At 63.4% G+C, this 54,334-nt stretch carries 62 protein-coding genes, 1 tRNA gene and 1 riboswitch (1 of these 64 running past the window's edge); of the genes, 33 read left to right on the top strand and 30 right to left on the bottom strand.

The window, feature by feature from the left end; translation table 11 throughout:
* Together argF and XH83_RS33725 are read left to right on the top strand one after the other, a co-directional pair.
* Positions 1 to 53 carry the final stretch of an ornithine carbamoyltransferase gene (gene argF / locus XH83_RS33730; protein ID WP_194404870.1) on the top strand. Its footprint begins 871 nt before the window's first position, so 53 of the gene's 924 nt are visible here — the last part of the coding sequence; its start codon lies beyond the left edge, outside the window; the stop codon is at positions 51 to 53.
* A 162-nt stretch (positions 54 to 215) separates the two neighbouring features.
* A complete protein-coding gene (locus XH83_RS33725; protein ID WP_194404869.1) occupies positions 216 to 1,235 on the top strand; it encodes an Hsp33 family molecular chaperone in 1,020 nt (339 codons plus the stop codon).
* A 147-nt stretch (positions 1,236 to 1,382) separates the two neighbouring features.
* On the opposite strand, the gene apaG is transcribed toward XH83_RS33725, so the two are convergent.
* Complete coding sequence (apaG, locus tag XH83_RS33720) at positions 1,383 to 1,775, bottom strand: Co2+/Mg2+ efflux protein ApaG (protein ID WP_028138966.1); 393 nt, start codon at positions 1,773 to 1,775, stop codon at positions 1,383 to 1,385.
* 236 nt (positions 1,776 to 2,011) lie between these two features.
* Here apaG and XH83_RS33715 point away from each other — a divergent pair, with 236 nt between their 5' ends.
* From XH83_RS33715 to XH83_RS33705, 3 genes are read left to right on the top strand one after another with little or no spacing between them, the layout of a single operon-like run.
* A complete protein-coding gene (locus tag XH83_RS33715; RefSeq protein ID WP_194404868.1) occupies positions 2,012 to 3,277 on the top strand; it encodes an OpgC domain-containing protein in 1,266 nt (421 codons plus the stop codon).
* Positions 3,277 to 4,047: an SGNH/GDSL hydrolase family protein gene (locus XH83_RS33710; RefSeq protein ID WP_194404867.1), complete on the top strand. Its 771-nt coding sequence runs from the start codon at positions 3,277 to 3,279 to the stop codon at positions 4,045 to 4,047. Before XH83_RS33715 ends, XH83_RS33710 begins: the two co-directional genes overlap by 1 nt.
* Positions 4,048 to 4,059: 12 nt before the next feature.
* Complete coding sequence (locus XH83_RS33705; RefSeq protein WP_194404866.1) at positions 4,060 to 5,058, top strand: SGNH/GDSL hydrolase family protein; 999 nt, start codon at positions 4,060 to 4,062, stop codon at positions 5,056 to 5,058.
* A 134-nt stretch (positions 5,059 to 5,192) separates the two neighbouring features.
* On the opposite strand, the gene XH83_RS33700 is transcribed toward XH83_RS33705, so the two are convergent.
* Positions 5,193 to 6,380 carry an O-succinylhomoserine sulfhydrylase gene (locus tag XH83_RS33700; protein ID WP_194408487.1) on the bottom strand — a complete coding sequence of 396 codons (1,188 nt, stop codon included), beginning with the start codon at positions 6,378 to 6,380 and terminating at the stop codon, positions 5,193 to 5,195.
* A 74-nt stretch (positions 6,381 to 6,454) separates the two neighbouring features.
* A riboswitch (SAM riboswitch) is annotated at positions 6,455 to 6,534 on the bottom strand.
* Positions 6,535 to 6,614: 80 nt separating this feature from the next.
* On the opposite strand from XH83_RS33700, the gene XH83_RS33695 reads away from it, so the two are divergent.
* The 4 genes from XH83_RS33695 to XH83_RS33680 all read left to right on the top strand — a co-directional run bounded on the left by XH83_RS33695 (position 6,615) and on the right by XH83_RS33680 (position 11,039).
* Positions 6,615 to 7,751 carry a 2'-deoxycytidine 5'-triphosphate deaminase gene (locus XH83_RS33695; protein ID WP_371746215.1) on the top strand — a complete coding sequence of 379 codons (1,137 nt, stop codon included), beginning with the start codon at positions 6,615 to 6,617 and terminating at the stop codon, positions 7,749 to 7,751.
* 105 nt (positions 7,752 to 7,856) lie between these two features.
* Entirely contained in the window at positions 7,857 to 8,273 is a 417-nt protein-coding gene (locus XH83_RS33690) for a PAS domain S-box protein (RefSeq protein ID WP_194404864.1), read from the top strand.
* Positions 8,274 to 8,377: 104 nt separating this feature from the next.
* Entirely contained in the window at positions 8,378 to 9,430 is a 1,053-nt protein-coding gene (locus XH83_RS33685) for a hypothetical protein (protein ID WP_194404863.1), read from the top strand.
* A 166-nt stretch (positions 9,431 to 9,596) separates the two neighbouring features.
* Positions 9,597 to 11,039, top strand: a complete 1,443-nt coding sequence (locus XH83_RS33680; protein ID WP_194404862.1) for an MATE family efflux transporter — start codon at positions 9,597 to 9,599, stop codon at positions 11,037 to 11,039.
* Here the strand turns inward: XH83_RS33680 and XH83_RS33675 are convergent.
* From XH83_RS33675 to XH83_RS33645, 7 genes are all read right to left on the bottom strand, one after another.
* The gene (locus XH83_RS33675) at positions 11,036 to 11,539 is read right to left on the bottom strand and encodes a hypothetical protein (RefSeq protein ID WP_194404861.1); all 504 of its coding nucleotides are present in this window, start codon (positions 11,537 to 11,539) and stop codon (positions 11,036 to 11,038) included. The genes XH83_RS33680 and XH83_RS33675 overlap by 4 nt on opposite strands.
* A 113-nt stretch (positions 11,540 to 11,652) precedes the next feature.
* Positions 11,653 to 12,054: an SRPBCC family protein gene (locus tag XH83_RS33670; RefSeq protein ID WP_194404860.1), complete on the bottom strand. Its 402-nt coding sequence runs from the start codon at positions 12,052 to 12,054 to the stop codon at positions 11,653 to 11,655.
* 146 nt (positions 12,055 to 12,200) lie between these two features.
* Positions 12,201 to 12,560, bottom strand: coding sequence for a VOC family protein (locus tag XH83_RS33665; protein ID WP_194404859.1), 360 nt, complete (start codon positions 12,558 to 12,560; stop codon positions 12,201 to 12,203).
* Positions 12,561 to 12,678: 118 nt separating this feature from the next.
* The gene (locus XH83_RS33660) at positions 12,679 to 12,957 is read right to left on the bottom strand and encodes a hypothetical protein (RefSeq protein WP_194404858.1); all 279 of its coding nucleotides are present in this window, start codon (positions 12,955 to 12,957) and stop codon (positions 12,679 to 12,681) included.
* Positions 12,958 to 12,969: 12 nt separating this feature from the next.
* Positions 12,970 to 13,329 (bottom strand): hypothetical protein, encoded by a 360-nt coding sequence (locus XH83_RS33655; protein WP_194404857.1) that lies wholly within the window; start codon positions 13,327 to 13,329, stop codon positions 12,970 to 12,972.
* 130 nt (positions 13,330 to 13,459) lie between these two features.
* Positions 13,460 to 14,299 carry a helix-turn-helix transcriptional regulator gene (locus XH83_RS33650; protein WP_194404856.1) on the bottom strand — a complete coding sequence of 280 codons (840 nt, stop codon included), beginning with the start codon at positions 14,297 to 14,299 and terminating at the stop codon, positions 13,460 to 13,462.
* Between the two features lie 96 nt (positions 14,300 to 14,395).
* Positions 14,396 to 14,974 (bottom strand): methylated-DNA--[protein]-cysteine S-methyltransferase, encoded by a 579-nt coding sequence (locus tag XH83_RS33645; protein ID WP_194404855.1) that lies wholly within the window; start codon positions 14,972 to 14,974, stop codon positions 14,396 to 14,398.
* 337 nt (positions 14,975 to 15,311) lie between these two features.
* On the opposite strand from XH83_RS33645, the gene XH83_RS33640 reads away from it, so the two are divergent.
* Both XH83_RS33640 and XH83_RS33635 read left to right on the top strand, forming a co-directional pair.
* Positions 15,312 to 16,754, top strand: a complete 1,443-nt coding sequence (locus tag XH83_RS33640) for an integrase arm-type DNA-binding domain-containing protein (RefSeq protein WP_194404854.1) — start codon at positions 15,312 to 15,314, stop codon at positions 16,752 to 16,754.
* 43 nt (positions 16,755 to 16,797) lie between these two features.
* On the top strand, positions 16,798 to 17,292 hold the full coding sequence (locus XH83_RS33635) for a hypothetical protein (RefSeq protein WP_194404853.1): 495 nt from the start codon (positions 16,798 to 16,800) through the stop codon (positions 17,290 to 17,292).
* Between the two features lie 75 nt (positions 17,293 to 17,367).
* Here the strand turns inward: XH83_RS33635 and XH83_RS33630 are convergent, their stop codons facing one another.
* The 12 genes from XH83_RS33630 to XH83_RS33575 all read right to left on the bottom strand — a co-directional run bounded on the left by XH83_RS33630 (position 17,368) and on the right by XH83_RS33575 (position 26,119).
* Positions 17,368 to 17,676, bottom strand: coding sequence for a hypothetical protein (locus XH83_RS33630; RefSeq protein WP_194404852.1), 309 nt, complete (start codon positions 17,674 to 17,676; stop codon positions 17,368 to 17,370).
* 92 nt (positions 17,677 to 17,768) lie between these two features.
* Entirely contained in the window at positions 17,769 to 19,214 is a 1,446-nt protein-coding gene (locus XH83_RS33625) for a virulence-associated E family protein (protein ID WP_194404851.1), read from the bottom strand.
* On the bottom strand, positions 19,201 to 19,698 hold the full coding sequence (locus tag XH83_RS33620) for a hypothetical protein (protein WP_194404850.1): 498 nt from the start codon (positions 19,696 to 19,698) through the stop codon (positions 19,201 to 19,203). The genes XH83_RS33625 and XH83_RS33620 overlap by 14 nt, the downstream gene beginning before the upstream one ends.
* A 555-nt stretch (positions 19,699 to 20,253) precedes the next feature.
* Positions 20,254 to 20,709: a hypothetical protein gene (locus XH83_RS33615; protein WP_194404849.1), complete on the bottom strand. Its 456-nt coding sequence runs from the start codon at positions 20,707 to 20,709 to the stop codon at positions 20,254 to 20,256.
* Positions 20,710 to 20,712: 3 nt separating this feature from the next.
* On the bottom strand, positions 20,713 to 21,636 hold the full coding sequence (locus XH83_RS33610; RefSeq protein ID WP_194404848.1) for a hypothetical protein: 924 nt from the start codon (positions 21,634 to 21,636) through the stop codon (positions 20,713 to 20,715).
* Entirely contained in the window at positions 21,636 to 22,130 is a 495-nt protein-coding gene (locus tag XH83_RS33605; RefSeq protein WP_194404847.1) for a hypothetical protein, read from the bottom strand. Before XH83_RS33605 ends, XH83_RS33610 begins: the two co-directional genes overlap by 1 nt.
* A gap of 97 nt (positions 22,131 to 22,227) precedes the next feature.
* Positions 22,228 to 22,515, bottom strand: a complete 288-nt coding sequence (locus XH83_RS33600; protein ID WP_194404846.1) for a hypothetical protein — start codon at positions 22,513 to 22,515, stop codon at positions 22,228 to 22,230.
* A gap of 69 nt (positions 22,516 to 22,584) precedes the next feature.
* Positions 22,585 to 23,193, bottom strand: coding sequence for a hypothetical protein (locus tag XH83_RS33595; RefSeq protein ID WP_194404845.1), 609 nt, complete (start codon positions 23,191 to 23,193; stop codon positions 22,585 to 22,587).
* Positions 23,177 to 23,443 carry a helix-turn-helix domain-containing protein gene (locus XH83_RS33590; protein ID WP_194404844.1) on the bottom strand — a complete coding sequence of 89 codons (267 nt, stop codon included), beginning with the start codon at positions 23,441 to 23,443 and terminating at the stop codon, positions 23,177 to 23,179. Before XH83_RS33590 ends, XH83_RS33595 begins: the two co-directional genes overlap by 17 nt.
* 461 nt (positions 23,444 to 23,904) lie before the next feature.
* On the bottom strand, positions 23,905 to 24,615 hold the full coding sequence (locus tag XH83_RS33585) for a hypothetical protein (protein ID WP_246776373.1): 711 nt from the start codon (positions 24,613 to 24,615) through the stop codon (positions 23,905 to 23,907).
* A 277-nt stretch (positions 24,616 to 24,892) separates the two neighbouring features.
* A complete protein-coding gene (locus XH83_RS33580; protein ID WP_194404843.1) occupies positions 24,893 to 25,279 on the bottom strand; it encodes a cupin domain-containing protein in 387 nt (128 codons plus the stop codon).
* Positions 25,280 to 25,771: 492 nt separating this feature from the next.
* Positions 25,772 to 26,119: a hypothetical protein gene (locus XH83_RS33575; protein ID WP_194404842.1), complete on the bottom strand. Its 348-nt coding sequence runs from the start codon at positions 26,117 to 26,119 to the stop codon at positions 25,772 to 25,774.
* A gap of 392 nt (positions 26,120 to 26,511) precedes the next feature.
* On the opposite strand from XH83_RS33575, the gene XH83_RS40270 reads away from it, so the two are divergent.
* From XH83_RS40270 to XH83_RS33555, 4 genes are all read left to right on the top strand, one after another.
* The gene (locus XH83_RS40270; RefSeq protein ID WP_256438874.1) at positions 26,512 to 26,640 is read left to right on the top strand and encodes a hypothetical protein; all 129 of its coding nucleotides are present in this window, start codon (positions 26,512 to 26,514) and stop codon (positions 26,638 to 26,640) included.
* Positions 26,641 to 27,505: 865 nt separating this feature from the next.
* Positions 27,506 to 28,369 (top strand): hypothetical protein, encoded by an 864-nt coding sequence (locus tag XH83_RS33565; RefSeq protein WP_194404840.1) that lies wholly within the window; start codon positions 27,506 to 27,508, stop codon positions 28,367 to 28,369.
* 116 nt (positions 28,370 to 28,485) lie between these two features.
* A complete protein-coding gene (locus tag XH83_RS33560; protein ID WP_194404839.1) occupies positions 28,486 to 28,848 on the top strand; it encodes a hypothetical protein in 363 nt (120 codons plus the stop codon).
* A 264-nt stretch (positions 28,849 to 29,112) separates the two neighbouring features.
* Positions 29,113 to 29,652, top strand: coding sequence for a hypothetical protein (locus XH83_RS33555; RefSeq protein ID WP_194404838.1), 540 nt, complete (start codon positions 29,113 to 29,115; stop codon positions 29,650 to 29,652).
* A 17-nt stretch (positions 29,653 to 29,669) separates the two neighbouring features.
* On the opposite strand, the gene XH83_RS33550 is transcribed toward XH83_RS33555, so the two are convergent.
* The 3 genes from XH83_RS33550 to XH83_RS33540 are packed head-to-tail and all read right to left on the bottom strand — an operon-like array spanning position 29,670 to position 31,470.
* Positions 29,670 to 30,215, bottom strand: coding sequence for a hypothetical protein (locus tag XH83_RS33550; RefSeq protein ID WP_194404837.1), 546 nt, complete (start codon positions 30,213 to 30,215; stop codon positions 29,670 to 29,672).
* Positions 30,216 to 30,261: 46 nt separating this feature from the next.
* Positions 30,262 to 31,266 (bottom strand): hypothetical protein, encoded by a 1,005-nt coding sequence (locus XH83_RS33545; protein WP_194404836.1) that lies wholly within the window; start codon positions 31,264 to 31,266, stop codon positions 30,262 to 30,264.
* Positions 31,267 to 31,278: 12 nt separating this feature from the next.
* A complete protein-coding gene (locus XH83_RS33540; RefSeq protein ID WP_194404835.1) occupies positions 31,279 to 31,470 on the bottom strand; it encodes a hypothetical protein in 192 nt (63 codons plus the stop codon).
* 319 nt (positions 31,471 to 31,789) lie between these two features.
* On the opposite strand from XH83_RS33540, the gene XH83_RS33535 reads away from it, so the two are divergent.
* Positions 31,790 to 31,863, top strand: a tRNA-Gly gene (locus XH83_RS33535).
* Between the two features lie 5 nt (positions 31,864 to 31,868).
* Here XH83_RS33535 and XH83_RS33530 read toward each other — a convergent pair.
* Positions 31,869 to 32,861: an alpha/beta fold hydrolase gene (locus XH83_RS33530; RefSeq protein ID WP_194404834.1), complete on the bottom strand. Its 993-nt coding sequence runs from the start codon at positions 32,859 to 32,861 to the stop codon at positions 31,869 to 31,871.
* A gap of 169 nt (positions 32,862 to 33,030) precedes the next feature.
* Here XH83_RS33530 and XH83_RS33525 point away from each other — a divergent pair, with 169 nt between their 5' ends.
* From XH83_RS33525 to XH83_RS33475, 11 genes are all read left to right on the top strand, one after another.
* Entirely contained in the window at positions 33,031 to 33,612 is a 582-nt protein-coding gene (locus tag XH83_RS33525; RefSeq protein ID WP_194404833.1) for a helix-turn-helix domain-containing protein, read from the top strand.
* Complete coding sequence (locus XH83_RS33520; protein WP_194404832.1) at positions 33,612 to 34,124, top strand: GNAT family N-acetyltransferase; 513 nt, start codon at positions 33,612 to 33,614, stop codon at positions 34,122 to 34,124. The genes XH83_RS33525 and XH83_RS33520 overlap by 1 nt, the downstream gene beginning before the upstream one ends.
* 2 nt (positions 34,125 to 34,126) lie before the next feature.
* Positions 34,127 to 34,591, top strand: a complete 465-nt coding sequence (locus XH83_RS33515; protein ID WP_194404831.1) for a GNAT family N-acetyltransferase — start codon at positions 34,127 to 34,129, stop codon at positions 34,589 to 34,591.
* 98 nt (positions 34,592 to 34,689) lie between these two features.
* Entirely contained in the window at positions 34,690 to 35,730 is a 1,041-nt protein-coding gene (locus tag XH83_RS33510; protein WP_194404830.1) for a LacI family DNA-binding transcriptional regulator, read from the top strand.
* A gap of 82 nt (positions 35,731 to 35,812) precedes the next feature.
* The gene (xylB, locus tag XH83_RS33505) at positions 35,813 to 37,267 is read left to right on the top strand and encodes a xylulokinase (protein WP_194404829.1); all 1,455 of its coding nucleotides are present in this window, start codon (positions 35,813 to 35,815) and stop codon (positions 37,265 to 37,267) included.
* The gene (gene xylA, locus XH83_RS33500) at positions 37,268 to 38,590 is read left to right on the top strand and encodes a xylose isomerase (RefSeq protein WP_194404828.1); all 1,323 of its coding nucleotides are present in this window, start codon (positions 37,268 to 37,270) and stop codon (positions 38,588 to 38,590) included.
* A 10-nt stretch (positions 38,591 to 38,600) separates the two neighbouring features.
* Complete coding sequence (locus XH83_RS33495) at positions 38,601 to 39,359, top strand: ATP-binding cassette domain-containing protein (RefSeq protein WP_194404827.1); 759 nt, start codon at positions 38,601 to 38,603, stop codon at positions 39,357 to 39,359.
* Entirely contained in the window at positions 39,359 to 40,429 is a 1,071-nt protein-coding gene (locus XH83_RS33490; protein ID WP_194404826.1) for an ABC transporter permease, read from the top strand. Before XH83_RS33495 ends, XH83_RS33490 begins: the two co-directional genes overlap by 1 nt.
* 96 nt (positions 40,430 to 40,525) lie before the next feature.
* Positions 40,526 to 41,458 (top strand): sugar-binding protein, encoded by a 933-nt coding sequence (locus XH83_RS33485; RefSeq protein ID WP_194404825.1) that lies wholly within the window; start codon positions 40,526 to 40,528, stop codon positions 41,456 to 41,458.
* A 108-nt stretch (positions 41,459 to 41,566) separates the two neighbouring features.
* On the top strand, positions 41,567 to 42,544 hold the full coding sequence (locus tag XH83_RS33480) for an aldo/keto reductase (RefSeq protein ID WP_194404824.1): 978 nt from the start codon (positions 41,567 to 41,569) through the stop codon (positions 42,542 to 42,544).
* Between the two features lie 3 nt (positions 42,545 to 42,547).
* The gene (locus XH83_RS33475) at positions 42,548 to 43,399 is read left to right on the top strand and encodes an amidohydrolase (protein ID WP_194404823.1); all 852 of its coding nucleotides are present in this window, start codon (positions 42,548 to 42,550) and stop codon (positions 43,397 to 43,399) included.
* Between the two features lie 96 nt (positions 43,400 to 43,495).
* Here XH83_RS33475 and XH83_RS33470 read toward each other — a convergent pair whose 3' ends face one another.
* Positions 43,496 to 44,725 carry an ABC transporter substrate-binding protein gene (locus XH83_RS33470; protein ID WP_194404822.1) on the bottom strand — a complete coding sequence of 410 codons (1,230 nt, stop codon included), beginning with the start codon at positions 44,723 to 44,725 and terminating at the stop codon, positions 43,496 to 43,498.
* Between the two features lie 114 nt (positions 44,726 to 44,839).
* The gene (locus XH83_RS33465) at positions 44,840 to 45,766 is read right to left on the bottom strand and encodes a class I SAM-dependent methyltransferase (RefSeq protein WP_194404821.1); all 927 of its coding nucleotides are present in this window, start codon (positions 45,764 to 45,766) and stop codon (positions 44,840 to 44,842) included.
* A gap of 60 nt (positions 45,767 to 45,826) precedes the next feature.
* Between XH83_RS33465 and XH83_RS33460 the strand changes: the two genes are divergently transcribed.
* The 5 genes from XH83_RS33460 (at position 45,827) to XH83_RS33440 (ending at position 51,231) form a co-directional block, all read left to right on the top strand.
* Positions 45,827 to 46,864, top strand: coding sequence for a ligase-associated DNA damage response exonuclease (locus XH83_RS33460; protein WP_194408485.1), 1,038 nt, complete (start codon positions 45,827 to 45,829; stop codon positions 46,862 to 46,864).
* A complete protein-coding gene (locus tag XH83_RS33455; protein ID WP_194404820.1) occupies positions 46,861 to 48,528 on the top strand; it encodes an ATP-dependent DNA ligase in 1,668 nt (555 codons plus the stop codon). Before XH83_RS33460 ends, XH83_RS33455 begins: the two co-directional genes overlap by 4 nt.
* Before the next feature lie 314 nt (positions 48,529 to 48,842).
* Positions 48,843 to 49,148: a DUF6460 domain-containing protein gene (locus XH83_RS33450; protein WP_194404819.1), complete on the top strand. Its 306-nt coding sequence runs from the start codon at positions 48,843 to 48,845 to the stop codon at positions 49,146 to 49,148.
* Positions 49,149 to 49,169: 21 nt separating this feature from the next.
* Positions 49,170 to 49,904: an MBL fold metallo-hydrolase gene (locus XH83_RS33445; protein ID WP_194404818.1), complete on the top strand. Its 735-nt coding sequence runs from the start codon at positions 49,170 to 49,172 to the stop codon at positions 49,902 to 49,904.
* Between the two features lies 1 nt (position 49,905).
* Positions 49,906 to 51,231, top strand: coding sequence for an MATE family efflux transporter (locus XH83_RS33440; RefSeq protein WP_194404817.1), 1,326 nt, complete (start codon positions 49,906 to 49,908; stop codon positions 51,229 to 51,231).
* A gap of 65 nt (positions 51,232 to 51,296) precedes the next feature.
* On the opposite strand, the gene XH83_RS33435 is transcribed toward XH83_RS33440, so the two are convergent.
* On the bottom strand, positions 51,297 to 52,394 hold the full coding sequence (locus tag XH83_RS33435) for a quinone-dependent dihydroorotate dehydrogenase (protein WP_194404816.1): 1,098 nt from the start codon (positions 52,392 to 52,394) through the stop codon (positions 51,297 to 51,299).
* Positions 52,391 to 52,735, bottom strand: a complete 345-nt coding sequence (locus XH83_RS33430; protein ID WP_194404815.1) for a DUF952 domain-containing protein — start codon at positions 52,733 to 52,735, stop codon at positions 52,391 to 52,393. Before XH83_RS33430 ends, XH83_RS33435 begins: the two co-directional genes overlap by 4 nt.
* Positions 52,736 to 53,011: 276 nt before the next feature.
* Here XH83_RS33430 and XH83_RS33425 point away from each other — a divergent pair, with 276 nt between their 5' ends.
* A complete protein-coding gene (locus tag XH83_RS33425; protein WP_194404814.1) occupies positions 53,012 to 53,665 on the top strand; it encodes a helix-turn-helix transcriptional regulator in 654 nt (217 codons plus the stop codon).
* A gap of 12 nt (positions 53,666 to 53,677) precedes the next feature.
* Here the strand turns inward: XH83_RS33425 and XH83_RS33420 are convergent, their stop codons facing one another.
* Entirely contained in the window at positions 53,678 to 54,313 is a 636-nt protein-coding gene (locus tag XH83_RS33420; RefSeq protein ID WP_305825907.1) for an aquaporin, read from the bottom strand.
* Positions 54,314 to 54,334 lie beyond the last annotated feature (21 nt).

Genomic DNA, 54,334 nt, shown 5'->3' with positions numbered 1-54,334 from the left:
GCCTGCACGCGCAGAAGGGCATTCTGGCCTGGTGCTTCGACGCGGTGAAGTAGCTTCTTGTAGCTCGGATGGAGCGCAGCAAAATCCGGGTTCTCAACGCGCGGAAAGATCTCCCGGATTACGCTGCGCTCCATCCGGGCTACGCGAGCCGTCGTTCCGTGAGGAATGCGGGCATGCCTCTTTCAATTTGCATCGACCGACCCCAGATATGCGCCATGGTTTCCCAATCCCCTGACATGAAAACCGGGCCCGAAGGTCCGGTTCGCGCGCCATCTTCGATTCCGATCGATGACGCCGTGCTGCCCTACGAGGTCGATGCGCTCGACGTACGCGGCCGCCTTGTGCGGCTAGGCCCGGCGCTCGACGACATTCTCACCAAGCACGATTATCCCGCGCCCGTGGGCAAGCTGCTGGGCGAGGCCATCGTGCTGACCACGCTGCTCGGCTCGGCGCTGAAATTCGAGGGCCGCTTCATCCTGCAGGCTCAGACCGACGGTCCGGTGTCGTTCCTGGTGGTGGACTATCAGGCGCCGGATCGCCTGCGCGCCTATGCGCGCTTCGATGCCGCGCGCCTTGGGGAAGCCCAGAAATCTGGCATGGATTCCGGTGCGCTGCTCGGCCGCGGTCATCTCGCCATGACCATCGATCAGGGCCCCGACATGAGCCGCTACCAGGGTCTGGTCGCGCTCGACGGCGGCACCCTGGAAGACGCCGCCCACGAATATTTCCTGCGCTCCGAGCAGATCCCGACGCGCGTGCGCCTCGCGGTCGGCGAGGAGTGGCGCTCCGCCGACGGCGGCAAGCATCGCTGGCGCGCCGGCGGCATGCTGATGCAGTTTCTGCCGAAGGCGCCGGAGCGCGCGCGGCAGGCTGATCTGCATCCCGGCGATGCTCCTGACGGCATCGAGGTGCATGCCGTCGCCGAGGACGATGCCTGGGTCGAGGCACGCTCGCTGATCGAGACCGTCGAGGACGTCGAGCTGATCGATCCCGAGCTCTCCGGCGAGCGACTGCTGTTCCGCCTGTTCCACGAGCGCGGCGTGCGCGTGTTCAATCCGATGGTTCTCAAGGCGCAGTGCTCCTGCTCGCGCGATGCGGTCGCCTCGATGCTCCAGAGCTTCTCGCCGGATGATCGTGCTGCGATGGTCAAGGACGACAAGGTGGTCGTGACCTGCGAGTTCTGCAGCTCGGTGTATCAGTTCACCCCGCACGAAGCGGGCGTGGAAGACGCGTAGCGAGCTCTCCTAGGGTGGGCAAAGGCGCATTTGCGCTGTGCCCACGAGCTCTCTCGGTTGCGAACGATACGTGGGCACGCCTTCGCTCTTCGAGCTACGGCGGACAAGTTGCTTTGCCCACCCTGCGGCACCTGCGAGACCGGCCCCTTAGTTCAACACCCGCTTGCTGTCCGGGCTGTCCAGCGAAAACGCCGGCACGTCGATCTCGAAGCGTTCGCCGCTTTCGCTGACCATCTGGTAGCGGCCGGTCATGAAGCCGGAGGCGGTCGAGAGCGGGACGCCCGAGGTGTATTCGAAGCGCTCGCCCGGGGCCAGGATCGGCTGCTCGCCGACCACGCCCTCGCCCTTCACCTCCTGCTGGCGCCCGGAGGCATCGGTGATGATCCAGTGCCGCGTCTTGAGCTGCACGGTCTCCTCGCCTGAATTGGTGATGACGATGGTGTAGGACCAGAAATAGCGGGAACGGTCGGCCGACGACTGCTCCGGAACAAAGTTCGGCTCGACGGTCACTTCGATGTGGCGGGTCACGGCGCGGTACATGGCTGCCACCATACCGAAATCGGGCGCCGGAACCAAACGCCGCGGCCGGGTTTGGCGACATCGTCCCGCCAGAATTCGAAGGGAATGACACCCCTGAGGGAAACCCCCGCAGGACATCCCCTTGGAGGGAAACACCTTCGGAAGACCCCTATGTGATCCGGCCGCTTTGCGAGAGTACGACCGGACCGGTACACTCCTTCAGACGTCGCGATTTGCGGAAGGGTTTTTGCGCCCCGATGACCATTGCCGACCAAGTAACGGGATCGACGATCGCGGGAACCGCCAAGCCTGCAGACAGTAGGCCTGCGGAGGCGAAGCCGCGCCTGCGGGCGCCGGCCATCACGCTGCCCGCAATCGGCGAGCGCGAGCTCCGGCTCGACCTGTTCCGCGGGCTCGCGCTGTGGCTGATCTTCATCGACCATCTGCCGCCGAGTCTTTTGACCTGGTTCACGATCCGCAATTACGGCTTCAGCGACGCCACCGAGATATTCATCTTCATCTCCGGCTACACCGCCGCCTTCGTCTATGGACGGGCGATGCTGGAGAGCGGTTTCGTTATCGCCACCGCGCGCATCCTGCGCCGGGTCTGGCAGATCTACGTCGCCCACGTCTTCCTGTTCACGATCTTCCTCGCCGAAATCTCCTATGTCGCGACCAGCTTCGAGAACCCGCTCTACACCGAAGAGATGGGCATCATGGATTTCCTCAAGCAGCCCGATGTCACCATCGTGCAGGCGCTGCTGCTCCGCTTCCGCCCAGTCAACATGGACGTGCTGCCGCTCTACATCGTGCTGATGATGGCGCTGCCGCTGATCCTGTGGTCGATGAAGTGGCGGCCCGACGTCACGCTCGGCCTCTCGGTCGTGCTCTACGCGGTGACCTGGGAGTATGACCTCTATTTGTCGGCCTATCCGAACGGCTTCTGGGCCTTCAACCCCTTCGCCTGGCAATTGTTGTTCGTGTTCGGTGCATGGTGCGCGCTCGGAGGTGCGCGACGCATGTCCCGTATCCTGGCTTCGCCGGTGACGATGTGGATCTCGATCGCCTATCTCGTCGCGGCCTTCTACGTGACGCTGACCTGGTACGTGCCGCAGCTCTCCCAGTTCATGCCGAAGCGGATCGAGCAGTGGATGTACCCGATCGACAAGACCGATCTCGACGTGCTGCGCTTCACGCATTTCCTGGCGCTGGCGGCGCTCACCGTGCGCTTCCTACCCCGGGATTGGCCGGGCTTGAAATCGCGCTGGCTACGACCATTGATTCTATGCGGGCAGCACTCCCTCGAGATTTTCTGCCTCGGCGTCTTCCTGGCCTTTGCCGGCCATTTCATTCTCGCCGAAGTCTCCGGCGGGGCAGCCATGCATGCGCTGATTAGTCTCTCCGGGGTGCTGATCATGTGGGGCGTGGCCTGGGTGATTTCGTGGTACAAGCGCGTGGCTGACAAGAGCGGTGCGAAAACCAAAAACGCCGTCGGCAACGCCGATCTGGCGGGAGGGGGCTGATGAAGGCGAAGGTTCTCCTGAGCCTGATCCTGCTATGCGGTAGCCTCGCCGCGCCTGTGGCGCGCGCGGGCGATGCTGCGCCTGCCGTACCTGCCACGTGCGAATTGCCGTCCTATCTGCTTACCAGCGAAAGTCAGCTTCCCAAGGTCGCCGACGCCATCAAGGCCGGCAAGCCGCTCGAGATCCTGGTCATCGGCAGCCGTTCGACCACGATTCCGTCCTCGGAGAGCAGCTCCTATCCCGCGCGCATGGAGGCGATCCTCAAGGACAAGCTGCCGGCGTCCGAGGTGGTGCACGTCTCCGTAGAAATACAGAGCAAGAAGACGGCCGAGGAGACCGCCTCGACCTTCGTTAAGCTGATGGAAGCAAAAACGCCTACTTTGGTGGTCTGGCAGACCGGGACCGTGGACGCCATCCGATCCATCGATCCCGATGAATTCCGCAGCGCCGTGACCTCAGGGGTTGTTGCGTTGCAAAAGGCAGGGACCGACGTCGTCTTGATGAATTTGCAGTACAGCCCGCGCACCGAAACGATGATCTCGGCCCAACCATTTCTCGACAATATGCGCGTGGTGGCCCAGGAGCATGATATTCCGCTGTTCGACCGTTTCGCGATCATGCGGCAGTGGAATGACCAGGGTCAGTTCGACCTGTTCAGCCCGTCCCGCGGGCCCGAGCTGGCGAAACAGGTTCATGATTGCCTCGGCCGGGCGTTGGCACAGTTCGTGATCGACGCTGCCCATCTGGAGCCGGCCCAGCAGCAAAATTGAGGTCTAGCGTTAATGAGTTCTCTTCGCCCTTTTTGCCTGACGGCATGGCTGACCGCGCCTGCGGCAGCAGCGCTGTTGTTGCTGGCGCCGGCCTCGCAATCGCATGCGCAGACCGCACAGGCGACGCCCGCGCCAGTGCAATCGGCTGATCCCGCCCCCACCTCGCCCTCGCAGACCACCGTTGCGGTGACCTCACCGGAGCAGCGCGGCGTCACGTCGCGCGCCATCGACAAGGTGAAGCAGGTCGCCAAATCCGCCGCCGATATTTTCAGCCGCGTGCCTTGCCTGCCGCCCAAAGACGCGAACAAGGGCGGCGCGAAGGCGATGGGCTCGCTGCCGCACGTCGCGGGCAAGCTCGTCGCGGGCAAACCCGTCCTCATCGTCGCGTTCGGCTCGTCGTCGACCGCAGGCTTCGGGGCCAGCTCGCCGGAGTTCAACTATCCGAACCGGCTCGCCGCGCAGCTGCGCCGGCACTATCCGACCGCGGACATCACCGTCGTCAATGCCGGCGTCGGCGGCGAGGACGCGCCCGAGATGATGAAGCGCCTCCAGACGCAGGTGATCGACGTGCATCCGGATCTCGTGATCTGGCAGGTCGGCACCAACGCGGTGCTGCGCAATCTCGATCCCGGCGAGACCGCAAAACTGGTCGAGGACGGCATCAGCCGCATCCAGGCCGCGGGCGGCGCCGACATCGTGCTGGTCGATCCGCAATATTCGCCCGCCGTCAACCAGCGCAAGGAGAGCGCCGGCAAGATGGTGCACCTGCTCGGCAAGGTCGCGGAGCTGCGTCACGTCGGCATCTTCCCGCGCTTCGAGGTGATGCGCGACTGGCACGAGAACCAATCGATCCCGGTCGAGAGCTTCGTCATCGCGGACGGCCTGCACATGAACGATTGGGGCTATGCCTGCTTCGCGCAGCTGCTCGGCGACGACATCATCCGCTCCGTCGGCCAGATCAGGCTCGGCGTGAACGTGCCGGCGGACGTGCGGACGTACCGGCCGATGTGAAAAGACGGCGCGTAGGGCGGGGTTAGCCCTGCAGATGCGCGAAGCGCATCTGCTCGGCGTAACCCGCCATTGTCTGTCTGTGCGGAAACGGAAGCGGCGGGTTACGCCTTCGGCCAACCCGCCCTACCAAGCGATCACGCCTTCTCCAGCGCCGCCGTCAGATCCTCGATCAGATCGTCCGGATGCTCCAGGCCTGCCGAGAAGCGGATGAAACCTTCGCCGATGCCGAGCGCGGCGCGGTCTTCCGGTTTCAGGCGCTGATGCGTCGTGGTGGCCGGATGCGTGACGAGGCTCTTGGCGTCGCCGAGATTGTTCGAGATCCGCGCAAGCTTCAGCTCGTTGAGCACGCGGAACGCGGCAGCCTTGCCGCCCTTGACCTCGAAGCCGACCAGCGTCGAGCCGCCGCGCATCTGCTTCTTCACCAGTGCCGCCTGCGGATGATCGGCGCGTCCGGGATAGACCAGCCGTGCGATCTTCGGATGGCTCGCCAGCACCTCGGCGATGCGCGAGGCGGTATCGGTCTGCGCGCGCACGCGCACGCCCAGCGTCTCGAGGCCCTTGAGCAGGACCCAGGCGTTGAACGGCGAGATCGACGGGCCGGTCTGGCGCATGAAATTGTGGATGTGCTCGGCGATGAAGGCTTCCGAGGACAGGATGATGCCGCCGAGGCAGCGGCCCTGGCCGTCGATATGCTTGGTCGCGGAATAGACCACGACGTCGGCGCCGAGCGCGAGCGGGCTCTGCCAGATCGGCGTCGCGAACACGTTGTCGACGACGAGCCGCGCGCCGCCCTTGTGCGCGATCTCGGCGATCCCGGGAATGTCGAGCACATCAAGCGTCGGATTGGTCGGGCTCTCCAGGAAGAACGTCTTGGTGTTCGGTCGCAGCGCGCGCTGCCACTGGTCGAGGTCGAGCCCGTCGACCAGCGTGGTCTCAATGCCATAGCGCGGCAACAGGTCCTGCACGACGTAGAGGCACGAGCCGAACAGCGCCCGCGAGGCCACCACGTGATCGCCGGCCTTGAGCGGCGCCAGGATCGCGGTCGTCACCGCGGCCATGCCTGTCGCCGCCGAGCGGGCGGCCTCGGCGCCCTCGAGCTCGATCATGCGGCGCTCGAACATTGCGATGGTGGGATTGGAGTAGCGCGAATAGATGAAGCCCGGATCCTCGCCCTTGAACCGCGCCTCGCACTCCTCGGCGCTGTTGTAGACGTAGCCCTGGGTCAGGAACAGCGACTCCGAGGTCTCGCCATATTGCGAGCGCAGGGTGCCGGAATGGACCAGGCGGGTTTCGGGGCGGTAAGCAGCAGGCGACTTCGACATAGGTACCTCCGACATGACCGTCTCGTCGAAAACGGTCACAAAAAAACCGGCCTGGATATCTCCACGGGCCGGGATCACAGAGGTCCCCGGCCTGTTTAGCGACTTATTTAACGTGGCTGCAAGCCGGCCGGCTCAAATCACCACGGGATAAGTGATGCTCATATTCCGCAATGCCCTTTCCGTCAAGGCGTCCATCGGATAGCCGTAAAAGACTTGTATTTCCGGCATGTCCGGATGCAATTGACCCCTGATGAGGACCCCCGGTTGACGTTCACGGTCGCGCCCGACGCCAATGGTATCCTGCCCGACCGCATGATCGCGGCAATGGCGGAGGCCGGGCTCATCCTGCCCGCCTATGATTTCGTCGAGAGCCAGATCCAGCCGGCCAGCCTCGATCTGCGCCTCGGCGACATCGCCTATCGCGTCCGCGCCAGCTTCCTGCCCGGTCCCGGCTCAACCGTCGCCGAGCGCATCGACGAATTGAAGCTGCACGAGTTCAGCCTCGCCGACGGTGCGGTGCTGGAGACCAACTGCGTCTACATCGTGCCGCTGCTGGAAAGCCTCGCGCTGCCGCCGGAGATCGTCGCGGCGGCTAATCCGAAGAGCTCCACCGGCCGGCTCGACGTCTTCACCCGCGTGATCGCCGACGGCACCCGCCGCTTCGACATGATCGGCGCCGGCTATCACGGTCCGCTCTATGCCGAGATCAGCCCGAAGACGTTTCCGGTGCTGGTCCGCGAGGGCTCGCGCCTCAGCCAGGTGCGCTTCCGCACCGGCGATGCCATCCTCAACGCCGACGAGCTCGACGGCCTGCACGCCACTGAGCGCCTCGTCGACGTCGACGATGCCGATCTGTCGGGCGGTGTCGCCGTCTCCGTCGACCTCTCCGGCGAGAAGGCGAGCGGCTTCGTCGGCTACCGCGCCAAGCGGCACACCGGCGTCGTCGACGTCGATCGCCGCTCCGGCTACGCGGTGGAAGATTTCTGGGAGCCGATCTCGGCCCGTCCCGACGGCAGCCTGATCCTCGATCCCGGCGAGTTCTACATCCTGGCGTCGAAGGAAGCCGTGCAGGTGCCGCCGGACTACGCCGCGGAGATGGTGCCGTTCGATCCGCTGGTCGGTGAATTCCGCGTGCATTATGCCGGATTCTTCGATCCCGGCTTCGGCTATGCCGGCGCCGGTGGGCTGGGCTCGCGCGCCGTGCTGGAGGTGCGTTCGCGCGAAGTGCCGTTCATCCTCGAGCACGGCCAGATCGTCGGCCGCCTCGTCTACGAGAAGATGCTGGCCCGTCCCGACGCGATGTACGGCCAGCGCATCGGCTCCAATTACCAGGCCCAGGGCCTCAAACTATCGAAGCATTTCCGGGTGTAGCACGATCCTGTAGCCCGGATGGAGCGCAAGCGTCATCCGGGGCAGTCTCGCTTGTGGCACGATCCCGGATTGCGCTCCGCTCCATCCGGGCTACGAGGTGACGAGATGAGCAATCCATCCGAACTCGACGCAAAGATTGCCGAGAATGTCGCGGACGCGCTGATCTATTCGGATCGGTCCGGCACGATCATGCGGTGGAACGGTGCAGCGACGGCCCTGTTCGGCTTCACCGCCGCGGAAGCGCTCGGCCAGAATCTCGACCTGATCATTCCCGAACATCTGCGCGCCGCGCACTGGAAAGGTTTCGAGGCCGCGCTCGCGAGCGGCAGCATGAAGCTTGCGGGCAAGCCGACGCTGACCCGCGCGCTGCACAAGAGCGAACGCAAGCTCTACATCGAGATGACGTTCGCATTGGTGCGGGATTCCGGCGGCAACGTGCTGGGATCGGTGGCGATGGCGCGCGACGTCACCGAACGGGTCGAGCGTGAGCGCGCAGCCAAGGCGCCGCCGCAAACTTCGTGATGCGGAATTGGCGGGCGCTCGCGCAGGGCGCCCTGCGCGGCCGTCATGTTGCCTGCCATTGGGTGCGGTGACACACTCGATCGAAATCATGATCGGGAGTGAACATGGCCACCGCCTCAGACGCCGCGCAGGAAGCCCAATGGAAGCGCTGGCGCGCGGTTGCAGAGCTCTATCACGCCTATTTCACCGGGCTCATCCTCACCGTCGTCACGCGGCGCGGCACGGCTGATGCGGCCGAGTTCGTCTTCCGTGTGTTTCGTCGCCAGCAGCAGGAGCGCTTCCTGCCGGGCCTGAAGAAGCTCGGGATCGATCATCTGCCGCCGGCGGTCGCGGCCGCGCAATATCACTACCTCTCCAACTGGATCGGCGGCGTGCATGTCGAGTACATGTATGAGAGCGACGCCAAGGCCTGGATCCGCTATCCGCCGCCGCGCTGGATCTGGAAGGGCACGGCGATCTGCGGCGTGCCGGGCGAGGTGTCCCGTGCGATGCTGCGCGGCTGGCACGCCAACAATGGCGCGGCCCTCGGAGATCTCAGGCTCGGTTTCGTCTGCACCAAGCAGAGCGTCGACGGCCAGGACGGGCTGGAGGGCTACTACCATCAATACGATCACCCGCTCGAGCTGGACCAGCGGCTCATGTTCGCGCGTCATCTGGAAGCGCCGTTGTTCGATGCGAAGACGGCGCCGGCGCTTCCCGTGGCGAGCTGGCCAAAGCCGCGCTTGGAGAAGGCCTATCGCAACTACGCGATGGAATATGTCCGCACCGCCGCGCCCGTGATGGTGCAGCTGTTCGGTCCCGAAGATGCCGGCTATCTGCTGCACCTCACCGGCAAGTTGATCGGCATGCAATATTTCGACGAGGTCGCGGCCGCGCTGGCCATGGGCCGCGGCGGGGCGAGTGAATTCGCCTCGTTCCTGAACGCGCTGTTTGCTGCGCAGGACGACACGGCTGAGAGTACGACGTCTGAAGGCAGCTTCGAAATCCGCCAGCAAAGCTGGGAGCTGATGGACGACGTCTCGGACTATCATCCCGCTTGCGCTGCGGTGCTGGAGGGACTGTTCGAAGGCCTGGCTGCGGGATGCGGGCGGCATATCGGTGTGCATGTGCGCCCGGCGGCGGGCGGTCGTCCGCCGCTGGTCTGGACGATCGATTAGGTCCACCTATTGAAATACGCCGTCGCAGGGCACGCCTGCATCCGGCGCAGGAGGAATCGCTCCGTGCCGTGCTAACAAGGGCGCACCGCGCCCTGTGCGCGAACAAATTTATTGGCACACCTGTTCATTGCCGCGCCGCAAAGGGCGCCCGTGCCCCGGAGAGGATATGTCCGACATCGCCGAAATCCCGGTCGATGAGCAAGAGCGTCCGCTGCCGCCGCCGCGGCCGGTGCGAAGCGCGCTGACCGACGGGCCGATCCTGCGCACGCTGCTTGGCCTTGCCTGGCCCAACGCGATCGCGCTCTCGGCCGGCACCTGCACGGTGATCGCCGAGACCTCCTATATCGGCCGGCTTGGCGTCGAGGCGCTGGCGGCGATGGCGCTGGTGTTCCCAACCATCATCCTGACCATGACCATGTCGGGCGGCGCGATGGGCGGCGCGGTGGCCTCCGCCATTGCACGCGCGCTCGGCGTGGGCGACCGCGAACGCGCCAGCACGCTGGCCGCGCATGCGATGCTGATCGGCATCAGCTTCGGCCTCGTCTTCATGCTGGGCATGCTGATCTTCGGGCCCAAAGTGCTGGAAATGCTCGGCGGCCGCGGCGATGTGCTGACGCATGCGATCGCCTACACGCAGGTGTTTTTCGGCGGCGCCGTGCTGCCCTGGCTGCTCAACACCATGGCCGGCGTGCTGCGCGGCACCGGCAACATGAAGCTGCCGTCGTTCCTGATCCTCAACTCCGCAGCCTGGCAGATCGTGCTCGGCGGCACGCTCGGCCTCGGACTCGGGCCGGTACCGCAGTTCGGCATGCGCGGCGTCGCGGCCGGCGCGCTGATCGCCTACACCATGAACATCTGCATCATGGGCTGGTACCTGTTCTCCGGGCGCGCGCGAGTCACGCCGAAGCTGCGCGGCCTGCGCATTCAATGGACGATGTTTTTCGACATCCTGAAAGTCGGCGCCATCGCCTGCTTCTCGCCGCTGCAATCGGTGCTGACGATCTCGATCTTCACCCACATGCTGGCGAAGTTCGGCACCACGATCCTCGCAGGCTACGGCATCGGCGCGCGGCTGGAATTTTTGCTGACCTCGATCGCGTTTTCGTTCGGCATCGCCTGCGTGCCGATGGTCGGGATGGCGATCGGCGCAGGCAATATCGCGCGCGCCCGGCGCATCGCCTGGATCGCCAGCGCGGCCGCCTTCGTGGCCGTCGGCGCACCGGCCTGCCTCGTTGCGATGTTCCCCGACCTCTGGATCAACATCTTCACCGACAGCGCGGCCGTGCGTGCGGCGAGCCACCAATATCTGTCGACGGTCGGACCGTTCTACGCCTTTTTCGGCATCGCCACGGTCATGTACTTCTCCTCGCAAGGCGCGGCCAAGGTGATCGGCCCGGTGCTGGCGCAGACCGCGCGGCTGGTCTACATCTCCGGAGCCGGCTGGTGGCTGTCGACGCATGACGCCACCGCGCAGAGCTTTTTCTGGCTGGCCGCGAGTTCGATGGTCGTGCTCGGCCTGCTCTCATCCTCCAGCGTCCTGCTGACGCGCTGGGGGCCGCGCGCGAGCAAGCCTGCGATCAGGCCAGCTTTGTCCGGTGCCGCAGACTAGCGGCGCTTGTGGCGGCGATGGCCGCTGCCGCCGCCGACATTGGCGAGCCGCATCAGCTGCGGGATCATCGCCATCATGTCGCCGCCACCGGAACCACCGAGCATGCCCATGATGTCGCCACCCCCGCCGAAGCCGGCCGGCATGGCGCCGCCGCCCATCGGCGTGTAGCCGCCGTAATAGGGCGCGCCGAAGCCGCCGCCAAAATTGCCGGCGGGCAGGCCGCCCAGGCCTCCGCCGCCCATCATGCCACCGAGCCCGCCGCCTCCGTTCTCCATCATGCGGCTCATCATCGGGCCCATGGTTTGCATCATCATGGCGAAGCGGCGCTTGCCCATCTTCGCCTTCATCATCTCCAGCATCGGGGCCATCTGGGTCATCATGTCCTCGCCGCCGGCGCCGCCGCCGAACCCTGCGAGCTGCGCCTTTGCCGGCGTGCTCGCGACGGAAAACAGCAGCAGCACGGCGGCCGCCTGGCAGATCACCTTGTCCGCACCTCTCATGGCATGCTCCTCGCGTGCGCAGCGCCGCCGGGAGAGCGGAGCCAACCGGACGCACGCGGGCATGATTGCGGGCGGCGAGGGCGGAGCTCTGTGAAAAAGCTCACAGAGGGCGGTCAGGGCGCGGCAGGCGGAAATGCCTTTTGGATGGCGACGACGGCATCCCTGGTCTGACCCTGAACGTAAGGTGCAAGCTCGTTCGGCAGCATGTCGATGATCCAGAGGAGCCGACACCTCGTCTCGCCGTCGGCGATCACCTGCACCGAGGCGCTGTAATGCTTCAGCCGTTCGTTGCTGATGGCATAGACGAGACGCCGCCGCGCGTCGTCGCAATCGACCAGCACTTCGCGGGCCACCGAACCGTTGGCGAAGGTGACGATGCGCGCATCGCCGTCGAGCGTGCAGGCCGTGACGAAGCCGGGCGCCAGCCGCTCAGGCAGCGCACCGAAGTCGCGCACCGCGTCCCAGACGTCGTGCGCGGGGGCGGAGAGGGGGATGTCGTTGTGGATGGAGGCCATGGAAATTCCTGTTGTTGGGGTCATTCCGGGGCGCGCGGAGCGCGAACCCGGATTCTCGAGATTCCCCGGTGCGCAATTGCGCACCTGAGGTCTGGTGCTTCGCGCCATCCCGGAATGACGGCGCATGTGGCACATCAGGTCGCGCCTCACGTACAAACCGCCTCGACATTATTGCCGTCGGGGTCGATCAAAAACGCCGCGTAATAGGTCGGACTGTAATCCTTGCGTGGTCCGGCGCCGCCATTGTCGCGGCCGCCGCTCTTCAAGCCCTCGCTGTGGAACGCCTTCACCGCGTCATGGCTCCCGGCGCGAAACGCGATGTGCGCGCCGTCGGCCTTGCGGCCCTTGTTGAGGTGCAGCCACAGCGCCGGCGCGCCCTCCGGCCCGAAGCCGGCGTAGCCCTCGCCGCTCGAGCACAGGACGTAGCCGAGCGGCGCCAGCACCGCGGTGTAGAAGCGCGTCGCGGCGTCGAGATCGGCAACGCGAAGTCCGATGTGGTCGTACATGGTCGTCTCCATTTGCAATGCGCGCCGCAAACGGCGCGCCGGAGACGAACCTAGTCGGCTCGAGGCGGGCGGCACTTGGAGAATCTTGCGCATCCCTCGAACGGCGCGGATCGCAACGCTAGATCGGGTAGCGCCATTTCAAGGCGCGGCGCAGCATCAGGATGATGATGGTCAGGATGCCCACAAGCAGCCAGAAAGGCCATGGAATGGGACCTTCATGGCCGAGGTGAGCCATGTACGTGGCAAGGCCTAACAGCGTCATCGTAAGCGCCACGGCCGACCAGTAGAGCGGCGAGCGCAGCATGCCGGTCGCGGCATACTCGGCGGCCCGTTCGCGAGCTCCCTGCGCAGTCCAGCACAAGAACGCGAAAACGCTGATCGCAAGAACCAATCCCATGGCGTTGCCCGGCTAGCTCGCCGGCGCCTCCGATTGCCACCGGATCACGCGTTTCAGGTGATGGACCTGAACCCACATGTTGGTTCCGATCACGCTGACCGTTGCGACGATCAGCGCCGTCAGCTTTTGCGGGTCATGCAGGGCGAGAGCGAGCAGGAACGCGGAGAACGCCGCCGTGACGCCGAAGCTGAACCAGAGCCCGATGAAGCGTGGCGCAAACCAGGCCGGCCGGCCATCGGTGCCCCACTGCATCGGAATCCTGCGCGACGTGATTTGACGGCCGTAGTAGATGGCGCAGCCGGCGATGAAGGCGAGGCCGACGGCAAGCGCGACCAATGTGGCCGCAATCACGTCATTCGGAGCATTGTTCATCTGCCGGCTCGCCGCACTGAAAGAGCGCCTGTTCGCTCTGTGGTTGTAGTACCGCGCGGCGTGCCATAAGCCCAGTGCGACGCGGCCGTCTGGTCAACAGACTGTTACCCCGCAGGGCGGCGGACCTGTCTCAGTTGAGGACGAGGCGTTCGGCGAAGATGCTGCGCGCGCCCTTCGAGGCCTGGCGGAATTTGGTCGGCGAGACCCCGGCAGCGCGATGGAAGGTGCGGACGAAGTTTGAGAGATCGCCGAAGCCGACGTCGTAGGCGATTTCAGTGACCGCGATGGCGTCGTCGGCGAGCAGCCGCGCCGCGTGCCGCAGCCGCGAGCGCACCAGATATTGATGCGGCGTGACGCCGAGCACGCTGGAGAACAGCCGCAGGAAATGGAAAGGGCTGAGGCCCGCCTGCTTGGCGGCCTGTTCGAGATCGACCTCGTCATGCGAATTGTCGTCGATCCACAGCGCGGCCTCGACGGCGCGGCGGCGGTCACGCGCATTGGGCGTGGCCGGCGTGCGCGGCTTGCCCGAGACGACGTCGACGAAGCGGCCGGCCAGGATCTGGCCGACTTCGTCGAGGCCGATGTCGCTGTTGCCATCTGCGGCCGTCTGGGCGAGCTCGCCCAGCACCATCAATTCGGGCAGCGGCGGCGTGGCGCCGATCCGCCAGATCTCGCGCCGCCCACTGAGGCCATCGACCATGTCCTCGCTGAAGAAGAATCCCAGGCAGACATCGCCGCTGACATGCTCGTGCGTGCAGGTGTATTCCTCGCCGGGCGCGCCGACCAGCATCGAGCCCGCCACCAGCTCGAAGAAGCCGGCGCGGCACAGGCAGCCGAAGCTGCCCGAGCGGACATAGGCGATGGAGTGCCCGGTGCGGCATTCGGCAAACGGCGTGTCGTCCGGTCCCGCGTCGCAGCGGAACTCGCAGACCGTGATCGATTGTGACGTCAGCAGCGTGGTCGCGTCCATCCGGCCTATTTAGGCATGATCCGGACAAGTGTGTAGCGGCTGTCCGACAAGATCATGCCCAAAAAATCAAAGTTAAGGTGCGATCGAGATCGCGCCTTAGCCAGGCGCGCGCGGCGGAGCAACGGGCAGCAGCACCTCGAACAGCGTCTTGCTGGCGACGGGATGGGCGCCCTCCAGCGCCAGCAGCCGCCGCTTGGAGATCACCCCGCCATAGGGCGAAAGCCGGTCGGTGTAATTGCCGGCCTCCAGCACCCGGTGGCAGGGCACGATCAGCATGTAGGGATTTTTCGTGATCGCCTGCGCCACCGAATGCGCGGCGCCCGAAGCGCCCAGCGCCTTGGCGACCTCGTGATAGGTCCGCGTCTCGCCGCGCGGAATCGAGCAGGCGAACTCGTAGACCCGCCGGTTGAAGCCGGACACGCCGCCGGCATCGAGGCTGACCTCGGAAAAATCGGGATCGCCGCCTTGCAGCAGGGCTGTGATGCCCTCGATCGCAAGCTCGGCATTTTCGGATGCCCGCTGCTCGCGCGCCTCGGGATGGGCCTGGAAGATGCGGCGGCGGGTGTCGATCTCCCGCGCCTCCGGCAATTGCACCGCGACGACGCCAGTGCCGCTCCAGATGATGCCGCAGCGGCCTATGGCCGTGTCGAATATCGAATAGCCACGCCCCACCATGCACACGCCCCACTCAGTGCACGTCTCTCCCCAGACATACGATCATAACACCGCCACAATCCGGCGCACCCAAAATCTTACTGGGGCGTTAACAACCGCCCGGCCGGGCGCGCCAAACCGCTTGGCGGAAGGCGCCGTCTCGGCTAATCAGGAGGCGCGCGGCCTCGCGCATCCGCGGGCGTAGTTCAATGGTAGAACGGCAGCTTCCCAAGCATAAGTTTGCTGTTTACCCACATCCCCGGAAATGTCGAAAATCCCTTATTTTTAAGGCATTCTGTGCTATCCATCTCGCCATCGCATAGCGCGGGAGCCGGTCCAAAAGCCGGAAACTGTCCACATGGCGGCCACACGAAATTTGCCGGCGCGGAGGGCGCGTAAGGCGCCGGCGAGAGCACCGCGGAAGCTCACGGACGATCATATCGAAGCGCTCCGGGAATTCGCGGACAGCGACGCGGCCGACCGTAGAAGCTTCGGTACCAATAACGAGCGCTCAGAAGGTGTCGAGTACCCGGACAGCATAGTGAAGGGTCTCTTTGTCTTCGTGGGTGCCAACCGGACTGTCTGGCGCTTCAGGCGTCGCCGTCGCGAGAAGGGAGTTCGCACCACCATTTTCCGGACGCTCGGCGAATGGCCAATGATGAACACCGAGGATGCGCGCAAAGCCGCTGAGATCGCAGTTGGCAACGTGCACTCTGGCGAGGCGGCCCCGAACAAGCGCAGCTCGGTTCGGTTCGAGATCGCGTTTGCGGCCTACCTCGAATATCTGAAGAGCAAGGCGGAGAAGCGAGGAAAGCCGCCGCGTTGGTACTACAACGTCAAAAAGCTCGGTGACGGGATCATTTTGCCAAAGTTTGCGAAGTGGACGCTCGCGGAAATGGCAATGAGCCCCGGCGCTGTTTCCTCTTGGCATGCGGAAGTGACCAAGAAAAACGGCCCGGTGTCAGCAAACCATTGTGCCCGCGTGATCCGTGCGACCTACAAGCGGGCGTCCCGGCTGGATGTCTCGTTGCCGCAGCGTCTGCCGACGTCCGCCGTTGAGTTCAACGAAGAGAGTGCGAAACAGGACGCGCTGCCGTTCAAAAGCTTCCCGGCGTGGCTGAAGGCGTGGCGTAAGATCGACAATGCGATCCGCCAAGCTTACCACCTGACCGGATTGCTAGTCGGTCCGCGGCCCGGCGAATTGGCCCGCCTCCGCTGGGAGGCGTACTCCGACAATGAACGGACACTCGTGATCGCCAAAGCCAAGGCGGGCAAAGATATTGTGATTCCAATCAGCGGCGAGATCGTCGCCGCGCTCAAGATGGCTCGCGAGGCCGCCGAAAAGCTGGGCTATCCGGTGACGCCGGATGCGCTGATTTTTCCAGGGTGCGCCCAGGCCGGCCATCGCGACGAGCTGCCTGCTCGTGGTAACATGCTGAGACACACCTACTCGACCGTCGCGGCCGACCTAGGCGTAGATGACCTAATCCGTCACTTCCTGATGGGACATGCCCCGGAGGGCATTTCACAAAAATACATCGCGACGCTGATCCTTGCCAACGGCCCTAAGATGCGCGAAGAGCAAAATCGAATGAGCAAACGGATCGTCGAGTTGCTTGGGCTCAATGGCCGTACGTTTAAAGCCGAGATCGATGCAGGCCTTGCACAATCGGCCGCAGCGGCGGAGTACAGGACTGAGCGCGACGCCAAGGCATTGGCTAAAGCGCAACGCGTGTCGGCGCGCAAGCGCCGCGGGCGGATCCTGGGGCCACGTAAGAAGGCAGTCGAATCGATGGCTTGACCAGATCGCTTCGCCGACCAGGCCGGACAGGATGATCAGCAGAATGACAGTCCAAGAGCAGGAACAACTTGCCGGATCAATTCAGGAGATCGGCACCATACTTGAGCGCGCCCGCGCGGCTGCAATCGATTACTATCGGCTAACCGGCAAGCCTCTCGGGATCACCGGCGAGATCGGCGAATACGAAGCGGCTCGGTTACTTGGGCTGACGCTAGCTGCGGCACGCGAGCCCGGTTTCGATGCGATCGACTCAGCCGGGCTTCGCTATCAGATCAAGGCCCGACTTATCACCGAGCTTGGTCGCCGGAGATCTCAGCAGATAGGAGCTATCAAGCTCACGCATCCGTGGCATCGGATTTTGCTTGTGCTCCTTGATGCAAGCTATTGTGTGACTGCCATCTGGCAGGCAGAACGGCAATGCATCGAAGCGGCTCTTTCAGCGCCCGGAAGCAAGTCACGAAACGAACGTGGCGCGCTTGCTGTAAGCAAATTCAAGAGTGTCGCGGATCCGATTTGGACGCGGCTCGACAAAGCTTAGCGCCCTTGCATCCCGGGGCTTGCCGAAGCAGCGGAGGTGCGGCCGTGTAACTCTAATGCTGCCACTTTCGCCCCTTCATAGATGACCGCGCTGCCCTGCATCGCTAAGCGACGATTGGCCGAACAGGATGGCATCAAGCTCTGGATCATCGTCCCGCCGCTGCAACCCAACCCATGGCTGATGTTGCGACTCGACTTCCCTCACGCGAGCTCGCCCGCTCATGCGGGCGCTTCGTGCTGCCCGACGATTGAGCGCACGGGCCAGCGTAGCCGCCGTGTCTCCGTCGAGGCATTCGGCGATGGAATCCATTGGCGTCTGTTCGATCAGCGACGTGATGAACGCCTGCTCAAACGCAGTCGTGTCAGGATCCACGCCGTCTGTCACCTTGTATGCCTCATAGACCGCAGCGTCTAACAAGCAGCAAAGCCATTCGGGCACATCATACGTGAATCGCGGGAGAGGGGAGCTCCGCATGTTTAAACTCCTAGGTCTGAAAAATCGTCGCGCTTGCGCACGTAGCCGCGTGCAAAGGCACCCGTTCGCCGATCATGTGCTGGAGCCCAGCCCAACTTTTTAATAGCTGCCGAAATGCCCCTGCCGTCGCTTTGCCGGCTGGAGGGAGCGCGTTCCGTGACGTACTTTGCGGAAACCCAAATCTCCGACTCGGTGATGAATACGGCGGGCTTGGCTTCGTCTCCGATCGTCAGAAGCTTGCCGCTTTTTTGATCCGCCACCGAAACTCCGGCGCCATTCGGTGCGACCTTCTCTTGCAGCATCTTCAGTGCGGCCGCCTCAATGTCTGACAGGGTATCCGTAAGCGGGTCAACAATCTCGCGGCGTGCGGCCTGGCCACGCGCTTCCGCTTCAAGCTCCTTATCGAGAAAAAGCGGCATGCCGAGTTTATAGGCGACCACGGCTTCCGCGAACAGCTGATCGCGATCCCGCTTCAGCGCTTCGATGTCGATATCACCGACCCGGACAGGCCACCAGCGGCGTTGGTCGCCGACATTCAAGTACTCGACCAACTTTCCGTCAGTCGTGGTGTTGAACGTGCCAATGAAGATGCACGTCCGCGGCTGGACTTCTTGAAAGCGCCCATACGCAGGCCGAGCGCGGTCTTCCTGTTTTGTGATCAGGTTCTTGATCGCGAACTCATCCGCCTTTTTCATTTTCGCGAGCTCGGCCACCTCATAGAACCACACGCCGCTCGTTAGCTCCTGCTGCTTTCTCTCATCTTCCGCTAAAATCGGAGAATCCGAAAAGTTTTCGTCGCTGTCATGTTGGCCATTAGCGAGAACCTTCACAACGCTAGACTTACGCTTGCCTTCCTCGCCTTCGAGGACGAGCACATGGTCAAATTTGGAGCCCGGCTTCATGACGCGGGCCACGGCCGCGGTAAGCACAATCTCGCCTTGCGCACGCACCAGCGGCGTATCCTCCACTCCGAGATACGTCGGCAGCCATCTGTTGATCCGCGGCTGTCCATCCCAACGGAGGCCCGACAGATAGTCGAGCACGGGATTGAAGCGATGTTCTTCGCACTCACGGAGAACAGCTTGGTAGGTTGCTTCCGTACCGGCATCATAACCGAAATGGAGATATGAAAGCTCGCGAATTTTGCGTGTCACCGCATCAGAGAGTTCGCCGACGAACTCGGAAAGGCACGTGCCATTGATGATCTTTCGGTTGTGAAAGACATCATAGCGGCAATCCAATCCCAGCTCTTGGATAGCCTTGAGAGCATTCATCATGCTGTTCTTTGCAGGCACGTTACGGCCGACGATCTCAGGCCAAACGATCTCCCTGCGTTCAATCGGGACGAGGCGGCCGGGCCGCGAAGGAACCGCCGGCACAATAGCAGTGCTGGCGATGGCTTCGGCAGCAGCCCGGACTTCGGGGGCTGACTTCTTATTCTTCGGCATCGGACGGCTTTCTCGTTTTCTTCGTGCGGTGGAAGACCATCCCGCGAAGAGTGATCAGGTTCTTGCCGGCGAGTTCGTCTGCGCGAGCTCGCCGACGCGAAGCAGAATATTTGCGCTTGGCAATCTCATATCGACCCTGTGCGAGCTCGAAGGCGGCGGTGGCGTCGAGGAGCTCACGCGCCGTAATAGCCAACCGCAATTCGAATTCTGCGTCATCGGCCTCGTCGCGTGCGCGCGCGACGTCGTCACGGCGCGGCGGCGTCTTGACGAGCTCGAATTTGCGCAGGGCGTGCCACACCCGGTCCCGGAGCGCTGCTTGATATTGGACTTCCGCGTCTTGGCTTCCGAGGCGCCAATCGGGCAGGCCCTCGCATTTATCAAGAGCATCGCCAAGCTTGGCGATCTCGCGGGGGCGAAGCGGCGAAGGTGGGTCGTAGCGGTGAGGTAGCCGCCCCCACTGATGAAGGTGAGGCAATCTAAGCATGGTCAACGTCTCCCTGTTGCGTGTGGATGATGCCGCAGAGGGGACGCGCAAAAATATCGCGTCGCTGGATCAGCGACGACGAGATTTCGGTTGAATCGAATCGGGTTTTCGTGTAAGAGAACAGCACGTTCAATCCATGAACTTGAGCGTCACCGCCAACGGGCTCGGAAAAGCTGCTGCGGCACAAATGCGGACCTTCACGAAGCCCTACCGGAGTTCAGCCGGTGGGGTTTTTCGTTGTGTCCTGGTGTCGGAATGGGATGCTGCTCGACTTGCCAGCTCGGGAGCTGACGACGCGGGGCCTATATCGCCCGGCGCATGGTGCGACCGCTGTCGCATTTATAGCCTAGTTTTGGCCAAAAGTCACGCCTCGTTAACCGCTGCCGAGCCGACTTTCATATATGGCTCATAATGGTACAGACCCGTTTGGCGCGGTTGAGCAGCTGCTAGGACTCACAGCCGCGTCTGTGTGTGAGTCTCTCCGAGCTCCCCGCCGTCTGGTGCGGGCGCCACGGATGGCCGCCCCACGGACTCCGTTGAGTCTTGGCGCGCCGTTCATCGCTTTTGTCCTCGGTCTCGACCCGTTGAGTGGGGCATCCTGGCTCGGGACGTAACGAAGCCAGCTCCCGGCGCCGGCATGTTGGGGGCTCTCACTGCGGCGTCGAGCTCGGCGGCCTCGACCGCTTCACGGTGCGCTTCAAAGATTTCAACCAGCCGCTCGGTACTCCAAGCTATGGCCTCGTCGATCGATGGTGGCAGGAGTGAGCCCATGGCTTCTTGAAATTCCGAGGCGTTGCCGAAGGTCACCTCGCCCGTCGTCGGATCGACCGCCTCGAAAACCACCATCGGGATGTGAACTGACGCGAGGTGCGCGCGCTCCTCGGCATGAAGAGCTGATCCGTGCGGAGCTTTCGCCGCGACGATTAGGATGCCGGCTTGCGTGACGTCCGGTCCGCTCCCCAAAGGAAGATCGTCACCGCCCGCCATTTCGTCGAAGAGATCATCGAACATGGTTCACACCACTTTCACCGCGCCCTTAGGTGGCGTGCCTGCGCCGTTCCTGCGGGGATCGAGGTCGTCAGCTTCAATCCGGCCGGACGAAACCATCACAGGCGCGGGTTTGGTCGCGTTGGATCGTTGCGCGAGGCGAGCCATCAAATCCAACTGCAAGGCGGAGAGTGGCTTCAGCGACTCGCTCGGGGGCTCAGGCTCGGCCGGCGATGCTGATTCTGCCCCCGGCTCGACGGCTTCGGCTGATGGCCCCGGCTCTGGAGCTGGCGTTACCTCAAGCTCGATTGTGGCCGGCACGCTCTCATCGTCCGGACCGAGGATGTCAGTCAAGTCCTTCGGCTCGACATCAACGGGCGGCTCGGCTGGCGCATTGATCGCGGCAGCTGGCTTCATCCTCGGCACAACTTGGACGCCGCTCGCTGCCGTGGAGCGGTTGCTCACTTCGATCTTGTGCCCCCACGTTTTTGGGTAGGTAGCTTGGAGAAAGCTTATTACCGCGGCAACGGGCGGCTCGTGGTGGATGACCTCTGGAATTGGGTTGCCCTCATCGTCGAGCAGGTATCGCGTCGTGATGGCTAGATCGGTCAAATCCTGATCGCTGAGCAGGTCCAATTTCGGATCGCGCTTGAAAACCGTCTTGCCTTGATACCGGCTAACCTCTTGCGTGCCCTTCAACAAGCGCAATTGGAAGTTATCGAGGATCGTTGCGCCGACTACGCGCTGTGCCTGCTTCACCGCTTCATGGAGCGGCATAGACTGTCCCATGTACTCCAAATCAAAGCCCGATTGACCCTGACGCGATTGCGCCATCCAGCTCCACGCGCTGGAGATCGAGATGCCGACTTTGCGCGCAGCGTTGGCGACCGATCCAGTGTCTGCGACGGCCTCAACGAATTCTGCGAGGGTTTCGGGAGAACGCTTTGTCATTAGCGCAACAGGCCTCGCGGCTTCGCCGAACCACGGCGGCCGCCGTTCGCCATCAGGCTGTCGAGCATGCTCTGATGCTGCGTCACGACAGGCGCAGCGACGTTGCCGGCTGCCTCATGCTCAGCGGTACGTTTCAGGTGCAACCGGATACTATCTTCAACCGATGGCTTCGCTTGGTGCCGGATATACTTCGGATACGATTCACCTAGGGCAACGCGGGCTGCTTTGAGGCGTCGCTCGATCACGGCGACTTCAGCCACCTTTGCAGCGGTAGCCAACTCGGCCTGCGCGAGCTCAAGAGCGTGATTGACTGCGGCCTCCCTCTCAGCCCCTCGCGCCTGTCCCCGCATCCGGCCCGTCGCGCGGACCTCGTCACGGGACAGCCGCTTTCCCGCTAAGTTGCTTGCAGCCGACAGTGTTGGTTCACCGTCCTGCGTCCACAGATCATCGTTGGCGTCGTCGAGCTTGGCGAGGAGTTTTGCTAGATCGGTCATGGAGAGTTTCCTTTCCTGGTTGGAGAGGGGCCGGGCGGGAAGTCTCAATTCGCACCCAACCCCTCTCAACCGACACGCGGTGCGAGTCGCGCGTCAGCTAGCTGACCTGTCTGCTAGCTGCGATGTACCGGCGCAAAGAATCGATCGCATCGACTTTCGAGCTGGCGGCAAGAGCGGTGCGGGCGCGATCCTCGGCGTATCGCAGATGAGCGAGTTCGCTTTTGGCCGCGGTGAGCTCTGCCTCGATCTCCTCCACATCCAAATTCCGCGAGATGAATTCGGCGGTGTCCTCGCGCTCTGCTTCCGGAAGTGCCGCGAGCTCAGCCGCAAAAGTCTCATCGGTTCGAACGCGGCTTCCGGTATGGTCAAAGATGCTGAGCGGCATGTGGCTTGTCCTCTTTAATTTTAATCTTGTCGGCGTGCGCGCCCGTCGAGCTTCGCTCTCAGATATAGTTCAGCTTCTCAGCGGTGTGCCGGCGAGCGTAACGCCGGCAGCCTTGGCTAGACCCGCTGCGAGCTTTGTTGAGGTGCGGATGATGCTCGTTTGTGCGGCGAGGCGATCGGGGCCGCGCCAAGACGGATGCCACGGGTTGTTCCGCGGAGCCTCAGCCCCTTCCGCCTTTAGCTCTTGCTTCGCCTGCACCGAGCCGGGACGAACGCCGGGCTTGAGGCTCACGCCGTCGCTCCCCCAACGCTCCGCCATCTCGCGGTAGGCGGCATCAGTGCCGAGTTCGGTCCGAAGCCTACCGCGCGCGGCAAGAGACGGACTCGCGCCAAAGGCTGCTTCAGCCAATTGCTCTATCTCGGGAGCCTCGGCATAGAAGTAGTGCGGACGCGTGTCCTTGAGCGTGGCAATGGCTTCAGCGAGGGAGAAGCCGCGCCAGCCGGGATCGGTGCCGCGATAGACCAACTCGCTTTTCTCATCCGCCGGATCATACACATGCACAAACTGCGGAGCGAACTGATCGAGGAATTCCAAGATCGCGGAAGGCCGGACGCCAGCGGCTCGAAGCAGCGGCTCCGCTTCTACGCGCGCGTCTCGATACTCATGCTTGATCGGCATTGACTTGGTCCTTCTGTTTGGACGGCTTTCTCGGGCGGCCGACAGGTTTCCGCGGCCAAGTTTCGAACCATGCGAGAAGCTCGGTTACTGCGATGCGCGCGGCAAGCCCGCCATCCGGCGCCTTGCGCACCGTCAACGCACCGCTGCGAACTGCTTCCGCAATCTTCGCGCGACTGATGCCGAGCATCCGCGCCGCGTCGCGCTGCGGCACTGCGAGAAGATCGGTCTTTATGTGGTGGATGCTCGCCATGCTCTCGGCGCCCGCTCGGTAAACGTTATGCTCCGATTCTAACTTCGGCGATTCAGCAGAGCAACTAGCGTTTTGCTCACATAATCTTCGTGCTCAGAATCGCGCGCTCAGCCTTATCTGAAAGAGCTTTTTGCTCATTTTCGCAGAGCGGGTCGGCGGCCCACGCGGGCTTCGACGCCCTTCGGCGAAGTGGTGTAGCGATGCTTTGTCTCGTGCCCTTTCGGCGGCCCATCGTAACGTCGTCCCGTCTCCTTCGCCAGCTGATGTCGAGCCTGCACAACGCGCTTTGCTTCCATGCTCATCCGTGCCCCTAAACGAAAGCGCCCGGCACTAAGGCCGGGCTGGTTCAATCGAAAGGACGATATTCAGTTCTGGAGATGTCCGCTACTAAGCCATATGCCGACTTTGGGCGCCGTCGCCGAAGGTCGCCGATGGGCCAGGAGCGGACGTACCGCCGACCCTTATCTTGGTTCTCTTAGACGCCATTCGCCATTATGGCGCTCGATGGAACTAGAGACCTTTTGTTCGGGCGCACTTAGAGACGACGCGAGAAGTTTGACGCGACTATTTCCTTCCCAGCCAGTAAATTCATAGAGCCACCGTGCATCGTCTGGGGCGCGATAGTGCCACTCCTTGAGAGAAGGAGTGCGTATGCTGGGAACGATGTCCATTCCGTTGGGAGGTCCAGCGGGGCCCACAGACGAAGCGACGGATACAAGCCAGTGTCTGTCTGGCGAATAGTGTGGGGGCGCAACGATTGCCGTGTCGTCGCCCGTGTCGGCCCTTACGAGAAGCCAACTCGCACCTTCCCAATAATCGACCTCGAGCAAAATGAGGTCGTGTTCGGGAAAATATCCGGTCAGTTGGTACTTAATGCAGCCGTCAGCGTCGTTGGACTGACACTTCGCTTCTTCGTCGAGATATATTCTTGTCTTCCCATTCCTAAATTTCAACTGCAAGCCATGGCCGACGCGTTGGGCCAAGTCGCCAACCTGCGCCAGACAGGCCTTTTCGGACCGGTCAATTTCGCCTACGCCCTGGTCGCCGACGCAACGGCCGTCCTGCGACGGATGATCGGTGAAAGAATAGGGAACTCCAGCAGAAGCGGTGGCACAAATCAGGAAAAAAGCGAACGCTGCGATTGTTGCGAGCCGTGTCAGGGAAGCCATCATCGCGAAGCCTACGTCCCTCGAAAGTCCGCACTTGACCGCAGAGCCTACTTTTTCGTCAAGTTAGAACTGGGCGCAAACCTAACCGACCCTAAACTTCCGCCTCGGGTCAAAATGCGAAGAACTCAACCTGAGCAAATCTGGTCCGCTATGCCTCATTGAGCGGACCTCAACGAGATGCACTGCTAGTTTGCTGTTGGGCCAATGGCGACACTCGCGCGGATAACAGGGGCGCTCATCTGATCAAAAAGAAAACAATGAACGCCCCAGCCGGTTCTTCCTACTTGGGTGGCGGCGTATCGTAGAGCGGTTTGCCCTTATCGACGATGTGCACCGTCAGAAGCTTGACAGTCCTATCGCCGACGACCTTAAAGGCGCCGTGCGGAACATCCCGAATATTCACGGAAGAGAAGCCGGTTGGAAATGGCACTTGCTTGCCGTCCGGTAGTTCGATAGTGCCGCCTTCCAAAACGTAAAAGGACTCTTCTCCGTGATGGATATGGAGCTTTGAGGTGTCGCCCGGCTTGATGTCGGAGATGCTGGTGATGACCTCCATATTTGTGCCTGTCAAATCTGCTCGTTTCAGTTCCTTTCGAAACGGCGAATCTTGGGCGTTTGCTGCGCACGTGAAAAGTGATGCAAATAGAATTCCGAGTAAGAACTTCATCCGTATCCTCCTCGCCTAGCGAAATCTGCAATCTAGCAGACGCAGAATTAAGCCTGAAAAGTTGGATACATCTCAAGGTTTATCGCTATTGCGATGCACCAAGGCGGGGTGACGAGCCGGCACGGCACAAAGCGCAGTCCGCTCCCGAACTGGGGTACAACGCGCTGAGACTGTGCTGAATACCTCTTTGGGTGCAACTCGGACCTGATCAGCGTCTTCCAGCTACGTCCGCCTTCCATCACAAGAGAACTTAGGCCAATCGGCGTCGACACGGCTCCCCCATCGCCGCACGACCGAAGTCCTGTCGCTGAAAATTGACAACGGTACTCTGCGTCGTGCAGGGCGTCGCAATGGCATGGATCGCGAATTTGCTGCGCCGTGCGGACGTCGGGTCCCGGCCTGCGCAGACGAATCAGGCCACGGTGGTTCGGTTAGCCAACCCCTCTTCACCGTGGCCTTGCCATGGCTGCTGATCGCCTGTTCTACGTCGGTCTAATTAATGGAATCCTTGCATTCATATTGCCTCGTAACCGGGTTCTCTTTGCACTTCAGTTCGCTGCGGGTTGTGGTGCCGAACAGGCTTGTTTCGTGCGAGCACTTAAACTCCCCCATGGCGTCCGTCTTACAGCCCCCGGAGCTGGAGAAGGCCGGCGTGGAGTTTTGCGCTACGACCTTCGAGTTCGTGCCGGGAGCCGCAGAGCCGATGATGAAGAGCGACACGACGACGCCGCACAGGGCCATGAACCGGTTTTGAATCATCAAAAACCGAAGCGGATAGATAATCGAAATTGCAGAGACGACGAAAAGAAGAACACCAAGTGCGACCAAAGCAGCCTCCATTGTGTTTATGCAACGGAGGGTAGCGCAGGGGTCTCAACACTCATTGTTATTGATTCTTACAACTTTAGCCATCTACCTCGGAAGCCGCTCGGAGCGCGGCGCAAGCATCCCGCGTGATGAGAAAACAGTCGGCTTACATTAAGGCTTCATCAACCCACTCACGGCCGAAATTGACAAGAACACTCTGCGTCGTGCAAGCCGTAATCATGGGATGGATTGCGAATTTGCTGCGCCGGCCGGACGTCGGACTGCGGCCCTGGCGGAGCGGTCCGCAGGTTGACCTGCAACCGCTGTCAGAGCGCGGCGGCCGATGGCTCAAGGCGAACCTATTTCGCTTTCCCGGGGCTCGGTGGTCTCGGAAGCGTGGTTGCGTGGAGCTGGCAGAGGGTGACGTGATCGCGCTGCATCTGGTTGTCGAGCGCCTTCGCGAGGCCGGTGTGCGGGTGCGGTTCTATGGGCGCCTTCGACGCTGGGACGGCGCCTCGCCGGTTTGGACGTTCCTGAAGCGCGGGAACCGCTGAAGCCATTTTCTCATCTGCGCCGTGCGAGTGCTGCCGCGAGTTTTGATCTAATCGGTCATGAAACACCTGCTACGCCTGCTACGCCTGTTTCCTACTGAGGGTTGGCTGGAATAATGGCTATATAGGAAATAGGCGTTGCAGACGGTTCAGGCGTTGCAGAGGCTCGCCGCAATTTGGTTTTTGGAAGAACTGGACTGCCGAGTTTTGATTTAATTGGCAATCCGACGCCCTGAGAGCGGTCTAGACGGGGGCGTTAAGATTAACGATTAACCATAACGACTCCGGATAGTTTTACACAAAGGCCCTACTTCGGATTTTCGGCGGGCAGCCTCGCGCTTCGGTAACGTCGAAATGCGGCGGGATCGTGACCGCAACCGGCGCGAGCGTTAACGAATCCCTAATGCGCTGGGCACATGGCTTCGGCCCTTTCTCCAGAGCCATGCATTTGCCCATCTAACAGGCTGGCACGCGGCTTGCGCGACCTCGAAAAGATTCCATAACGGGTGCTATGCGAAACCGCTTAACCACGTTCGGCCCTGTTGCCTTCGTCTTGGGCAACATCATAGTGAAGGAAGGGTTGACGCGAACGAACAGCGGATCGCGCCGTCACTAGCTGTGTTGGATCAGCTACCGGGTAACGACCTCCGGAGCCCGCGTCTCGGGAAATCATTATGTCCCCTAGCTCGTGGCCTGAATTTGCCAGAAGCTTTCAAAGCTCAAAAAAAAAAAGACAAAAAAAAAGTCATAAATTCCCGGACCGTCGGAAATCGTTAACCGCGGCGCTCATCACGTAAGAAAGGTGTCGCGGCACTAAGACGTTGAAAACGACGTCTGGGCTACTCCTGATGGAAAGGGAGTAACAACAATGTCCGGCTTTTTGAAGCTACGTAAGGCCGCGCCTCAGCGCTTGAAGTCGCTAGGCCTGAGCGAATCATGGCTCCAAAAGCAAATCGCTGAAGACCCCTCCCTACTCGGATTGGGCGAGCTGACCGTCTTCCAGAAAGAGAAAGTACAGCCGACCGGGGGGCGCATCGATTTCGTATTGTCCGATGAGCCGAACGAGACACGCTATGAAGTCGAGATCATGCTGGGGGCAACCGACCCCAGTCATATCATCAGAACGATTGAATATTGGGACATGGAGCGTCAGCGGTTCCCCTTAGTTGAGCACCGAGCCGTCATCGTTGCGGAAGAGATAACCAGCAGGTTCTTCAACGTCATCAGGCTGCTAAATCGTGCCGTGCCATTGATCGCGATTCAATTGAGTGCTTTTCAGATCGGCGAAGAGGTCGTTTTGCAATTCCTTCGAGTGCTCGACACCTATGAATTCGGTGAAGGCGATGGCGAGAGTGATCCATCCGAACTGACCGATCGCGCGTATTGGGAAAAGAAGGCAAAACACGAAGCTCTAAGTGCTGTGGACGCGGCCGTCTCGCTAATCAAAGAGCCGAGAGTCACTTTCAACAAAACGCATATTGCCGTTGGCACTTCCGGTTACCTGTTTGCTTGGTTCTTCCCAAAAAAGATTGCCGCGCACTGCTTGGTACGCATCAAGGTTGGATCCGAGGCTCGCCCGGGCTTGTTGGCCAAAATCGAAGAAGCTGGTCTCGAGGCGGAGAGCCGCGGACAGGCGGCAATCCAGATGTTCCTCAATGCTGACCAAGTGAGCAAGCATCGCGAGCTCCTTCAGCAGGTGATGCAAGCTGCCGAGCAATGGTCGCATCGGTAAGTTCATCACCGAGAGGAGGGCACATAATGACCACTGGGTTAGGAGAACCAGGCGCAACGTCTCCGAAGAAGCGTCGATCTGGAATACCCACAGGTAATGCCGGAGAGTACTTCGTGATGGGTGAGCTACTTAGGCGCGGCTACGACGCTCAGCTCGCTGACCGTAATACCGCGGGATATGACCTGCTCGTCGGCCAACACTCTGCGCCGGCTTTGAGGAAGGTGCAAGTCAAGACGGTTCGTACGCAGCCGTGGTACGTAAAACAGTCCATGTTCGAGGGTGAGGCGCTGTCACAAATCACTATCTACGTTTTGATAGGCACCGAGCGGGCGCTACAGCCGGTTCGCTACTTCATCGTACGGAATTTGGAAGTTGCTGATCAAGTCGCGACCCCAAAGGGGTGGAACGCGAACGCCTTCATGAGTCTCAAGGCCATCGCTCAATACGAAAACCGGTGGGATGTTCTTTGGCTCGCATAAGCGGCTGAGTTAGAGGACAAGTCGCCGCGGCCTCAGAAGGTACGGATTGAAGCCCTTTGGTGGATTGCCAGCTAAGCGCGAATCACCTCACCCTGCCAGTTAAATGACCGCTCTGCACCTCGATTTGGAAACCATGGCCGGGCCCCATGAGATTCACTCGTGGCGGCACGCCGAACTGCTCTCTATCGCGCTCTCCCCCACCGAGAGCGGCAGGGATCCTTAGGGTGACACACAACGTCGGTTTTGAATACGCGCCGTGATACCATGAGCAGCGAGGACAAATTAGATAGCGAGCGGTTGCGCGGCCGAGTCGAATATTGGAAGCAGATCGCAGGGCTGCAGACCCACTTCAACGACATGAGCATTCGGACTCGATGGCTCGGACTCACGGCAATTGGGACGTTGTTAGCTGCCGCCGCAATAGCCGAGAAAGAGAACATCAGATTTGATGTTGGTGGCTATCTTGTCGGCCTTCCGAGTGTCTTGATGGTCCTCAGCTTGATGCTCCTTGCAGGATTGTGGTTCCTGGACGTGCACTACTACTATCAAATGCTTCTTGCGAGCGTCGAGTACGGCGAGAAATTCGAGAAGCTGATCATGCAGGACCTAAACGTCACGGATCACGGCGTCACGTCATACATCAGCAGCAAAATCTCGCGCCGCAAGGCGTGGTTTGTCACCCATATGTTTTACCTATTCGCTGCGGGCGTTATCACGATCTTTTTGGTGAGCTCGCTGCTTCCGCACCGTCAGGGACCAGCGGGTGATGTTCAAACACAGGTCTCAGGCTCGTCGAAGCGCTAGCTCGCTCAGTTTCCGGGCTAGCTTGTAAGCAATAAATGGCCGGACTCGATGAGGAAGGCGTAGAGGGAAAGGGCTAGAAACAAGGCAAACGCAAGTAAATAGACGAGACTGATGAGGAATGTGTGGCCTCGGCATTTCGCGAACCGTCGTTTGCAATTGACTTCATGCTCTTTCGTCATGGGCCCGGGAAAAGCGCTGCCGATCGTCCGAAACGACGCAAAGAGAAGATGCTGTTCCAGGAGCATTAGCGCCTCTTCTGCGATTTCAATCATCTGTCGGTTGCGGCGATCCAGACCGAAGAACACGATCACCAGAAGCGCCCCCGCGCATGGGGCGATGATCCCCGGCAACCCACCCAGTTGCGATCTCTCTTTCAACAGGTAGAAGCATCCGCCAAAGACGAATGGCGATAAAATCACAAAAAAGTGGAAGAGCTGTGTTCGCTGTCGAGCATGAAAATCGAAATAGCGCCACGACAGCTCTAAGCGCATCTTCTCAAATTCCATCGTCGCGCGCGCGTCTTCGGGCGGGGTGGCGCGCTGTAGAATGTCCGTAAGTGACATCGCTTATTTTCCGGTCGAAGGTGCCAGCGGGTTTGGAGCTAGAATTTCATGCTGGTTTGCGGACTTTGGCTGCCGCTGATCCATTCTTTGTCCCTGTACTGGAGTTCAGGGTGATAGGATTACTCGCGCAGCGCTCCCAAATGCGATTAAACTCAAGATGGAACAAATGATAAAAGCCATCCGCATTAGGTGTGACTGAAACGAGCCAGACAGGCGTTTGATCAACGTGTGGCCCACCGGGCAAGTAATACTGCACCCACACGGTCGAGTTTGTGATGATCAGTTTCCAGTTGGGCTGGCCTTCGTAGTATCGCCCCTCAACCGAATAGGCTTGGTTTCGAAGGGTTCTTAGTCGCTTGACTGAGTCTCTGATGGCTTTTTCATAGTCGTTCGAATTGACGCCGACAGCGGCAGCCCGTCCCTTCATTTGCTTGCTGCCGGGCTTGCACAGAATTACTCGGATGTTGCCGCGAAAGTTCTGCAGAGCCTCATAGAGAGGGGCACCCGGCCTCCCAAAAGTATCGATGCCATTCGCCCCGAGGATGTAGACGAATTTGTTCTCGGGACTAAGAATTTCCTCGCATAGGGATTTCCAAGGCGCACCGTCCTCACTCTGCCTAGCATGGGGGAAGCGCCCCTCGATCCCGGCTTGCGTCACCAATGCGTAGTTTGCGTCAGCTCCGCTGAGGATCGTGCTCTGCAGGTTCAAAATCGAATGAGCGCGCGTAAGCAAGAACCCGAGCACGACAGCGACCACAACCAAGATGAGGATCACTGCTGACAGGATCGGATGGTCTATCACGGCATCGTAAGGCCTTGAGACCAACCAATCTTGAACAAGGGCAGGCATTCCTTTGGCCGATTTCCAAAGGAGTGCTAAGGCCTCGTCTTGCGTAGGCACATGGTCGAGGCTGTAGAGGTTTTGCACTGCTGAGAGCGCGTACACCCCGGCGGCTGCGAGCAAAACACCGCGAATATATTTCCAAGCCGCCGAAAAGGCGTCGGCGACCAAATCCTTCGCGCCAGATTTAACTTTGGCAGAGAAGTTCACCGAGGCCCGCCCTTAAGCGGCGCCGTGTTCTCCAGAAGCTCTGCCGCGCCTGAATTGAGGCGCGAGAACTGGCCGATCCAAATTGATTTTAGTCTCTTCATAGTGAAGCTTTGCGTCCACGTAGCGGGAACCAAGGAAAATTCCCGCGGCCACCGCGCTCAAGACGCCGCCCGCTATGGTCACAACGGTAATGGCTTCAATCATGAAATTCCCCCGGATTAGGTCTGGTTACCATCTCGGGTTGCAGTTCCCTAGGGTGACGTGAATCGGTTAAGAAAATATTGTGTCCAGTTGCACATTCGCAACACCTCAGCAAGATCGATTTTATGCCTAGGCAGAACGCATGTCATCATCTCTCCGTTCCGCCGGTTCTGAAGCCATAGGCGCGTTGCGTCGTTTGCTTCCTCGGCAGCCCTTGATCCTTCCAGTCGCAGTTGTATGGTGATCGGAGATCAGCGGCCACACGATGGCCACATGGTCGAAACTCGCTGATGGGCTTAAGTGTCTGAATTTAAAGCGATTTGCGGGCGTAGTTCAATGGTAGAACGGCAGCTTCCCAAGCTGCATACGAGGGTTCGATTCCCTTCGCCCGCTCCAAGCCCTCAGTTCGACAGGCTTCGCAGAAACTCCACGATCGCCGCGTTGACCTCCGCCGGCCGCTCCTGCTGCGTCCAGTGCCCGCAGCCGGGCAGCATCCTGATCTCGCGCAGTTGCGGCACACATTGCTTCATGTTGACGAGAAGCTCGGTGCTGCCGGGGAAAGCCAGGACCATGTCGTGGTCGCCCGCGATGAAGAGCGAGGGCACCGTCACCTTCACGCCCTCGAAGGCCGCCATCAGTTCCCAGTTGCGGTCGATGTTGCGGTAGTAATTGAGCGGTCCGCGAAATCCGCTGCGGGCAAACTCGGCGCCGAAATGGTCGAGGTCGGCGGCGGTCAGCCATGACGGCAGCGGCACCTGCACCTTCGGCAGCATCCCGTCCTTGCGTGAGACCATGCCGGCGCCGACGGTCCGCCCCTGACGCTCGGCATTGGCGCGGATCGCCGCCGCTCCCTCGCCGGAGCCGCCATAGAGCATGGCGCCCAGTGTCGCGCGCGGATCCCGTTCGAATTCGGCTTCGGCGACACCCGGCTCCTGGAAGTAAAGCTGATAGAACTGCGCATCCGCCGTCTGCGGCATGACACTCGTCGGTCGCACCGGACTCCGTGGCCGATAGGGTACGCTGAGGATGGCGGCGGCGCGAAAGCGATCCGGCCGCAGGCGCGCCGTGTGCCAGGCGATCGTGGCGCCCCAATCATGCCCGACGATGACGGCGTGTTTCGCCTCGAAGGCGTCGAGCACGCCGACGAGATCGCCGACCATGTGGAGGATCGTGTACTGGTCGATCGCCTCAGGCCGGTCGCTCTTGCCATAGCCGCGCATGTCGGGCGCGACCGCATGGTAGCCGGCCGCTGCCAGCGCGTCGAGTTGGTGGCGCCAGGAGTACCAGCCTTCCGGAAAGCCGTGGCAGAGCAGGACCATTGGCCCCTCGCCCTGCTCGGCGACGTTGAGGCTGATACCGTTGGCCGTGATCGTCCGCTGCGTTGGCTCGCCCATGTCATCGCCTCCCGGTCATCGCGGCTGGCGTATCCTAATCCGCCCTGCAGGCTGCGCAAAGATTCTAATATGTTAGCCTCTCGCTCTCGGCACGCCCGCCTTGCCCGCCTTAAGCTCATCTTGCCCGGTGGATGCGGTCCCTGCGCCGGGTGATGTCGGAATGAGGGCCATGGACCAGCAGAAACTCGACCGTGCGATCGGTCGCCGCTTGAAGACGCTGCGGACGCAGGCGGGGATGACGTTGAACGAACTTGCAACGCGCTCCGGTGTCAGCCGAGCCATGATCGGGCGGGTCGAGCGCGCGCAGAGCAGCGCCACGGCTGCGCTGCTCGGCAGGCTGTGCGCCGCGCTCGACGTCTCGCTCAGCGACGTCGTCGCGCTCGCCGAGAAGCCGCCGGAGCGCCTGATGCGGCTTGCCGACCAGCCGCACTGGCGCGATCCCGACAGCGGCTATCGAAGGCGGCACGCCTCGCCGACGGACGCGGCGAGCGGCATCGAGATCATCGTCGTCGACCTTCCGGCCGGCGCGCGGGTGCCGTACAGCCCCTGGGGCCGCAACGCCTTCACCCAGCAGCTGTTGATGCTGGAGGGCGCGATCGCCGTGTACATCGACGCCAAGACGGTGCGCCTGCGCGAGGGCGACTGCCTGGATTTCGACGTGATGCGCGCGGTGACCTTCGAGAACGAAACCAAACAGGACGCGCGCTACGTCATCATCACGCGGCGCGGCGCCTCCTACGGGAAGATGTGATGTCGCTGATCGTACGGGACGCTACGCTGGACGATGCCGAGGATATCCTCGCCATCTACAATTACGCCGCGCTCAACACCACGGCGGTCTGGACCGACGGTCCATCCGATCTGGACTCGCGGCGTCAATGGATTTCCGCGCGACGGGACGCCGGCTATCCCGTGCTGGTCGCGATGAAGGGCAGGGAGGTCGTCGGTTTCGCCTCGTTCGGCGATTTCCGTCCCTTCCCCGGCTATCGTCACACCGTGGAGAATTCCGTCTATGTCGACGAGCGGCATCACAGGGCGGGGATCGGCCGCGGTCTGGTCGCCGCGTTGATCGAGCGCGCCACCGCCATGAACAAGCATGTCATGATTGCCGGCATCGACGGCACCAACGCGGCTTCGATCGCGCTGCACGCCTCGCTCGGCTTCGCGGAGGTCGCGCGCATGCCGGAGGTCGGCTGCAAGTTCGGCCGCTGGCTCGATCTCGTTTTCATGCAGAAGCAGCTTGCAAGCGGCGTGAGGCCCTGACCATGCAGATCCGGACCGGCGACACCTTCGATCCGCGCGTCGTCGCGCTGCTCGATCATCACGTCACGGCGGCGCGGGCGCAGACCGCGCCGGGCAGTGCGCATGCGCTCGATCTCGCCGGCCTTCGTGCCAGCGACGTCGCGTTCTGGACCGGATGGGACGGCGAGCAGCTGGTTGCCGCCGGCGCGCTGAAGACGCTCTCGGCAACCCATGGCGAGGTGAAGTCGATGCACACGCTCCAGACCACGCGGCGGCGCGGGTATGGCGGCCAGATGCTCCGCCACATCATCGCCGAGGCCCGCGCGCGGGGCCTGAAGCGGCTCAGTCTTGAGACCGGCTCGTGGGACTATTTCAAGCCGGCGCATGCGCTCTACCAGGCGCATGGCTTTATTCTCTGCGGTCCGTTCGAGGGCTATGCCGAGGATCCCAACAGCCTGTTCCTGACGCTGGACCTGCTCGAGGGGTGACTGCCGGACCCGGCTGTTAGACTTGAGCCGGCAACAATCGCACTGCTGCCCCTCAAAATGAGTTGCGTACCTCAAAACACCTCTGCTAGCCTTCAGCCATGGCCGAGACCCTGACCACGACGGTGCTGACGCTGAAGGACATCGCCCGCGAGGCGGGCGTCAGCTTGGCGACGGTGGACCGCGTCCTGCACAACCGGCCCGGCGTGCGGCCCGACACGGTGCGGCGCGTCAAGGCGGCGATCGAGCGCAATTCGTTCCAGCCCCACGTCGCCGCCGCCGAACTCGCTCGCAGCCGCGCCCGCCGCTTCGCCTTCGTGATGCCGTCGGGGCCGAACCCGTTCATGCAGCAGATCGAGGCCTATCTCGGCGAGATGTCCGCTTGGCTCTCGGCCCGCCGCCTCAGCGTCGAGACTGTTACAACCGATGTGTTCGATCCATCGGTGCTCGCGGCCTCGCTGGAGGCGCTGTCGGGCGATTGCGACGGCGTCGCCGTGGTGGCGCTGGATCACCCCAGCGTTCGCGCCGCGATCAACGACCTCGTCGATGCCGGCACCAAGGTGGTGACCCTGGTGTCGGACGTGCCGTCGTCGCGCCGCCACCATTATGTCGGCATCGACAACATCGCGGCGGGCCGCACCGCCGGCGCGCTGGTCGGACGGCTGGTCGGCCAAAAGTCCGGCAAGGTTGCGATCGTCGCGGGCTCGCAGGGCTTGCGCGACCATGCCGAGCGAATTTTCGGTTTCAACCAGGTGATGGCGTCGGAATTCCCCGGTCTCAGCGTGCTGCCCGTGCTCGAAGGGCGCGACGAGGATGGCCGCTCGGAACAGGTGATGGCGCGGCTATTGGCCAAGCATGCCGACATTGTCGGCCTTTATAACGTCGGCGCCGGCACGCAAGGCGTCGCCAAGGCGTTGAGCGATGCCGGCCGCGACAAGGTGGTGTTCGTCGGTCATGACGTCACCCTGCTGACGCGCCGCCTGCTGCTGCAGGGCGTGATGGATGCCGCGATCTCGCAGAACCCCGGACATGAGGCGCGCGCCGCCGTGCGCGTGCTGCTCGCGCTTGCCCGCGGCGAGCCGATCTTGCGCGAGCAGGAGAAGATCAGGATCGACATCGTGATGCGGGACAATCTGCCCTAGCGGCAGCCGGCTATCGAACGGGCCGTAGCGGAAAAGCGCGACGTCAAGATCGCGCATCGCAATGGATGATGAGGAGGACGATTTGTATCTCGGACTGGACATCGGCACGTCCGGCGTAAAAGCGGTGCTCGTGAGCGAATCCGGCGCGATCCTCGCGACGGCAACGCGCGAGCTCGCGCTGTCGCATCCGGCGCCGCTGTGGTCCGAGCAGGACCCCGATTCCTGGGTCGATGCGACCATCGGCGCGGTCGACGATCTCGCCAGCCGCCATCCGCGCGAGGTGGCGCAGGTGGCCGGCATCGGCCTGTCCGGCCAGATGCATGGCGCGACGCTGCTGGACGAGGACGGCAAGCCGCTGCGCCCCGCGATCCTCTGGAACGACGGTCGCTCGCAGGCCGAATGCGCCGTGCTGGAGCGACGCTGTCCGTCGCTGCCCGCGATCGCCGGCAATCTCGCGATGCCCGGCTTCACCGCACCGAAGCTGCTGTGGATCGCACGGCACGAGCCGAAAATCTTCGAGCGTGTCGCAAAGGTGCTGCTGCCCAAGGCCTATGTGCGTTACCGCCTCACCGGCGAGATGGTTGAGGACATGTCCGATGCTGCCGGCACGCTGTGGCTCGATGTCGGCCAGCGGCGCTGGTCCGCCTTGCTGCTGCACGCCACCGGGCTCGATCTCCACCACATGCCGCGCCTCGTCGAGGGCAGCGCGGAGAGCGCCGTGCTCGCGCCGGACTATGCGCAGCGCTGGGGTATGAAGAAAGCCGTCGTGGTCGCGGGCGGCGCCGGCGACAACGCCGCGAGCGCGATCGGGCTCGGCGCGATCGCGCCGGGAGATGCGTTCCTGTCGTTGGGAACGTCCGGCGTCGTGTTCCGCGTCACCGATCGCTTCGCGCCGGCGCCGACGTCGGCCGTGCATGCCTTCTGTCATGCGCTGCCCGGCCTCTGGCATCAGATGGGCGTGATGCTGTCGGCCGCGGCGTCGCTCGCCTGGCTCTCCGGGGTGATGGAGACGGCCGCCGCAGCGCTCTTGGCTCCGCTTGGTGAATCTGTCGATGCGCCGAGCCCGATCAAATTCCTGCCCTATCTCGACGGCGAGCGCACGCCGCACAACGATGCCTCTGCCAGCGGTGCCTTCGTCGGCCTGCGCGGTGCGACCGGCCGCAGCCAGATCGTGCAGGCCGTGCTCGAAGGCGTCGCCTTTGCCGCGCGCGACAATCTGGCGGCACTGAGCGCGGCGAGCGGGCCGATTCCCGAGCTCGATCTCGTCGGCGGCGGCTCGCGCTCGCCATTGTGGGCACAGATCTGCGCCGACGTGCTCGGCATTCCCGTTCACCGGGTCGAAGAGGGCGAGGTGGGAGCGGCCCTCGGCGCCTCCAGGCTCGGCAGGCTCGCCGCGACAGGCGAGAGCGCCTCGGCGGTCTGCACCCGCCCGCGGCGGCTTGCGACCTTCACGCCTCGCGCCTCCGTCGCTGCGGCCTATGACGAAGCCTATCGGCGATGGCGCGCGCTCTATCCCGCATTGAAGGAGACGAATTAAGTGAACGCGTCAGCCAAATTCTTCGATGCAAGCGTACCCGTCGCCTTCGCCGGCGAGAACGCGGGACAGGCGCCCGCTTTTCGCTGGTACGACAGGGATCGCATGGTCCACGGCCGCCGGCTCGAGGATCATTTGCGCTTTGCGGTCTGCTATTGGCATTCGCTCTGCTGGCCCGGCGGCGATCCCTTCGGCGGCGAGACGTTCCTGCGGCCCTGGCACCACGGCACGGATGCGATGGCGCAGGCGCGGGCCAAGGCGGATGTCGCCTTCGAGCTGTTCCGCCTGCTCGATGTGCCCTACTTCACCTTCCACGACGTCGACGCGGCGCCGGAAGGAGCGTCGCTCGCCGAGTCCGTCGCCAATCTCAACGCCATCGCTGATCTGTTCGAAGCGAAGATGGCATCAGCCAAGGTCCGCCTGCTCTGGGGCACCGCGAACCTGTTCACGCATCGCCGCTACATGGCGGGCGCTGCGACCAACCCGGACCCGGAGATATTCACCTATGCCGCCGGCCAGGTCCGCGCCGCGCTGGAAGTGACGCACCGGCTCGGCGGCCAGAACTATGTGCTGTGGGGTGGGCGCGAGGGCTACGAGACGCTGCTCAACACCGATCTCAAGCGCGAGCTCGACCAGCTCGGCCGCTTCGTCTCGCTCGTCGTCGAGCACAAGCACAGAATCGGTTTCAAGGGCCCGATCCTGATCGAGCCGAAGCCGAAGGAGCCGACCAAGCATCAGTACGACTTCGACGTCGCCACCTGCTACGGCTTCCTCGAACGCTACGACCTGCTCAAGGACGTCAGGCTCAACATCGAGCAGAACCACGCCATCCTCGCCGGCCATTCCTTCCATCACGAGGTCGCGCTCGCCGAGGCGCTCGGCGTGTTCGGCTCGCTCGATATCAACCGGGGCGACGACCTGCTCGGCTGGGACACAGACCAGTTCGCGATGAACGTGCCGGAGCTGGCGCTGGTCTTTCACGAGATCCTGAACCGTGGCGGCTTCACTTCGGGCGGGCTGAATTTCGACGCAAAAATCCGGCGTCAGTCGATCGATCCCGATGATCTCATCCACGCCCATGTCGGCTCGATGGATGCGTGCGCGCGGGCCTTCCTCGCCGCCGCCGACATGCTCGATGCCGGCGCTCTCACCGCGCCGCTCGCCAAGCGCTACGAAGGCTGGTCCGGCCCCGAGGGCCGGGCGATTCTCGGCGGCCAGCGCTCGCTCGCCGATCTTGCCGACCGCGCGCTCCAGCCCGGCTTCGATCCGCAGCCGCGCTCGGGCCGGCAGGAATATCTGGAATCCCTGGTCAATCGTCATGTCTGAGGGACCGCTGATGGCACAGGTTGATGCGACACCGGTCCTCGAGCTCACCGGCATCGGCAAGGAATTCGGCGCCATCCGTGCGCTGCACGGTGTCGATCTGCAGGTCCAGCCCGGCGAGGTCGTCGGCCTGATGGGCGACAACGGTGCGGGCAAGTCGACGCTGGTCAAGATCATCGCCGGCAATTTCCGTCCCAGCCATGGCGAGATCCGTTTCGCCGGCAGCGCGGTCCATTTCAGCCGGCCCGTCGACGCCCGCGCCGTCGGCATCGAGGTCGTCTATCAGGACCTCGCGCTCGCCGACAATCTGACGGCGGCCGCCAACGTGTTCCTCGGCCGCGAGCTGAAGCGCAAGTTCGGACCCATCGCTTTGCTCGACCACAAGGCGATGGCGGCGAGGGCGCTGGAGCTGTTCGGCGAGTTGCGCTCGGAGACGCGCCCCGACGATCTCGTCAAGCAGATGTCCGGCGGTCAGCGCCAGGCGGTCGCGATCGCGCGTACCAGGCTTTCCAACGCGCGGCTCGTCATGATGGACGAGCCGACCGCAGCGATCTCGGTCCGTCAGGTCGAGCAGGTGCTCGGGCTGATCCACCGGCTGAAGGAGCAGGGGGTTGCCGTGATGCTGATCTCGCACCGCATGCCCGACGTGTTCGCGGTGTGCGATCGCGTCATCGTCATGCGCCGCGGCGAGAAGCGGGCCGACAAGCCGATCCACCAGACCTCGCCGGAGGAAGTCACCGCTCTCATCACCGGCGCGAAGGAAGCGGCGTGATGGCCATGCCCATGGAATCTCCGATCAGCTTCACCAATGTGGGCCGGATCAAATGGTGGCAGCGCGGCATCTTCGCCTCCCAGACCGGCTACGTGCTGCTCGCACTCGCGGTGCTGCTGGTGATCATGCATTTCGCCAGCCCGTACTTCTTCACCCAGGGCAACATGCAGAACGTGGCGAAGAACTTTTCGTTCATTGCCATCGCAACGCTCGGCGTCACCTTCGTGATCATCACCGGCGGCATCGACCTCTCGGTGGGATCGATGATGTGCTTCTCCGCCATGATCACCTCGATGGTGATGACCGAGCTGTCAGCGCCCGGCTCGCCGCTGGTGCACATGGCGGCTGACGGCAAGACGGTGCTGGCCAACGTGCCCGGGCTCATCCTGCTGGTCTCGGTCCTTGCCGGGCTCGGCGTCGCGCTGATCGCCGGACTCATCAACGGCTTCTGCATCGCCGTGCTCGGCCTCTCGCCCTTCGTCACCACGCTCGGCATGCTCTCGATCGTGCGCGGCCTCGGCTATGTCGTCTCCAACGGCCGCGGTAGTTTTCCGGGCGGGCCGGATGCCGATTACTTCTACGCCGCGACCTCGGGCGACGTGTTCGGCGTCCCCGTGCCTTTCATCTATCTCGTCATCCTTGCGCTGACTATGGCGGTGGTGCTGCATCATAGCGCGTTCGGCCGCCACGTCTTCGCGCTTGGCGGCAACGAGAAGGCCGCGGAGCTGACCGGCATCCCGGTCGTGCGGGTGAAGATCGAGGTCTATGTGATCTGCGCGCTCGCAGCTGGCCTGCAGGGAATCATCATCTCCGGCTGGCTCGGGTCGGCGCCGGCCAACATGGCGACCTCCTACGAGCTCAACGTGATCGCGGCGGCCGTCATCGGCGGCGCAAACCTTGCGGGCGGCATCGGTGGCCCGCTCGGGGCGATCGTCGGCTGCGTGCTGCTGGAAGTGATCCGCAACGGCCTCGTGCTGGCGCAGGTCTCCTCCTATTGGCAGCAGACGTTGGTCGGCGTGATCATCATTCTGGCCGTGCTGGTCGACCGTATCCGTTCGCGGATGAGCTGAAATGACGTCATCTCGGGAAGGCAAACAAAACGCCGCCTGTCCGCTTCCCGGACGATCTTCGAAAAGGACGGGCACCAAACAAGGGTGGAGGAGACAATGAGGAAACTGCTTCTGGCCGGCATCGCCGTTGCGATGATGGCGACGCCTGCATTCGCCGCGAACTACCGCTTCGTCATCGTGCCCAAGGCGATGAACAATCCGTTCTTCGATTTCGCGCGCGACGGCTGCCTGAAGCGCGCCAAGGAGCTCGGCAATATCGAGTGCATCTACAAGGGACCGGTCGAGCACGAGCCGGCGACGCAGGCGCAGATCATCCAGGACTTCGTCACCCAGAAGGTCGACGGCCTCGCCATCTCGGTCGCCGACGTCGCGGCCATGACCAAGTCGATCGAGGCGGCGACCGCCGCCGGCATCCCCGTCATCACCTTCGATGCCGATGCGCCCGGCTCCAAGCGCATCGCCTATATCGGCACCAACAACAAGGAGTTCGGCGTCGCGCTCGGCAAGGAACTCGTGAAGATGCGACCCGACGGCGGCAAGTACGCCATGGTCTCGGGCGGCCCCGGCGCGAAAAACCTCGCCGAGCGTGTCGATGGCGTTCGCGAGGCGCTGAAAGGCTCGAAATGGATCGAGGTCGCGGGTTCCCCGACCTTCTGCAACGACGATCCCGCGCTGGCGGTGCAGCAGATGACGGACATGCGCACCGCAACGCCCGATCTCGCCGCCATCGTTCCCATCGGCGGCTGGCCGATGTTCGCTCCCGAGGGCTTCAAGGCGTTCGCGAGCCGGAACAAGAAGGACATCGATTCCGGCAAGTTCACGCTGGTCGTCGCTGATACGCTGAAGATGCAGCTCGAACTGCTGCGCGACGGCTATGCCAATGCGTTGGTCGGCCAGCGTCCGTTCGAGATGGGCGAGAAGGCGATGGACACGCTGCTCGCCATCAAGAAGGGCGAGAAGGTTCCGGAGATCGTCTACACCGGCCTCGATCTCGTGACCAAGGACAACGTCGCGCAGATGTTGAAGTAGGAGCGTCCGCCAGCCCCGCGCTCCTGCGTGCCTCCCCCGCTTGCGATTTCCGCAAGCGGGGGAGATGATCTGGATTGTTGGAATGAAGACTGGCGGAAGACAATGGGAATGAAACATTCGCGGCTGGGCCCGCTCGACGTCACCTCACTCGGGCTCGGTTCCGCGCCGCTCGGCGGATTGTTCAGCCCCGTCAGCGACGCCGATGCGGAAGCGACGATTGCGCGCGCCTGGTCGGCCGGGGTGCGCTTCTTCGACACCGCTCCGCTCTACGGCTTTGGCCTCGCCGAGCGGCGGCTAGGGGCCTTCCTGCGGCAGCAGCAACGCGACTCCTACGTCATCTCGACCAAGGTCGGTCGCCTGCTGCGCGCGCCGGACGGCAGCACCGCCGAGGACGAGCACTACAAGGGTACGTCGCGCGAGCGGCCGGTGTTCGATTTCAGTTATGACGGCGTGATGCGGTCGGTGGAGGAAAGCCTTGGCCGCCTCGGGCTCGACCGCGTCGACGTCCTCCTGGTGCACGATCCCGACGATCACTATGACGAGGCCGTTAGCGGAGCCTTCCGCGCGCTGCAGCGGCTGCGCGCGGAAGGCACGGTGAAGGCGATCGGTGCGGGCATGAACCAGTCGGAGATGTTGACGCGTTTTGCAGGAGCCGTGCCGGTCGACTGCTTCCTGCTCGCCGGGCGCTACACGCTGCTCGACCAGGGCGCGCTGGATGCGCTGTTTCCAGTCTGCACGGCGAAGCGCATTGGCATCCTGCTCGGCGGTATCTACAACAGCGGCATTTTGGCCAATCCGCATACCGGCGCGAAGTTCAACTATCAGGACGCCGATGCCTCGCTGGTGGCGCGGGCGCTGGAGCTCGATGCGCTCTGCCGCAAGCACGGCACCGAGCTGAAGGCGGCCGCGCTGCAGTTCTGCATGGCGCATCCGGCGGTCACCGTCGCCGTGATGGGCGCGCGCAATGCCGCCGAGGTCGCCGACAACATCGCGATGTCCGAGAAAGTGGTGCCGCCGGCCTTCTGGCGGGAGCTGCGCGCGCGAAACCTCGTCGATGCCCGCGCGCCGCTGCCGGGCGCTGCGTAAGCCATGATCATCGACGCCCATCAGCATTTCTGGGATCCGGCGCGTGCCAACTATCCCTGGATGGCGACGGACGAGCTCACGCCGATCCGCCGCGCGTTCGGTCCCGTTGATCTCGCGCCGCTGCTGCAGGCGAACGGCATCGATGCCAGCATCGTGGTGCAATGCCGCTCAGCGCTGGAGGAGACCGAGGAATTCCTGCGCATCGCGCATGAAACACCGTCGGTGATCGGTGTCGTCGGCTGGGCCGACCTGACGGACGGCGCGCTCGGCGACACGCTACAACGGCTGCGCGGCCTGCCGGGCGGGGACAAGCTCGTCGGCATCCGCCACCAGGTGCATGACGAGGCCGATCCCGATTGGCTGTTGCGCGAGGATGTCCAGCGCGGGCTCACGGCGGTGTTCGCGCATGATCTCACCTATGATCTCCTCGTCCGCAGCCGCGAGTTGCCGGCCGCGATCGCAACCGCGCAGGCCTTCCCGCAAGCGCGCTTCGTGCTCGACCACGCGGCCAAGCCGCCGATCGCTGACGGCGGCAGTGCCGAATGGTCCGATCGCATCAAGGGGCTCGGGGACTGCGGCAATGTCTGGTGCAAGATCTCGGGCCTTGCGACCGAAGCGGTCTGGAATGACTGGGATGCGGAGCGCTTGTTTCCGTTCGTCGCGCACGCCGCGAGCTGTTTCGGCGAGGGCAGGCTGATTTTCGGCTCGGACTGGCCGGTGTGCCTGCTTGCGGGCAGCTACGGCGAGATCAAGGGCGCGTTGGAGGCCTGCCTGGTGAAGCTTGGCCCGGAGGTGCGGGACAAGGCTTTTGGCGTGAACGCCGCCCAGGCGTATCAATTGGCGATCGCGCGTTAGCTGTGCTGGCCTTTTTATTAGAGAGTGGGCAATCGCATTTGAACATTCAGCCGAGGCCGTCATGGCCGGGACGAGCCCGGCCATGACGAGTGAGTGCTATTCCGACATCGGCTTGTCGGAAATATCCCAATCCTTGCCGGTGAAGGAGGAGATGAACAGCGTCTTCATCGGCGTGTAGTCCTCGGGCGTGTAGTCGTAGGTGACGCCGTCGAGGAAGTAGGGCGAGTGGAAGCCCTTGAGGTTGGACGCCTGCTTCAGCACGTTGGCGCGGGTGAGGTCGTCGCCGCAGCGGCGCAGGATCTCGCCCATGGTGACGGCCTGGCCGTAGCCGGCGAAGGCGATGGTGTTGTCGGGGTCGATCGCCGGCGTGTATTTCTTGCGCAATTCCTCGAACGCCATCACGTCGGGATCCTTCTCCCATTTCGGCAGGCCGACCTCCTTGTTGTAGCGGATGGCGACGATGCCGGTGGCGTTCTCGAGGCCCGCGGCATTGAGGATCGAGCGGCCGGTCGAGCCGGCGGACAGCAGCTGCAGCGGCTTCCAGCCGAGCTCGGCGACCTTCCGGATCGACTGCGACGACGCCTTGCCGGTGGAGATGTTGTAGAAGACGTCGGCGCCGGACTTCGAGAGATTGATGAGCTGGGAATCGACGGTCGGATCGGTCAGATCGTAGGTCTGCTCCATGATGACCTGCGCGGTGCCGCCGGCATCGGCCAGCACCTTCTTGAACGGACCGAGGAAGTCGCGGCCGAAATCGTCGTTCTGGTAGAGAATGCCGACCTTTGCGTTCGGCTTCACGGCGACGACGTGCCGCGCCAGGATGCGCGCCTCGGTCGGATAGAGCGGCAAGCCCGCCATCGTCCATTTGAACTCTTTCGGATTGTTCCACTTCGACGCGCCGGTGTTGAGCAGCAGCTGCGGTACGCCCTTGGAGTTCAAATATTTGTGCACGGAGGTCTGCGGCGCGGTGCCGAGCGAGCCGTAGAGCGCGAGCACCTCTTCCTGCTCGACCAGGCGCCGCGTCGCCTCGACGCATTTCGGCGCGCTGTAGGCATCGTCCATGGTCAGGAACTTGACCTTGCGCCCGTTGATGCCGCCCTTCTCGTTCAGCATCTGGAAATAGGCCTCGCCGATGCGCCCGAGCACGCCGTAGAGCGAGCCGGGACCGGAATGCGGCACGGTCTGGCCGATCTTGATCTCGGTGTCGCTGGCGCCCGCATCGTATTTCTTCTCCGCGGCCCAGACATAAGGCGCGGGCAAGGTGGACGCGGCGACGGCGGCGAGCGCGGCGGCGTTGAAATCGCGCCGCGATGGATTTTTCGTCATTATTGTTTTCTCCCTGGTGCGCGCATTGTGCTGGGAACGCAGCATGGCTCGCAAGTGGGAAGTCGCAGCTTTGCGACGCAATGACGCTTAAATCGCCAGCTTTAGCGCCTAGACTCAAGTTTTCTCGGCGACGACGACAAGGCCGCGCACCGGCTCGTTGTTCTCGATGCGCGGCGAGGCCGGCTCCAGCGTCAGCAGCTTCAGGCCCGCCTTGGTGATGGCGCCGCGCACATATTCCGCCGAATGGGCATAACGCAGGCCTTCGCCGAGCACGATGCCGCTGCCGTCATGCGTCTCCAGCGTGAAGGCGAGCACGCCGCCCGAGACGAGCACGCGCCTGGCTTCAGTCAGCACCGGTGCGAGATCGGAGAGATAGACGAAGGCGTCCGCGGCGACGATGAGGTTCGCGCATCCATCACTCTTGGTGCGCAGTCCCTCGATCATGTCGGCGACTTCGAGCTCGGCGTAGAGGCCCGTGGCGCGCGCCTCCTTGATCATGCCGGGCGACAGATCGATGCCGATGAAATGGTCGACCTGTTTGGCAAAGGCGGCGGCCGCGAGGCCGGTGCCGCAGCCGAGATCAATGGTGCGCTTGAAGAAGGCCGGCTTCTTGGCGGCAACGCGCGCGGCCAGCACCGCCTTGAAGATGATGCTGGGGGCGCGGTAGCCGAGATCGTTGATCAGCGCGTGCTCGAAGCGCGGCGCGTATTGGTCGAACAGTGCCTGCACATAGGCTTTGGGCATCTCCGCCATCTCGGCGTCGCCGAGCCGCATCAGGTGCAGGCCGGCGCCGTGCTGGTCCCCCGGGTCGCACCTCCGCGCTTCGCGAAACGCCGCGATGGCCTTGTCACGCTCACCGAGCTGCTGGCGGATCTCGCCTAGCGTGAACCAGGCCGAGGTGAAGTTCGGCGCGAGCTCGATCGCCTGCTCGATCAGGTCGGCGGCCGCGGGCAGATCGCCCTTGAGCTGGAGGTCGCGCGCGAACTCGAAGCGGCGGTCGGCCATGAGATCGCCGGAGGTCAGGAACAGGCGCAGCGGCATTAGGAACCAGGGCAGGCGGTGATGAGTAGAAGATGTGTCGTGGCAACCTATATAGCAGGCATGCGTCCCCAAGACATCCTGTTGCCAGCTGCTGCCGGCCTGTGCTGCAAGCCCGGCGGCTTCCATATCGACCCTGTCCGCCCTGTCGAGCGGGCCGTGATCACCCACGGCCATTCCGACCATGCCCGCGCCGGCCATGGCGCGGTGCTGGCGACGCAGGAAACGCTGGACATGATGCGGCTGCGCTATGGCGAGAACTTCGCCGGATCGACGCAGGCCATCCGCTATGGCGAGGAGATCCGGCTCGGCGACGTCAAAGTGAAGTTTCACCCGGCCGGCCATGTGCTGGGCTCGGCGCAGATCGCCGTCACCTGCAAGGAGACCTGCATCGTCGCCTCCGGCGATTACAAGGACGCGCCTGATCCGACCTGCACGCCGTTCGAGCTGGTGCCTTGCGACGTCTTCATCACCGAAGCGACGTTCGGCCTGCCGGTGTTCCGCCATGGCGATGCGGCGGACGAGGTGAAGAAGCTGCTCGCTTCTGCCGCGCTGTTTCCGGAGCGTGCGCATCTGGTCGGCGCCTACTCTCTCGGCAAGGCGCAGCGCGTCATCAAGCTGCTGCGGCAGGCCGGCTACGACGCACCGATCTATTTGCATGGCGCCATGGAGACGATCACGCATTACTACCAGAGCCGCGGCATCGATCTTGGCGAGCTCAGGCCGGCGAAGGGCGTCAAGAAGGCCGCGCTGGCCGGCACCATCACGCTGGCGCCGCCCTCGGCGACATCAGACCTCTGGACGCGTCGCTTTCCCGATCCCGTCACCGCGTTCGCCTCGGGCTGGATGCGGGTGCGCGCCCGGGCGCGGCAGCGCGGCATCGAGCTGCCGCTGGTGATCTCCGACCATGCCGATTGGGATGGCCTCACCGCCACAATCGGTGCCACCGGCGCCGGCGAAATCTGGGTCACCCACGGCCAGGAAGATGCGCTGGTGCATTGGTGCCGAAGCAAAGGCTTGAAAGCGCAGCCGCTCGATCTCGTCGGCTATGGCGACGAGGAGGAGAGCGAGGCGCCGGCCGCAGGCGAGGCCGACGCATGAATCGCTTCGCCGAACTGCTCGACCGTCTCGCCTACGAGCCCGGCCGCAACAACAAACTGCGGCTGCTCACCGGCTATTTCCGCGAGGTCGGCGACCCCGACCGCGGTTACGCGCTGGCCGCGCTGACCGGCGCGCTCAGCTTCAAGCACGCGAAACCGGCGCTGATCCGCGACCTCATTGCGTCGCGGACGGATGAGGTGCTGTTCGGGTTGAGTTACGATTATGTCGGCGATCTCTCGGAGACGGTGGCGCTGATGTGGCCGAAGGCCGGGCTCGCCGCCCACAACAATCCACCGCCGCCGACGCTCACCGAAGTCGTCACCACGCTGCGCACGCTCGGCAAGACCGAGTTGCCGAAGCAGCTCGAGCGCTGGCTCGACGAGCTCGATGAGACCGGGCGCTGGGCGCTGTTGAAGCTCGTCACCGGCGCGCTTCGCATCGGCATCTCCGCGCGTCTCGCCAAGACAGCGGCGGCCGCGCTCGGCGACAAGGATCCGCATGAGGTCGAGCTGATCTGGCCCGGCCTCGCACCACCCTATCTCGATCTGTTCGCCTGGTTGGAGGGCCGCGGCGACAAACCGATCAACCGCGATCCCGCGCCGTTCCGGCCGGTGATGCTGGCGCATGCGATCGAGGATAGCGATTTCGCCGCGCTCGATCCCGCTGAGTACATCGCCGAATGGAAATGGGACGGCATCCGCGTGCAGGCGGTTGCGGGGCGCGACGAGCATGGCCACATCACCGCGCGGCTCTATTCGCGCACCGGCGAGGACATCACGGGCAGCTTTCCCGATCTCGTGCCGTCGCTGCGGCTGCCGGGTGCGATCGACGGCGAGCTATTGATCCTGCGCGAGGGCCGCGTGCAGAGTTTCAACGTCCTGCAGCAGCGGCTCAACCGCAAGGTTGTCTCGCCCAAGCTGATCAAAGAATTTCCGATCCATCTGCGCGCCTACGATCTGCTCGGCGACGACGAGAACGATCTGCGCGAGCTGCCGTTCGCTGAGCGGCGCGAGCGGCTGGAGGCCTTCATCACAAAACTCGACGATCCCCGCATCGATCTGTCGCCGACCGTTCCCTTCGCAAGCTGGGAAGCATTGACCGCCGCGCGCGCCGATCCCGCGAGTGCCGGCGCCGGTGAGGACGCGGATGCCGTCGAAGGCGTGATGCTGAAGCGGCGCGATGCGCCCTATCTGCCGGGACGGCCGAAGGGCCAATGGTGGAAGTGGAAGCGCGATCCTCACATCATCGACGCCGTGCTGATGTATGCGCAGCGCGGTCATGGCAAGCGCTCGTCCTATTATTCCGACTACACCTTCGGCGTCTGGACGGCAGGCGAGGGCGGTGACGAACTGGTGCCCGTCGGCAAGGCCTATTTCGGCTTCACCGACGAGGAGCTGCTGCAGATCGACCGCTTCGTTCGCCGCAACACCACGGAGAAATTCGGTCCCGTCCGCCATGTCGTGCACGAGGGCGACAAGGGGCTGGTGCTGGAGGTCGCGTTCGAAGGCCTGCAGCGCTCGCCGCGCCACAAATCCGGCGTCGCCATGCGCTTCCCCCGCATCAGCCGCCTGCGCTGGGACAAGCCGCCGAAGGAGGCGGACCGGCTGGAGACGCTGGAGCGGATGCTGAAGGCCGAGGCGGAGGCGGCGGAGATTGAGGTCTGAGGCGCGTGATGAGCCGGCTCGACTGTCGCCAAGGCGGAGGTGCGCTCCCTCTCCCGCTTGCGGGAGAGGGGTGGGGAAGAGGGCTGTTTCCGCATTGGGATTCCCCCAGAGGAGAGAGCCCTCACCCGCGCCTTCGGCGCGGCCTCTCCCGCAAGCGGGAGAGGCTAAAGAGCCCGCGGCGAGCAGCGCATCACCACCGAATTCGCCCGCTCGCCCGAATTAAACTCCCGTAACCCGATTGACGCGCCCTTGCGGGTTCCCCATCTGCCTCGCCGTGCCCTATAATGGGGTCGAATCCGCTTGAGGAGCTTGCGATGGTCCAAGACGTCAGAGATTTGCCGGCCGGCCGCAGCGATGGCCTGAACCGCTTTCTCGGCGGCTCGCCGCTGGCCGTCGCGTTCCGCCTGGTCCTGCTCTCGATCCTGGTCGGCGTCGTGCTCGCCGCGATCGGATTCGATCCCTGGAACATCATTTATAGCATCCGCCTCTTGTTCCAGCGGCTGTGGGATCTCGGCTTCGACACCATCAACTGGCTGTGGCGCTACTTCCTGCTTGGCGCGGTCATCGTGATCCCGATCTGGCTGCTCTCGCGCGTGTTCGGCGCGCCGCGCAGCCGGTAAGGAATTGGGAGTCCGCAGCCGATGCAACTCCGTTTCGTCGGCTGCGGCGACGCCTTCGGCTCCGGCGGCAGGCTCAATACCTGCTTCCATATATCGGGGCGCGAGGCCAACTTCCTGATCGATTGCGGCGCGTCGGCTCTGCCGGCGCTAAAGCGGCTCGAGATTGATCGCGCCGACATCGACCTCATTCTCATCACGCATTTCCACGGCGACCATTTTGCCGGGCTGCCGTTCCTGCTGCTCGACGCCCAATTCTCCCGGCGGACGCGGCCCCTGACGATCGCGGGCCCGCAAGGCATCGAGCGGCGGCTGCGTGACGTCATGGAGGCGCTGTTCGAGCACTCCTCGAAGACAAAACAGCGCTTCGAGCTCGATGTCGTCGAGCTCGCGCCCGGGCAAAACCGGACATTCGGCACCGTGACGGTGACGCCGTACCCCGTGGTGCACGGCGAGTCCGGCGGCCCCTTCCTCGCCTACCGCGTCGAGGCCGAGGGCCGCACGCTCGCCTACAGCGCCGATACCGAGTGGACGGAGACGCTCATTCCGCTGGCGCATGGCGCGGACCTTTTCATCGCCGAAGCCTATATGTACGAGAAGGTGGTCAAGAACCATCTCAGCCTGAAAACCCTGGAACAGCATCTGCCCGCCATCGGCGCAAAACGCCTTGTCCTCACCCATATGAGCGACGACATGCTCGCGCGCCTGGACGATATTGCGCATCTCGCCGCCGAAGACGGCATGGTCCTCGTATTCTGAGATGCACGCGCCCGTTCCCCTCAAGATTGGCTCCCGCCAGGTGTTCGCCATCGCCGGTCCCGCGATGGTGGCGAACCTCACCACGCCGCTGATCGGCATTGTCTCGACCACGGCGATCGGACGGCTCGACGATGCCGCGCTGCTCGGCGGCGTCGCGATCGCGTCGGTGATCTTCGACTGCCTGTTCTGGCTGTTCGGCTTCCTGCGCATGAGCACGCTCGCCTTCACCGCGCAATCGCTGGGCGCGGGCGACACGCGCGAGCCCGCCGCGATCCTGGCGCGCGGCTTCATCGTCGCCGGCCTGATCGGTGGCGCGCTGATCGTGCTGCAATGGCCGCTGGCCGCGGTGCTGTTCGACCTCATGGGCGGCAGCGAGGGGGTAACGCGGGCCGCACAGACCTACTTCAAGATCCGGATCTGGTCGTCGCCGTTCGCGCTCGCCAATTACGTCATCCTCGGCTGGCTGATCGGTCAGGCCCGCGCCAACTCGGCCTTGCTGCTTCAGGTCGTCATCAACCTCGTCAACATGGCGGCGACGATCCTGCTGGTGCTGGTCTACGATGCCGGCATCGCCGGTGCCGCGATCGCCGCGCTGGTGTCGGAAGCGATCGGGTTCGTGCTCGGCGTGCTCGTCTGCCGCCATTATGCCGCGGGCGGCTTCGCCGTGCCCACCGCGACCCTGCTCGACCGCGACAAGCTGTTGCGGATGCTGGCGGTGAACTCCGACATCATGATCCGCACCGGTGCGCTGATCACCGTGTTCTTGTTCTTCACCGCCAAGGGCGCGCAGGCCGGCGACGTCACGCTGGCGGCGAATTCCGTGCTCAACAATTTCCTGTTCATCAGCGCCTTCTTCCTGGACGGCCTGGCCAATGCCGCCCAGCAGCTCTGCGGCCGCACCCTCGGCGCACGCGATGCAAAAGGTTTTGCCGCCTCGACCCGGCTGGTGCTGCTCTGGGGGCTCGGCTTCGCCATCGTCGTCGCGGTGCTGTTCGCGCTGTTCGGGCCGGCTCTGATCGATGTCATGACCGCGAGCGAAGACGTGCGCCGGGCCGCGCGCGAATTCCTGCCCTTCGTCGTGCTCGCGCCGATCCCCGGCGTGTTCGCCTTCGGCTTCGACGGCATCTATATCGGTGCGACCTGGGCGCGCGAGATGCGCAATTTGATGCTGGCTTCGCTCGCGATCTTCCTCGCCACCTGGTGGGCGCTACAATCGTTCGGCAATGCCGGCCTGTGGTGGGCGCTGATGGCCTCCTACCTCTCGCGCGGCGGCTTGCAGGCTGCGCGCTATCCGGCGCAGTTCCGGGCGACGTTCGCGAAATCTTAGCTTTGGTGTCCTGGACGCGCCGCAGCGTGAAACGCTGCGGCGCAGAGCCGTGGCACGAGAGCGGCTTACATCCCCGGCCAGTCTTCCGCCGTCAGCGTCGCGGCATCCGCGCCGACGATCTCGGACAGCGAATCCCGCCCGGTGCGGAGCAGCGTCGAGGTGAGGTCGCGCTTGATCTCGTCGACGAGGCCGAGGCCCTTGTAGACCAGCGACGAATAGAGCTGGATCAGGCTCGCGCCCGCGCGGATCTTGGTCAGCGCGGCGCCGCCCGAATCCACGCCGCCGACGCCGATCAGCGGGAAGGCGCCCTCGACGCGCACATAGGTCTCGGCGACCATCCGCGTCGACAGGCGGAACAGCGGCCGGCCAGACAGGCCGCCTTGCTCCTTGGCGCGCATCTGCTCACGCAGCGTACTCGGCCGCGCGATCGTCGTGTTCGACACGATCATACCGTCGACCCGGCGCGAGCGCGCGACCTGCACGACGTCGTCGAGCTGGGCGAGGCTGAGATCCGGTGCGATCTTGAGCAGCACCGGCGTGTCGCCGGCCTTCTGCCTGACCCGCTCGCGCGCGTCGATCACGCGCGCGAGGAGATCGTCGAGCAGCGCGCCTTCCTGAAGGCTGCGCAGGCCCGGCGTGTTCGGCGAAGACACGTTGACAGTGAAGTAGCTCGCGACCGGCGCGAAGGTCTCGATCAGCGTGACGTAATCGGCGACGCGATCGGGCGAATCCTTGTTGGCGCCGACATTGACGCCGACGATGCCGCCGTGCTGTGCGCGCGCGGCCAGGCGGCGCAGTGCGGCGTCCGCGCCGTCATTGTTGAAGCCCATGCGGTTGATGATGGCCTCGTCGCGCTCCAGCCGGAACAGCCGCGGCCGCGGATTGCCGGCTTGCGGTTTCGGCGTCACGGAACCGATCTCGACAAAGCCGAAGCCGAGCCGGAGCAGCGCATCCGGCACCTCCGCGCTCTTGTCGAAGCCGGCGGCCATGCCGATCGGGTTGGGGAAGTTGAGCCCGAAGGCGCGCATCGCGAGCTTGGGATCGTCCGCGCGCGGCTTGATCGGCGGCAGGAAGCGCAGGCCCTGGATCGCGAGCCGGTGCGCGTCTTCCGGATCGAGCCAGCGCAGCACCGGCAGGGAAAAGGCGTCGAAAGCGCGGATCACGGGGTAAGCTCCGGAACGTCGTGGCCGCCGTCGGAGCGGATGTTGAGGTTCATCACCGCGATGACGGCGCCGAGATCGAGCTCGCCATAGAGATGCGGAAACAGCTCCTCATTGCGCGAGCGCTCCCAGCGCAGTTCGCTGCCGAGCGCGTCGCCATCGACCTCGACCAGGAACAGCGCGCGCTGCCCGAAATAGTGCTTGCGCAAGGTCTCGGGAACCTGGGCGGCGGTCGAGAAATGGATGAAGCCATCGCGCGTATCGTCCGCGCTGCCGAGGTAGACACCCTGCCGCTCCGCCTCACGCCAGGCCGAGGCCGGACAGATTTTGTAGATCTTGACCACCGCTTGCGCAGCCCCGTTTGCTCTTTGAGTCTTTTGGGTTTTTTCGTCTATTGCGGGTCCTCAAAAACCCCGGCGCGACCGTAAAGGCCGCCCCTGCCGAACTCAAGACCTCAGGTCATGTCCGTTCCGAGGAAATCGGAACGGGGCTGCAGATTCTTGTTTTGACGCGTTTTCTCGTCGCGAGCCGGTACCGGGCTCGCTTGCCTCTTGCGCGAAAAACGGAAAACCGGTTGATTTGAGGACAGTTTTCCTGAGTTGCGACGGGCTGGACCTTCCATGGTCAGACAGGCCAAAGCGCAGAGGATGCTGACTCACGACCAGATCTGGGTCGCGCTGGATCGGCTGGCGGCCCGCGCCGGTCTGTCGCCGTCCGGCCTTGCCAAGCGCGCCGGGCTTGATCCGACCACCTTCAACAGGTCCAAGCGCGTCACCTCTGACGGCCGCGAGCGCTGGCCCTCGACCGAGTCGATCGCAAAAGCGCTGGCGGCGACCGACTCCTCGATCGACAGCTTCGCCCGGCTGATCGACGATGATGCAGGCGACGGCCGCTCGGTCCCGATGCTCGGCTTCGCGCAGGCCAGCACGAGCGGCGCCTTCGACGAATCCGGCCTTCCCTCGGGAAAGGGCTGGACCGAAACCGCGCTTCCCACCACCGAGAACAGCAACACGTTTGCGCTGGAGATGTCCGGCGATGCGTTCGCCCCCGTTTACCGCGACGGCGACATCGTCCTGGTGTCGCCGGGCGCGCCGATCCGCAAGGGTGATCGCGTGGTGGTGAGAAGCAAGGCGGGCGAGGTGACCATCGCGACGCTGAGGCGCCGTACCGCGAAGACCCTGGAGCTGCAGTCGCTCGATGCGTCACCGGCCGGACGGACGATGGCCGTCGGGGAGGTGGCGTGGGTCGCGCGGATCGTGTGGACGAGCCAGTGACGGTGCTCGTCGTCAGCGCAAGCTCGGCACGAGCCAGCGAAACAACGCCACGGCCGCCACAGCGCCCAGCATTTCCGCGATGAGGAAGCCGGGGACGTCGATCGGACGAATTCCTGAGAAAGTGTCGGTGAATGCGCGCGCCAGAGCGACTGCTGGATTGGCAAAATCCGTCGCAGTGAACCAGAAGCCGGCTCCAATATAGGCGGCGACCGCGCCAGCAAGAGCGGAGGGCCGCACGCGCGAGCAGGTCCACACCATTCCGATCAGGCCAAACGTGATCAGGAATTCGCTCAGCCATTGCGAATGACCGCTGCGCAGATGGGATGACAGCGCGTAGAGCGGCATGTCGAACATCGCGTCAGCGATGGCGACGCCGGCGATGGCGCCGGCCAGCTGGGCTGGCACATATAATCCGGCGACGCGCGGCGCGATGTCGCCGCGAAATGCCAGTACCAGCGAGATCAGTGGATTGAAATGAGCGCCCGACAACGGCGCGAGCCAGACGATCAGGGCGTAGAGCGCTGCCCCCGTCGAGAGCGCATTTGCGAGCAAGGCCAGAGCGATATTGCCTGCGGCCAGCCTCTCGCCAAGGATGCCGGAACCCACGATCGCGATGAGGAGGTAGGCGGTGCCGAGTCCCTCTGCCACCAGTGACCGCGCGAGGGAAGG

It is taken from the genome of Bradyrhizobium sp. CCBAU 53351, from assembly GCF_015291745.1.
Classification (GTDB): domain Bacteria; phylum Pseudomonadota; class Alphaproteobacteria; order Rhizobiales; family Xanthobacteraceae; genus Bradyrhizobium.
This window is presented reverse-complemented; position numbering and strand designations above follow the sequence as displayed.

Bases quoted from the DNA above. Each gene is read 5' to 3' on its own strand.
- XH83_RS33725 (WP_194404869.1), top strand. From the start codon at position 216: ATGGTTTCCCAATCCCCTGACATGAAAACCGGGCCCGAAGGTCCGGTT.
- apaG (WP_028138966.1), bottom strand. From the start codon at position 1,775: ATGTACCGCGCCGTGACCCGCCACATCGAAGTGACCGTCGAGCCGAAC.
- XH83_RS33715 (WP_194404868.1), top strand. From the start codon at position 2,012: ATGACCATTGCCGACCAAGTAACGGGATCGACGATCGCGGGAACCGCC.
- XH83_RS33710 (WP_194404867.1), top strand. From the start codon at position 3,277: ATGAAGGCGAAGGTTCTCCTGAGCCTGATCCTGCTATGCGGTAGCCTC.
- XH83_RS33705 (WP_194404866.1), top strand. From the start codon at position 4,060: ATGAGTTCTCTTCGCCCTTTTTGCCTGACGGCATGGCTGACCGCGCCT.
- XH83_RS33700 (WP_194408487.1), bottom strand. From the start codon at position 6,380: ATGTCGAAGTCGCCTGCTGCTTACCGCCCCGAAACCCGCCTGGTCCAT.
- XH83_RS33695 (WP_371746215.1), top strand. From the start codon at position 6,615: ATGCAATTGACCCCTGATGAGGACCCCCGGTTGACGTTCACGGTCGCG.
- XH83_RS33690 (WP_194404864.1), top strand. From the start codon at position 7,857: ATGAGCAATCCATCCGAACTCGACGCAAAGATTGCCGAGAATGTCGCG.
- XH83_RS33685 (WP_194404863.1), top strand. From the start codon at position 8,378: ATGGCCACCGCCTCAGACGCCGCGCAGGAAGCCCAATGGAAGCGCTGG.
- XH83_RS33680 (WP_194404862.1), top strand. From the start codon at position 9,597: ATGTCCGACATCGCCGAAATCCCGGTCGATGAGCAAGAGCGTCCGCTG.
- XH83_RS33675 (WP_194404861.1), bottom strand. From the start codon at position 11,539: ATGAGAGGTGCGGACAAGGTGATCTGCCAGGCGGCCGCCGTGCTGCTG.
- XH83_RS33670 (WP_194404860.1), bottom strand. From the start codon at position 12,054: ATGGCCTCCATCCACAACGACATCCCCCTCTCCGCCCCCGCGCACGAC.
- XH83_RS33665 (WP_194404859.1), bottom strand. From the start codon at position 12,560: ATGTACGACCACATCGGACTTCGCGTTGCCGATCTCGACGCCGCGACG.
- XH83_RS33660 (WP_194404858.1), bottom strand. From the start codon at position 12,957: ATGGGATTGGTTCTTGCGATCAGCGTTTTCGCGTTCTTGTGCTGGACT.
- XH83_RS33655 (WP_194404857.1), bottom strand. From the start codon at position 13,329: ATGAACAATGCTCCGAATGACGTGATTGCGGCCACATTGGTCGCGCTT.
- XH83_RS33650 (WP_194404856.1), bottom strand. From the start codon at position 14,299: ATGGACGCGACCACGCTGCTGACGTCACAATCGATCACGGTCTGCGAG.
- XH83_RS33645 (WP_194404855.1), bottom strand. From the start codon at position 14,974: ATGGTGGGGCGTGGCTATTCGATATTCGACACGGCCATAGGCCGCTGC.
- XH83_RS33640 (WP_194404854.1), top strand. From the start codon at position 15,312: ATGGCGGCCACACGAAATTTGCCGGCGCGGAGGGCGCGTAAGGCGCCG.
- XH83_RS33635 (WP_194404853.1), top strand. From the start codon at position 16,798: ATGACAGTCCAAGAGCAGGAACAACTTGCCGGATCAATTCAGGAGATC.
- XH83_RS33625 (WP_194404851.1), bottom strand. From the start codon at position 19,214: ATGCCGAAGAATAAGAAGTCAGCCCCCGAAGTCCGGGCTGCTGCCGAA.
- XH83_RS33620 (WP_194404850.1), bottom strand. From the start codon at position 19,698: ATGCTTAGATTGCCTCACCTTCATCAGTGGGGGCGGCTACCTCACCGC.
- XH83_RS33615 (WP_194404849.1), bottom strand. From the start codon at position 20,709: ATGTTCGATGATCTCTTCGACGAAATGGCGGGCGGTGACGATCTTCCT.
- XH83_RS33610 (WP_194404848.1), bottom strand. From the start codon at position 21,636: ATGACAAAGCGTTCTCCCGAAACCCTCGCAGAATTCGTTGAGGCCGTC.
- XH83_RS33605 (WP_194404847.1), bottom strand. From the start codon at position 22,130: ATGACCGATCTAGCAAAACTCCTCGCCAAGCTCGACGACGCCAACGAT.
- XH83_RS33600 (WP_194404846.1), bottom strand. From the start codon at position 22,515: ATGCCGCTCAGCATCTTTGACCATACCGGAAGCCGCGTTCGAACCGAT.
- XH83_RS33595 (WP_194404845.1), bottom strand. From the start codon at position 23,193: ATGCCGATCAAGCATGAGTATCGAGACGCGCGCGTAGAAGCGGAGCCG.
- XH83_RS33590 (WP_194404844.1), bottom strand. From the start codon at position 23,443: ATGGCGAGCATCCACCACATAAAGACCGATCTTCTCGCAGTGCCGCAG.
- XH83_RS33585 (WP_246776373.1), bottom strand. From the start codon at position 24,615: ATGATGGCTTCCCTGACACGGCTCGCAACAATCGCAGCGTTCGCTTTT.
- XH83_RS33580 (WP_194404843.1), bottom strand. From the start codon at position 25,279: ATGAAGTTCTTACTCGGAATTCTATTTGCATCACTTTTCACGTGCGCA.
- XH83_RS33575 (WP_194404842.1), bottom strand. From the start codon at position 26,119: ATGGAGGCTGCTTTGGTCGCACTTGGTGTTCTTCTTTTCGTCGTCTCT.
- XH83_RS33565 (WP_194404840.1), top strand. From the start codon at position 27,506: ATGTCCGGCTTTTTGAAGCTACGTAAGGCCGCGCCTCAGCGCTTGAAG.
- XH83_RS33560 (WP_194404839.1), top strand. From the start codon at position 28,486: ATGGGTGAGCTACTTAGGCGCGGCTACGACGCTCAGCTCGCTGACCGT.
- XH83_RS33555 (WP_194404838.1), top strand. From the start codon at position 29,113: ATGAGCAGCGAGGACAAATTAGATAGCGAGCGGTTGCGCGGCCGAGTC.
- XH83_RS33550 (WP_194404837.1), bottom strand. From the start codon at position 30,215: ATGTCACTTACGGACATTCTACAGCGCGCCACCCCGCCCGAAGACGCG.
- XH83_RS33540 (WP_194404835.1), bottom strand. From the start codon at position 31,470: ATGATTGAAGCCATTACCGTTGTGACCATAGCGGGCGGCGTCTTGAGC.
- XH83_RS33530 (WP_194404834.1), bottom strand. From the start codon at position 32,861: ATGGGCGAGCCAACGCAGCGGACGATCACGGCCAACGGTATCAGCCTC.
- XH83_RS33525 (WP_194404833.1), top strand. From the start codon at position 33,031: ATGGACCAGCAGAAACTCGACCGTGCGATCGGTCGCCGCTTGAAGACG.
- XH83_RS33520 (WP_194404832.1), top strand. From the start codon at position 33,612: ATGTCGCTGATCGTACGGGACGCTACGCTGGACGATGCCGAGGATATC.
- XH83_RS33515 (WP_194404831.1), top strand. From the start codon at position 34,127: ATGCAGATCCGGACCGGCGACACCTTCGATCCGCGCGTCGTCGCGCTG.
- XH83_RS33510 (WP_194404830.1), top strand. From the start codon at position 34,690: ATGGCCGAGACCCTGACCACGACGGTGCTGACGCTGAAGGACATCGCC.
- XH83_RS33495 (WP_194404827.1), top strand. From the start codon at position 38,601: ATGGCACAGGTTGATGCGACACCGGTCCTCGAGCTCACCGGCATCGGC.
- XH83_RS33490 (WP_194404826.1), top strand. From the start codon at position 39,359: ATGGCCATGCCCATGGAATCTCCGATCAGCTTCACCAATGTGGGCCGG.
- XH83_RS33485 (WP_194404825.1), top strand. From the start codon at position 40,526: ATGAGGAAACTGCTTCTGGCCGGCATCGCCGTTGCGATGATGGCGACG.
- XH83_RS33480 (WP_194404824.1), top strand. From the start codon at position 41,567: ATGAAACATTCGCGGCTGGGCCCGCTCGACGTCACCTCACTCGGGCTC.
- XH83_RS33475 (WP_194404823.1), top strand. From the start codon at position 42,548: ATGATCATCGACGCCCATCAGCATTTCTGGGATCCGGCGCGTGCCAAC.
- XH83_RS33470 (WP_194404822.1), bottom strand. From the start codon at position 44,725: ATGACGAAAAATCCATCGCGGCGCGATTTCAACGCCGCCGCGCTCGCC.
- XH83_RS33465 (WP_194404821.1), bottom strand. From the start codon at position 45,766: ATGCCGCTGCGCCTGTTCCTGACCTCCGGCGATCTCATGGCCGACCGC.
- XH83_RS33460 (WP_194408485.1), top strand. From the start codon at position 45,827: ATGCGTCCCCAAGACATCCTGTTGCCAGCTGCTGCCGGCCTGTGCTGC.
- XH83_RS33455 (WP_194404820.1), top strand. From the start codon at position 46,861: ATGAATCGCTTCGCCGAACTGCTCGACCGTCTCGCCTACGAGCCCGGC.
- XH83_RS33450 (WP_194404819.1), top strand. From the start codon at position 48,843: ATGGTCCAAGACGTCAGAGATTTGCCGGCCGGCCGCAGCGATGGCCTG.
- XH83_RS33445 (WP_194404818.1), top strand. From the start codon at position 49,170: ATGCAACTCCGTTTCGTCGGCTGCGGCGACGCCTTCGGCTCCGGCGGC.
- XH83_RS33440 (WP_194404817.1), top strand. From the start codon at position 49,906: ATGCACGCGCCCGTTCCCCTCAAGATTGGCTCCCGCCAGGTGTTCGCC.
- XH83_RS33425 (WP_194404814.1), top strand. From the start codon at position 53,012: ATGGTCAGACAGGCCAAAGCGCAGAGGATGCTGACTCACGACCAGATC.